The sequence below is a fragment of the Brevibacterium casei CIP 102111 genome, from assembly GCF_900169275.1.
Lineage (GTDB): Bacteria > Actinomycetota > Actinomycetes > Actinomycetales > Brevibacteriaceae > Brevibacterium > Brevibacterium casei.
This window is the reverse complement of sequence record NZ_FXZC01000004.1, coordinates 397,827-455,497: the sequence shown is the minus strand read 5'-3', so window position 1 is coordinate 455,497 and position 57,671 is coordinate 397,827. Positions and strand designations below refer to the sequence as shown.

45 protein-coding genes (2 of these 45 cut by a window edge) are annotated in these 57,671 nt (G+C 62.1%); 20 read left to right on the top strand and 25 right to left on the bottom strand.

Annotation, left to right across the window (positions count from 1 at the left end; translation table 11 throughout):
• A protein-coding gene (locus tag BC102111_RS11840; RefSeq protein ID WP_101624429.1) for an alpha,alpha-trehalose-phosphate synthase (UDP-forming) crosses the window boundary here: on the top strand, nucleotides 1-820 show its 3' portion. Its footprint begins 587 nt before the window's first position; the window shows 820 of its 1,407 coding nt (coding positions 588-1,407); the start codon falls outside the window, past its left edge; the stop codon is at nucleotides 818-820.
• 58 nt (nucleotides 821-878) lie between these two features.
• Here the strand turns inward: BC102111_RS11840 and BC102111_RS11835 are convergent, their stop codons facing one another.
• Nucleotides 879-1,583, bottom strand: coding sequence for a response regulator (locus BC102111_RS11835; RefSeq protein ID WP_101624428.1), 705 nt, complete (start codon nucleotides 1,581-1,583; stop codon nucleotides 879-881).
• Nucleotides 1,573-3,309: an ATP-binding protein gene (locus tag BC102111_RS11830; protein ID WP_101624427.1), complete on the bottom strand. Its 1,737-nt coding sequence runs from the start codon at nucleotides 3,307-3,309 to the stop codon at nucleotides 1,573-1,575. The genes BC102111_RS11835 and BC102111_RS11830 overlap by 11 nt, the downstream gene beginning before the upstream one ends.
• A gap of 141 nt (nucleotides 3,310-3,450) precedes the next feature.
• Between BC102111_RS11830 and BC102111_RS11825 the strand changes: the two genes are divergently transcribed.
• A complete protein-coding gene (locus tag BC102111_RS11825; RefSeq protein ID WP_101624426.1) occupies nucleotides 3,451-4,827 on the top strand; it encodes a cation:dicarboxylate symporter family transporter in 1,377 nt (458 codons plus the stop codon).
• 219 nt (nucleotides 4,828-5,046) lie between these two features.
• A complete protein-coding gene (locus BC102111_RS11820; RefSeq protein ID WP_101624425.1) occupies nucleotides 5,047-5,985 on the top strand; it encodes an LCP family protein in 939 nt (312 codons plus the stop codon).
• A 27-nt stretch (nucleotides 5,986-6,012) separates the two neighbouring features.
• Here the strand turns inward: BC102111_RS11820 and BC102111_RS11815 are convergent, their stop codons facing one another.
• The 13 genes from BC102111_RS11815 to BC102111_RS11765 all read right to left on the bottom strand — a co-directional run bounded on the left by BC102111_RS11815 (nucleotide 6,013) and on the right by BC102111_RS11765 (nucleotide 27,110).
• Complete coding sequence (locus BC102111_RS11815; protein WP_101624424.1) at nucleotides 6,013-7,449, bottom strand: hypothetical protein; 1,437 nt, start codon at nucleotides 7,447-7,449, stop codon at nucleotides 6,013-6,015.
• Between the two features lie 536 nt (nucleotides 7,450-7,985).
• Nucleotides 7,986-8,996: an XcbB/CpsF family capsular polysaccharide biosynthesis protein gene (locus tag BC102111_RS17565; protein WP_146001424.1), complete on the bottom strand. Its 1,011-nt coding sequence runs from the start codon at nucleotides 8,994-8,996 to the stop codon at nucleotides 7,986-7,988.
• A 62-nt stretch (nucleotides 8,997-9,058) separates the two neighbouring features.
• Nucleotides 9,059-10,642, bottom strand: a complete 1,584-nt coding sequence (locus BC102111_RS11810; protein ID WP_101624423.1) for a glycosyltransferase — start codon at nucleotides 10,640-10,642, stop codon at nucleotides 9,059-9,061.
• Nucleotides 10,639-13,929, bottom strand: a complete 3,291-nt coding sequence (locus tag BC102111_RS11805) for a glycosyltransferase (protein ID WP_101624422.1) — start codon at nucleotides 13,927-13,929, stop codon at nucleotides 10,639-10,641. Before BC102111_RS11805 ends, BC102111_RS11810 begins: the two co-directional genes overlap by 4 nt.
• Nucleotides 13,872-14,381: a tetratricopeptide repeat protein gene (locus BC102111_RS17560; protein ID WP_219618473.1), complete on the bottom strand. Its 510-nt coding sequence runs from the start codon at nucleotides 14,379-14,381 to the stop codon at nucleotides 13,872-13,874. The genes BC102111_RS11805 and BC102111_RS17560 overlap by 58 nt, the downstream gene beginning before the upstream one ends.
• A gap of 65 nt (nucleotides 14,382-14,446) precedes the next feature.
• On the bottom strand, nucleotides 14,447-17,983 hold the full coding sequence (locus BC102111_RS11800; protein ID WP_101624421.1) for a bifunctional glycosyltransferase/CDP-glycerol:glycerophosphate glycerophosphotransferase: 3,537 nt from the start codon (nucleotides 17,981-17,983) through the stop codon (nucleotides 14,447-14,449).
• On the bottom strand, nucleotides 17,980-18,861 hold the full coding sequence (locus BC102111_RS11795) for a DUF6270 domain-containing protein (protein ID WP_146001422.1): 882 nt from the start codon (nucleotides 18,859-18,861) through the stop codon (nucleotides 17,980-17,982). The genes BC102111_RS11800 and BC102111_RS11795 overlap by 4 nt, the downstream gene beginning before the upstream one ends.
• Nucleotides 18,858-20,219 (bottom strand): ABC transporter ATP-binding protein, encoded by a 1,362-nt coding sequence (locus BC102111_RS11790; protein ID WP_101624419.1) that lies wholly within the window; start codon nucleotides 20,217-20,219, stop codon nucleotides 18,858-18,860. Before BC102111_RS11790 ends, BC102111_RS11795 begins: the two co-directional genes overlap by 4 nt.
• Nucleotides 20,206-21,087, bottom strand: a complete 882-nt coding sequence (locus tag BC102111_RS11785; RefSeq protein ID WP_101624418.1) for an ABC transporter permease — start codon at nucleotides 21,085-21,087, stop codon at nucleotides 20,206-20,208. The genes BC102111_RS11790 and BC102111_RS11785 overlap by 14 nt, the downstream gene beginning before the upstream one ends.
• Nucleotides 21,084-22,826 carry a glycosyltransferase family 4 protein gene (locus tag BC102111_RS11780; RefSeq protein WP_101624417.1) on the bottom strand — a complete coding sequence of 581 codons (1,743 nt, stop codon included), beginning with the start codon at nucleotides 22,824-22,826 and terminating at the stop codon, nucleotides 21,084-21,086. Before BC102111_RS11780 ends, BC102111_RS11785 begins: the two co-directional genes overlap by 4 nt.
• Entirely contained in the window at nucleotides 22,823-24,091 is a 1,269-nt protein-coding gene (locus BC102111_RS11775) for a glycosyltransferase family 4 protein (protein WP_101624416.1), read from the bottom strand. Before BC102111_RS11775 ends, BC102111_RS11780 begins: the two co-directional genes overlap by 4 nt.
• Nucleotides 24,088-25,125, bottom strand: coding sequence for an MraY family glycosyltransferase (locus BC102111_RS11770; protein ID WP_101624415.1), 1,038 nt, complete (start codon nucleotides 25,123-25,125; stop codon nucleotides 24,088-24,090). Before BC102111_RS11770 ends, BC102111_RS11775 begins: the two co-directional genes overlap by 4 nt.
• Nucleotides 25,122-27,110 (bottom strand): polysaccharide biosynthesis protein, encoded by a 1,989-nt coding sequence (locus tag BC102111_RS11765; RefSeq protein ID WP_180960632.1) that lies wholly within the window; start codon nucleotides 27,108-27,110, stop codon nucleotides 25,122-25,124. The genes BC102111_RS11770 and BC102111_RS11765 overlap by 4 nt, the downstream gene beginning before the upstream one ends.
• A gap of 445 nt (nucleotides 27,111-27,555) precedes the next feature.
• On the opposite strand from BC102111_RS11765, the gene BC102111_RS11760 reads away from it, so the two are divergent.
• Nucleotides 27,556-29,319 carry a glycosyltransferase family protein gene (locus BC102111_RS11760; RefSeq protein WP_232252552.1) on the top strand — a complete coding sequence of 588 codons (1,764 nt, stop codon included), beginning with the start codon at nucleotides 27,556-27,558 and terminating at the stop codon, nucleotides 29,317-29,319.
• 45 nt (nucleotides 29,320-29,364) lie between these two features.
• Here BC102111_RS11760 and BC102111_RS11755 read toward each other — a convergent pair whose 3' ends face one another.
• The 3 genes from BC102111_RS11755 to wecB all read right to left on the bottom strand — a co-directional run bounded on the left by BC102111_RS11755 (nucleotide 29,365) and on the right by wecB (nucleotide 34,218).
• Complete coding sequence (locus BC102111_RS11755; protein ID WP_180960631.1) at nucleotides 29,365-30,630, bottom strand: glycosyltransferase; 1,266 nt, start codon at nucleotides 30,628-30,630, stop codon at nucleotides 29,365-29,367.
• Nucleotides 30,627-32,804, bottom strand: a complete 2,178-nt coding sequence (locus tag BC102111_RS11750; RefSeq protein WP_180960630.1) for a glycosyltransferase family protein — start codon at nucleotides 32,802-32,804, stop codon at nucleotides 30,627-30,629. The genes BC102111_RS11755 and BC102111_RS11750 overlap by 4 nt, the downstream gene beginning before the upstream one ends.
• A gap of 307 nt (nucleotides 32,805-33,111) precedes the next feature.
• Entirely contained in the window at nucleotides 33,112-34,218 is a 1,107-nt protein-coding gene (gene wecB / locus BC102111_RS11745) for a non-hydrolyzing UDP-N-acetylglucosamine 2-epimerase (RefSeq protein ID WP_101624487.1), read from the bottom strand.
• A gap of 414 nt (nucleotides 34,219-34,632) precedes the next feature.
• On the opposite strand from wecB, the gene wecC reads away from it, so the two are divergent.
• Nucleotides 34,633-35,892, top strand: a complete 1,260-nt coding sequence (gene wecC / locus BC102111_RS11740) for a UDP-N-acetyl-D-mannosamine dehydrogenase (protein ID WP_101624410.1) — start codon at nucleotides 34,633-34,635, stop codon at nucleotides 35,890-35,892.
• Between the two features lie 108 nt (nucleotides 35,893-36,000).
• On the opposite strand, the gene BC102111_RS11735 is transcribed toward wecC, so the two are convergent.
• From BC102111_RS11735 to BC102111_RS11720, 4 genes are all read right to left on the bottom strand, one after another.
• A complete protein-coding gene (locus BC102111_RS11735; RefSeq protein ID WP_101624409.1) occupies nucleotides 36,001-36,768 on the bottom strand; it encodes an ABC transporter ATP-binding protein in 768 nt (255 codons plus the stop codon).
• On the bottom strand, nucleotides 36,761-37,621 hold the full coding sequence (locus tag BC102111_RS11730) for an ABC transporter permease (protein ID WP_101624408.1): 861 nt from the start codon (nucleotides 37,619-37,621) through the stop codon (nucleotides 36,761-36,763). The genes BC102111_RS11735 and BC102111_RS11730 overlap by 8 nt, the downstream gene beginning before the upstream one ends.
• A 71-nt stretch (nucleotides 37,622-37,692) precedes the next feature.
• On the bottom strand, nucleotides 37,693-38,979 hold the full coding sequence (locus BC102111_RS11725; protein WP_101624407.1) for an FAD-dependent oxidoreductase: 1,287 nt from the start codon (nucleotides 38,977-38,979) through the stop codon (nucleotides 37,693-37,695).
• 160 nt (nucleotides 38,980-39,139) lie between these two features.
• The gene (locus tag BC102111_RS11720; protein ID WP_063250417.1) at nucleotides 39,140-40,660 is read right to left on the bottom strand and encodes an alanine/glycine:cation symporter family protein; all 1,521 of its coding nucleotides are present in this window, start codon (nucleotides 40,658-40,660) and stop codon (nucleotides 39,140-39,142) included.
• A gap of 165 nt (nucleotides 40,661-40,825) precedes the next feature.
• Here BC102111_RS11720 and BC102111_RS11715 point away from each other — a divergent pair, with 165 nt between their 5' ends.
• From BC102111_RS11715 to BC102111_RS11685, 7 genes are all read left to right on the top strand, one after another.
• On the top strand, nucleotides 40,826-41,755 hold the full coding sequence (locus BC102111_RS11715; RefSeq protein WP_063250416.1) for a dihydrodipicolinate synthase family protein: 930 nt from the start codon (nucleotides 40,826-40,828) through the stop codon (nucleotides 41,753-41,755).
• Nucleotides 41,756-41,858: 103 nt separating this feature from the next.
• Nucleotides 41,859-42,866: a proline racemase family protein gene (locus tag BC102111_RS11710; protein ID WP_063250415.1), complete on the top strand. Its 1,008-nt coding sequence runs from the start codon at nucleotides 41,859-41,861 to the stop codon at nucleotides 42,864-42,866.
• A gap of 35 nt (nucleotides 42,867-42,901) precedes the next feature.
• A complete protein-coding gene (locus BC102111_RS11705) occupies nucleotides 42,902-43,666 on the top strand; it encodes a GntR family transcriptional regulator (RefSeq protein WP_101624406.1) in 765 nt (254 codons plus the stop codon).
• Between the two features lie 13 nt (nucleotides 43,667-43,679).
• Nucleotides 43,680-44,945, top strand: coding sequence for an NAD(P)/FAD-dependent oxidoreductase (locus tag BC102111_RS11700; RefSeq protein ID WP_232252551.1), 1,266 nt, complete (start codon nucleotides 43,680-43,682; stop codon nucleotides 44,943-44,945).
• Nucleotides 44,942-45,283 carry a (2Fe-2S)-binding protein gene (locus tag BC102111_RS11695; RefSeq protein WP_101624404.1) on the top strand — a complete coding sequence of 114 codons (342 nt, stop codon included), beginning with the start codon at nucleotides 44,942-44,944 and terminating at the stop codon, nucleotides 45,281-45,283. The genes BC102111_RS11700 and BC102111_RS11695 overlap by 4 nt, the downstream gene beginning before the upstream one ends.
• Nucleotides 45,280-46,743 carry an FAD-dependent oxidoreductase gene (locus tag BC102111_RS11690; RefSeq protein ID WP_101624403.1) on the top strand — a complete coding sequence of 488 codons (1,464 nt, stop codon included), beginning with the start codon at nucleotides 45,280-45,282 and terminating at the stop codon, nucleotides 46,741-46,743. The genes BC102111_RS11695 and BC102111_RS11690 overlap by 4 nt, the downstream gene beginning before the upstream one ends.
• A gap of 418 nt (nucleotides 46,744-47,161) precedes the next feature.
• Nucleotides 47,162-48,037, top strand: coding sequence for a DUF4062 domain-containing protein (locus BC102111_RS11685; protein WP_101624402.1), 876 nt, complete (start codon nucleotides 47,162-47,164; stop codon nucleotides 48,035-48,037).
• A gap of 477 nt (nucleotides 48,038-48,514) precedes the next feature.
• On the opposite strand, the gene BC102111_RS11680 is transcribed toward BC102111_RS11685, so the two are convergent.
• Complete coding sequence (locus BC102111_RS11680) at nucleotides 48,515-49,801, bottom strand: DDE-type integrase/transposase/recombinase (RefSeq protein ID WP_009380778.1); 1,287 nt, start codon at nucleotides 49,799-49,801, stop codon at nucleotides 48,515-48,517.
• 172 nt (nucleotides 49,802-49,973) lie between these two features.
• Nucleotides 49,974-50,753 (bottom strand): pyridoxamine 5'-phosphate oxidase family protein, encoded by a 780-nt coding sequence (locus tag BC102111_RS18160; protein WP_101624486.1) that lies wholly within the window; start codon nucleotides 50,751-50,753, stop codon nucleotides 49,974-49,976.
• A gap of 298 nt (nucleotides 50,754-51,051) precedes the next feature.
• Between BC102111_RS18160 and BC102111_RS11670 the strand changes: the two genes are divergently transcribed.
• The 3 genes from BC102111_RS11670 to ykgO all read left to right on the top strand — a co-directional run bounded on the left by BC102111_RS11670 (nucleotide 51,052) and on the right by ykgO (nucleotide 53,380).
• Complete coding sequence (locus BC102111_RS11670) at nucleotides 51,052-51,378, top strand: rhodanese-like domain-containing protein (protein ID WP_009377292.1); 327 nt, start codon at nucleotides 51,052-51,054, stop codon at nucleotides 51,376-51,378.
• A 145-nt stretch (nucleotides 51,379-51,523) separates the two neighbouring features.
• The gene (gene pgm / locus BC102111_RS11665; protein ID WP_101624401.1) at nucleotides 51,524-53,179 is read left to right on the top strand and encodes a phosphoglucomutase (alpha-D-glucose-1,6-bisphosphate-dependent); all 1,656 of its coding nucleotides are present in this window, start codon (nucleotides 51,524-51,526) and stop codon (nucleotides 53,177-53,179) included.
• 78 nt (nucleotides 53,180-53,257) lie between these two features.
• Nucleotides 53,258-53,380: a type B 50S ribosomal protein L36 gene (gene ykgO, locus BC102111_RS11660; RefSeq protein ID WP_009377295.1), complete on the top strand. Its 123-nt coding sequence runs from the start codon at nucleotides 53,258-53,260 to the stop codon at nucleotides 53,378-53,380.
• A gap of 107 nt (nucleotides 53,381-53,487) precedes the next feature.
• Here the strand turns inward: ykgO and BC102111_RS11655 are convergent, their stop codons facing one another.
• On the bottom strand, nucleotides 53,488-53,910 hold the full coding sequence (locus tag BC102111_RS11655; protein WP_223289975.1) for a winged helix-turn-helix transcriptional regulator: 423 nt from the start codon (nucleotides 53,908-53,910) through the stop codon (nucleotides 53,488-53,490).
• 232 nt (nucleotides 53,911-54,142) lie between these two features.
• Between BC102111_RS11655 and BC102111_RS11650 the strand changes: the two genes are divergently transcribed.
• From BC102111_RS11650 to BC102111_RS11630, 5 genes are all read left to right on the top strand, one after another.
• Nucleotides 54,143-54,508, top strand: a complete 366-nt coding sequence (locus BC102111_RS11650; protein ID WP_009377301.1) for a DoxX family protein — start codon at nucleotides 54,143-54,145, stop codon at nucleotides 54,506-54,508.
• Nucleotides 54,509-54,513: 5 nt separating this feature from the next.
• Nucleotides 54,514-55,995 carry an MDR family MFS transporter gene (locus BC102111_RS11645; RefSeq protein WP_257957713.1) on the top strand — a complete coding sequence of 494 codons (1,482 nt, stop codon included), beginning with the start codon at nucleotides 54,514-54,516 and terminating at the stop codon, nucleotides 55,993-55,995.
• Nucleotides 55,996-56,253: 258 nt separating this feature from the next.
• Nucleotides 56,254-57,078, top strand: a complete 825-nt coding sequence (locus BC102111_RS11640) for a RelA/SpoT-related domain-containing protein (RefSeq protein WP_081590981.1) — start codon at nucleotides 56,254-56,256, stop codon at nucleotides 57,076-57,078.
• Entirely contained in the window at nucleotides 57,071-57,277 is a 207-nt protein-coding gene (locus BC102111_RS11635) for a hypothetical protein (RefSeq protein WP_009377306.1), read from the top strand. The genes BC102111_RS11640 and BC102111_RS11635 overlap by 8 nt, the downstream gene beginning before the upstream one ends.
• A gap of 113 nt (nucleotides 57,278-57,390) precedes the next feature.
• A protein-coding gene (locus BC102111_RS11630) for an HIT domain-containing protein (protein WP_009377308.1) crosses the window boundary here: on the top strand, nucleotides 57,391-57,671 show its 5' portion. The gene runs 61 nt beyond the window's last position; the window shows 281 of its 342 coding nt (coding positions 1-281); it begins with the start codon at nucleotides 57,391-57,393; its stop codon lies off the right edge, out of view.

Below are 57,671 nucleotides of genomic sequence, written 5' to 3'. Positions count from 1 at the left end.
CGTCGAGAACTTCATCGCCGCGTGCACCCGCATCCTCGGCGTCGACCCGCGCGAGGACGGCACCATCGTCGGCGCCTATCCGGTCTCCGTCGACTCCGAGCGCATCGGCACGCTCGCGAAGAGCGCCGTGCGCGACGGGGCACCGTCCAGAATCCGATCCGAGCTCGGCGATCCGGAGACCGTGCTCCTCGGCATCGACCGACTCGACCACACGAAGGGGATCCTCGAGCGACTGCTCGCCGTCGAGGAGCTCTTCGACGACGGCACCCTCGACCCGGCGACGACACGGTTCGTCCAGATTGCCGTGCCCTCGCGTGAGGCGATCCCGGCCTACCGTCAGCTGCGCGCCGACGTCGAACGGACGGTGGGGCGGATCAACGGGAATTTCGGCGGTCTCGGCGGGGCGAGCATCCACTACCTCCACCGCGAGTACCCGTTCGACGACGTCGTCAAGTGGTACCTCACCGCCGATGTCCTGCTCGCGACCTCGCTGCGCGACGGGATGAACCTCGTCGCCAAGGAGTATGTCGCCGCCCGGCGCGGCCGCGGCGGGGTGCTCGTCCTCTCGGAGTTCGCCGGTGCCGCCGATGAGCTCACCGAGGCCCTCATCGTCAACCCGCATGACCGCGATGCGCTCAAGGACGCGATCGCCGAGGCGGTGGCGACGGAGGCGGCGAACGCGCACTCGCGCATCGAGGCGATGGCGACGACGGTGGCAGATCACAGTCTCTGCCGGTGGGCCACCCGGTTCCTCGACGACCTCGAGGCCGCGGTCCACGAGACCCCCGGAGCCCTGCCGAGGCTGAGCGCCCTGCAGTGAGGGAGCAGGCAGTGACGCGCCGACGGTGACCTGCCGCCGCGGTCCTCTCCGCGCGCCCCTACGCCCAGCGGTACTCGTACTCCGGGCGGCCCGGGGTGCCGTGCCGGGGCTGCTTGACCGCCTGCCGGGTGGTCACGAGGTGTTCGAGGTAGCGACGGACCGTGACCCGGGAGAGGTCGAGCGCCCGCCCCACCTCGGTCGCCGACACCGGCGCCGGTGCCTCCCGCACCGCCGCCGAGACCGTCTCGAGCGTCTCCTCGATGAGCCCCTTGGGCAGGCGCCCCGGGGCGACCGACCTAAGGGCGCTGAGCGCGCTGTCGACCGACTCCTGCGTCGCGAGCTCGCCTCCCCCGCTCAGACCCTGCCGGAACGCCCGCTGGTTCTCGAGCTTCTCCCGGAACGCGGCGAACGCGAACGGTTTGATGAGGTACTGCGTGATCCCCACCGCGATCGCCGAGCGGATCACCGGCAGATGCCGCACCGCGGTGATCGCGATGATGTCGACCCCGGTGTTCCGACTCGTCATCCGCTTGGCCACCTCCAACCCGTGGGCGTCGACGAGGTTCATGTCGAGGAGGACGAGGTCGACCGGCCTGCCCTCTGCGGTCAGCGCGTCGAAGCGCTCGAGTGCCGCGGTCCCGCCGAGGCTGATCCCGACCACCGTGAAGCCGGGGACCCGCCGGACGAAGTCCGCGTGGGCCTCTGCCGTCATCGGGTCGTCCTCGACGATGAGGACCCGCAGGTCGTTGTTGTCAGCGGCCATCGGTGCGCTCCCGCCCCTTCCCTGTCACTGTCTCTGTCTCCGTCGTCGTCTCATCCCCCTCGCCGAGGCGGCCGTTCCCTGCCGCCGGATCGTCGGCCCGTGTCACGGGCAGCGTCACCGTGACGATCGCCCCTCCGTCGGATTCGACCGTGAGCTGTCCGCCGAGGCGAGCGACCGCCTGCCGGACGAGCGCGAGGCCGAACCCGCGCCCGCCGGGGTGCGCGGCCTCGGCTTTGCCTGTGGCGCCGAGGCGGAGCATCGCCTCGATCTCCGTCTCGTCGATTCCGGTACCGGAGTCGGCGATGGTGATGATGAGCTCGCCGTCGGCGGCGACGAAGTCCGCCCACACGTGCCGTTCCTCCGAGTCCGCGGCGGCGTCGAGGGCGTTGTCGATGAGGTTGCCGGCGATCGTGACGAGATCGCGGGCGTCGAGGCTGCCCGGCGGCAGCTCCCCGGTCGCGGAGACGGTGAGTTCGATACCGCGTTCGTGGGCCTGGGCGGCCTTGCCGACCATGAGCGCGGTGATGAAGGGTTCGTCGAGGGAGCCGACGAAGGTGTCGGTGAGCCGCTGGGACTCCTGTTCGTCGCGGACGGCGAAGTCGACTGCCTCGGCGGTGCGGCCGAGTTCGATGAGCGTCGAGACGGTGTGCATGCGGTTGGCGTGCTCATGGGTCTGCGCGCGCAGCGCCTCGGAGAGGGTCCGCATCGTCTCGAGCTCGTCGGTGAGTTCGGTGAGGTCCGTGCGGTCGCGCAGGGTGACGACGGTGCCGCTCGCCGCGGAAGCCTCCCCCTGCCGGGAAGCGCGATCGTGAGGCTGTGTGGCCCGCTTCTGGTTGAGGACGAGGACGCGATCGGCGGTGAGGTGGGTTTCGTCGACGGCGACCCGACCGGAGTCGAGGAGGTCACGGATCGAGGTCGGCAGGGCCACCTCGACGAGGGGAACCGGCTCATCGTCGGTGGGACGGGGCAGGTCGAGGAGGGCGGCGGCCTCATCGTTGTAGAGGACGAGCTGTCCCCGGTCGTCGACGAGGATGAGCCCCTCACGGAGCGAATGGAGCGCGGAGTCGTAGAACGCGAAGAGCCGTTTGAGCTCCTCGGGCCCGTAGCCGAGGGTGACACGGCGGAGGTAGCGGCTGAGGATCCACGCGCCGAGCCCGCCGAGGGCGATGGCGACGGCGGCGATGATGAGGATCTGCGGCAGCGCCGCGGCGTGGGTGAGCGAGATCGTCTCGAGGGTGACGCCGACGGCGACCATCGCGGTGACCGCACCGGTGTCGTCGACGATGGGGACGATCGCCCGCACCGAGGGACCGAGGGTGCCGACGTACTCCTCGGTCTCGGCCCGCCCGGTCAGGGCGGTGTCGATGCTGCCGATGTAGGGCCGGCCGATCTCGTCGAGATCCGGGTGGGTGTAGCGGGTGCGGTCGCGGTCCATGATCGTCACGAAGTCGACGTCGGCGGTGTCGACGACGGTCTGCGCATACGGCTGGAGCCGGGCGGACGGGTCGGGGCCGGTCACCGCCTCGGCGACGAAGGGGTCGTTGGCCAGGGTCTCGGCGATGCTGAGGACCCGGTCCGCGGTCGCATCCCGCGCGGAGTCACGGGCGGTGAGGTAGCTGGTGACGCTGAGGACCGCGCACACGGCGACGATGAGGACGAGCTGGAGGACGAAGAGCCGCCGCGCCAAGGGCACCGACCGACGCCCGGACGTGCGTGATGTCGCCATCGTCTCTCCTCTCCGCCGTGACAAGCTTCCCACGCCGGCACCTGCCATGAACACTATGAACGCAACCGTGACAGCGGTCACGGACCTTGCCACTCTGGGTGGGCGAAGGAACCACCGACCACTCAATGAGGAGACAAGGCAATGCCGCCTGAGAACACGACCCCCGCGACGCCGACGACGGCGAAGAAGCGGGACCGCACCCACTGGCTCTACATCATGGTCATCGTCGCCGTGGTCTCGGGGGCCGCGATCGGCCTCATCGCCCCCGAGGTCGGCATGGCCCTCAAACCCCTGGGCACCGCGTTCATCGCGCTCATCAAGATGATCATCGCACCGATCATCTTCTGCACGATCGTCCTCGGCGTCGGGTCGGTCGCGAAGGCCGCGACCGTCGGCAAGGTCGGGGGCCTGGCGATGATCTACTTCCTCTGCATGGCGACGCTGGCGCTCATCATCGGCCTCGTCGTCGGCAACCTCATCCACCCCGGCACCGGACTCCAGCTCAAGCCCTACGAGGATGCCGCGGGCGGTGAGGACAATGCGACCGTCGAGTTCCTCCTCGGCCTCATCCCCGGCGACATCCCGGTCCTGCCCACCCTCGTCCTCGCGCTCCTCGTCGGCTTCGCCCTGCAGTCGATGGGCAAGGCCGGGGAGCCGGTCATCACCGGCATCCGCCACATCCAGGCCGTCGTCTTCAAGCTCATGATGATGATCATGTGGGCGGCCCCCGTCGGCGCGTTCGGTGCGATCGCCGCCGTCGTCGGCGCCACCGGGTGGGCGGCGATCGGGTCGATGGCCGTGCTCATGGGCGCCTTCTACCTCACGTGCGCACTCTTCATCGTCATCGTCCTCGGCGGTCTGCTCAAGATCGTCACCGGGCTCAACATCTTCCTCCTCATGAAGTACCTCGCCCGGGAGTACCTGCTCATCTTCTCGACCTCGTCATCGGAGTCGGCACTGCCGCGGCTGCTCGCGAAGATGGAGCACGCCGGGGTCTCGAAGCCGGTCGTCGGCATCACCGTGCCCACCGGGTACTCGTTCAACCTCGACGGGACCGCGATCTACCTGACGATGGCCGCGCTCTTCGTCTCGAGTGCGATGGGCATGCCGATGGACCTTGGGCAGCAGATCTCGCTCCTCGTCTTCATGATCATCGCCTCGAAGGGCGCGGCCGGCGTCACCGGCGCCGGACTCGCCACGCTGGCCGCAGGCCTCCAGGCGCACCGGCCCGAGCTGCTCGACGGCATGGGCGTCATCGTCGGCATCGACAAGTTCATGTCCGAGGCCCGCGCGCTGACGAACTTCACCGGCAACGCCGTGGCCACCCTGCTCATCGGCCGGTGGACGAAGGAGATCGACCTCGACCAGGCGCGGGCAGCGCTTGACGGCTCGAGCCCGTTCGACGAACTCAGCCTCGACCCGGAGAACCACGGCGGGACCGTCGAGTCGCCGGAGTCCGAGTCACCGGCGTCCGGGTCACCGGCGTCCGGGTCACCGGCCACGCTGTCGCGGACGTGACGGTGTCGCGGACGTGAGCGTAAGGTGACGGCGAACTGAACAGTTCCCGACCCGACGGGGCGGAGGCGAGATCGCGCCTCCGCCCCGTCGTGTTCCCTCCACTCGACCTGTCGTTGGGGATAGAGTTTGAGGTGCGTCAGTGAGCCTCTCACCTCCCTCTCCGCCAGGGTCGGGCTCGCCGGCCGGACGAATCGAGAGGCGCTGAGAAGGGGAACGGCGATGGTCAAGCCCAAGACGGTGGCATCGGCTCTGGGGTCGCTCGGCGACGTCAACCGAGCCCGGGCGGCGTTCGACGACTCCTCCCGCAAGCTCGCCGACGAGCAGGCGTTCCCGCCCGCCGACATCCGCCCCTCCCCCTCCGATGCCCGCACCCTCGCTCTGCGCGTCACCACCCCGACCGTGCCCGGTGAGCCGACTGGGCCCGTGCCCGGGGCGGCGGACTCGAGCGGCAACGACCTCTTCGCCCTCGTCCATGTGCCCGCGACCGGTGACACGGCAGGGTTCCTCGTCCTCAACCCGTCCGTCGAGATCGAATCCGGACGCAGCCTCGCCTCCCTCGTCGACGAGGGCGGGTGGCCGGTCTTCGTCGCCATCGCCGAGGAGGTCCTCGGGGTCCGCGTCGACCATGTCGTCGAGCTCTCCGCCGAGGCGCTCGGCAACGTCATCGACGTCATCGGACCCGTCGCCGTCTACGGCCGCACCCCGTTCGAAGCCGGCGGCACGTCGTTCGTCGAGGGGACGAACTCTCTCGACGGTGCGTCAGCGGTGACGTTCGCTTCGGCGGCCGCCGTCGACGATGCCGGGCAGACGCGCACCCGCAATCAGCGGGCCTTGCTGCGCGCCCTTGTCCAGGCGCTGCGACAGGGTGGGCTGGCGAAGGATCCGGCGAAGCTCACCGCGGTGCTCAGTGCGGTCTCGTCCGGGGTGCGCACCGATCGGGGGCTGACGACGATCGAGTTGGACAAGCTCGCCAATGTCATCCGGCAGATCCCGCAGGACGACGTCGTCGCCGTCACGGTGCCGGCGACTTCGGAGCGCCTCGAGGACGGCACGGTGCGGGTGTCCTTCGACGCCGAGGCGCTGCCGGCTCTGCGGCAGGCGCTCGGCGGGCATGACCTCAAGGAGTTCCTCCGCTACGTCGCGTCGCTTGGGTACTGAGGCGAAGCCGCGAGAGCGCGAGCCGCGTCAGTCCCTACTCATGATCAACACGGTCGCTGAACTCGCGGCGAGGTCGATGCGCAGGTCGTTGTCGTCCGTGGGGCTCGCCGTCGGGGTCGGCCCGCTGTAGGGAACAGTGTCCGGCAGCGGGTTCGCGGGGATGACCTGGGTGGCGTTCTTCGCTTCGTTCGAGGGCCCGTAGATCTGGGAGGCCCGGTCGACGGAGAAGCCGTCGGGGATCTCGAGCGTGACCGGGTTGCCGGCGATGTCAGCGGCGTCGTTGGCGTTGATGACCGTCGTGACGAGGCTTTGGCCGTCGTTCTTGGTCACGGTGTAGGCGCTCATGTTCCCGCCGCCGTCGATGTCCGTCTTCGTGAAGGTGCCGCCGATGCTCGGGACGAGGAGCCGCATCGCCGCGAAGTGCGGGCGACCCTGGAGCGTGGCTGAGGCAGTGCCGTGGTCGGCGGGGTCGCAGACGAGCGACATCGGGGCGCCGCCGTTGCAGGCGCCGAGCATCGAGTGCATGGCTAGGCGGTCGACGCCGAGGGATGCTGCGTAGAGCGTGAAGTCGGCAGCCCACAGGGACATCGCGTTGGTCAGGGAGGTGTCGTTCGTGCCGCCGCAGCTCGTCGGGCCGGTCTCTTCGAGCCAGAGCGGGAGGCCGGCGGCGTCGGCCTTGGCCAGGCCGATCTCGAGGTTCTCCTTCGCCGCTGCCTTCGCGGACGGGGCGACGAGGTTCTCCGCCTGCGGGCCACGACCGGGCACCTGCGTGGAGTCGCATTCGTAGAGCTGGTACCAGTGCTGGGCGATGGCGGTCGTGTTGTCGACGTCGGCTCCGACGAAGGCGTCCATCCAGGCGCCGTCGTAGGCGTCGGGGCCGATGATGGGGGCATCGGGGCGCTTCGCATGGATGGCGTCGGCGTAGGCTTCGAGCTGCTTGACGTACTCGCTGCGGTTCCAGCCGTCCCCGCGGACGGCCCCGTTGGGCACGTCTTTGACGGTGTAGCCGTTGGGTTCGTTGCCGATCGCCAGCCCGACGAGGGAATCGCCGAGGATGTCGACGGCGTTGACCGCCATGTCGGCGCCGCGTTCGGGATCGTAGGTGCCGAGCGGAATCCCGATCGTCACGGTCGAGCCGGTGGCATCGACGAGTCGCTTGAGGTTCCTCAGGTCGTCAGGGGTGACGGCGACCTGCTCGGGTTTCGGCGGTGTCTCCCCTGTCGACGTCCAGAACGTCCGTCGGTCGAGTCCGTTGCCGCCGAATCGCAGCGCCGGACTGCCGAGGGATGTGAGCAGATCGTCGAGATTGGAGGCAGCCGGGTCGAGTCGCGGATCGGCGAGGTCGGTCGCTTCGAACGAGATGCCGATATTGGACGCGCCGAAGTCCTCGCCTGCGCTGTCTTCGCTGATGGCGATCGTTCCGGCGTCGCCGGTCGGTCCGGACCCAAGTTTCTGAGTGAACACCGTCGGTGTAGGACTGGGTGTCGAGGTAGCCGTATCCGTCGCAGAGTCCCGCATCGGAGTGCCGATCGTGCATCCGGCGATCACCAGCGCTGACGCCATAGCGCCACCGACCTGCAGCGTTCGCTTCACGTTTCCCCACCCCGGCAGACTCTTCGGCATCGACACCAGACAGCCTGCATGAGCGGCCAGCCACCGACGCAAAAGATGACCGAGCGTTGCCAGTGCTCGCCCGACCCACCACGGTAAGGGACGATTCTCACGGCACGCCCGATTAATGCGGAAATCAACCAACTAACGGACAACGAGAAGAGCACCACCCATGCTGGAAAAATACCTTTGAGCCAGTCCCTGACCCCGAAAACCTTCTCGGCTTTTCCAGGGAAAACTCATGAGGGCGGGTTATGAAACGCAGAACAATATGGACGATAGCAACAATTAGCCCAACATCCAAGACGAAGAGAAGTACATCTAATCTCCATGAAATCACTCCGATCGGGATTCGATGATGAACAGGGAGACATTACCACAGAAAACCTTCAATCGATTCGCAGTCTGCTACCCGGGAACTGCAAGCCAGCCGACCAGACATTCAATAGCCCCGTCACAAACCGCAGTGTACGGCCGCTAACGTCGGGGTGATCGTTTATCAACGGATCATGACTTTCAGCAAAAAGCAACGCGCTATGCGGCACCTTTGATGCAAGGGTCTCAATTGTGGAATACAAAGGCGAACGCGGGGACGTCACTATACCAATGCGCGCCGTGTTACCATGCGACGAAACAGAGTCAACGACACGAGAAAATAGTTCCTCTTTCCTCTCGATGAACACGGTCCCGCTGGTCCAGTGAGAATCGAGATACTTCGATTCATAGTAATAATCGTCCACAACTGGATCAACGGCGACGCACTTCCACCCATCACCATTAACAAGTGCGTGCAATAACGCACCCGAGCCGCCTTTAGAGCCGCCGTAAAGTATGACGCGCTCCGGATCAATAGCATATAGAGAGGCAATCTCACCAATTAACGATTGGACTCGGTCTATACGATCTGGAGCAAATACCGTAGGAGAATAGAAGCCTCCGACCACGCCATCAATATCTGCGATACGAAGAACCACAACACCCTGGCCGACATGCTTGCCTATCGAAGAGAAATTTTGCTCAAAAAACCTGCTCAGGCCGGGACCGTCAAATGGAAGAGACATCGACGAGAACACAACGATCAATGAGCTAGCGCGCTCAATAGCATTGTCATCGTTGATTGAATAGACAGTACCCCGACGATCGACATTATAAGATCCATCCGTGATCTTATGCCACAATTTAGAAATGTGGTCGTGACGAACAAGGGAAGAGGTGCTGCCATCGGATTTATATAGAAACCAACCGTTCCTTGCAAACCATTCTACGATTGGCCTAAACTCCCGAATTCGAGACCCAATTCGGATAAGATTGGAATCATCCAAAGCAAAATTCCGATGTTCCACTTCGACCAACAAAACGTCGTCATGAAGATCTTTCAAAGAACTCAGCAGCTCGTCCACCTGAGATGAAAGACTGCAGCGAACCGCACCAGGGCCTACAAGTTGCAACAACGCGTTACCTCTCACTTTCGGGACGCGGAGAGCTGAAAGAATAAGTTCTCCCAGTCCCGGACCAGCCTATCTTTAGAGAACATCGCCATTTTGACGCGACTAGCTTTCGACATTGAAGCAAGAGACGTGGGGTCATCCAAAAGCACACAAGCGGAATCAATCATATCAACAACATCACCTCGCTCAACTATAATGCCGTTCTCAAGGTCGTCCACAAGCATCCTAGCCCCGTACTTAAAATCAAAACACACGGGGACGCATCCAGCGCGCATCGCTTCCATAAGCGTAAGTGACTGGCCCTCGAAGGAAGACGGAAATAGCGCGATCTCCGCACGCTCAAAGACAGTTGAGGTATCGTTTGTGAAGCCTTTCAGCGATACGGAGTCGCTCAAACTCTGCTCCGATATTAACCGCCGGATATTTCCTTCGTCATTCCCGCGGCCCCACAACTCCAATCGGGCACCGGGATGACGTTCGAGCAACCGGGAAAACTTCTCGATGACAAGGCGCTGACCCTTAACCTGGTCCAGCCGACCAACAACAACAACCAGGCCTGTCTCCCGAGCTGCCACCGGAGTTCGTGACACCTTCAACGGCTGTGGAGCGGCGTGCGGGATGGTGTGAACGTTTTGCAGTTCCGGAAAGCGTTTCCGGATGTCAAATCTTTGCTGCGGAGTCAGCACGACGATTGCGTCCATATCTTCGGCATTATGAAATGTAGGACCCAGTTCAGGCTTAATAGGTGCCCCAGCGCCATGGGGTGGACCCAAGTGGGAACTGTGCAAAGTGTAAATGGTCGGTACCCCCGACTTTCGAGCGAACTCCTGCAGATCCGAGAATTTGAATGCGTACTCACAAATCACGAAGTCTTCGGTACCAATTTCAAAGCATGAGCTCAACCAGAAACCGAGGAGCGACTCGTCCCTATTAAGGTTTCTGTATCGCGACCGCCCTTCTCGGACTGTGACAGTAGCGACTTTTTCATCGGATCCGTATCGAATACGGCAATAGACTACACCGGACTCATTATAGAACTCGTCCCAGACTGGAGATTCATTGCGGTATCCAGTCCCTCGGATCAGCCTTCCTCCTGGACTAAAATAAAGGCGTTTGACGCGCTTTTTATCAATCAATTCATCCAAAAATAGTGGAGTGCTACGCTCATCTACGTAACCGAAGTATCTATAGAGGTGCTTGTCGTAGTAGCGTACAACTTGGCCATTGCTATCGTCGTACCGTGCATCTAAGCGTCCGATGTAGTCGCTCAGCAGCGGACTCGAGAATTGCGATTCCATGTACCCGTCCGGAAGTCCAGCCTGCGCGGCCAGATCGAAGTACAAGTTGCGTACAGCAACTTTAGGATGAAGTCGTCCGGAATCGACCAACGCCTCAACGTGCCATTTAAGGTCGACCTGCCACACATCCACCAGTATTGTCACAGTCCATCCGGCTTCGCTCAATGAAGAAGCTCGTTCAATGAAAGAGTTTGCCAATCCTGCAGCACCGTGCGTGAGAGGGCCGCTCAACAACATGAACACTATCCCGCCGGACTTCATCTCGGTGACATCTTCTAAGTGCCATTGCTTGTCGGTCACTGCGCACCTTCTGCATTCGATGTATCGTAGGCAAGTTCCACCGGTTCGCCGCCTACGCCAAGAATGGCATTCAAGGCGTGCTTCCGCGCTTTCTCCACGTAGCCCCAAGCGTCGAATTTGTCACTCGGCTCGTACCCGTTAATCAGGTCAAGGAACCCTCGGACTAGACCTTCCATACTGTTTTCCACTAGGAGGCCGGCACCGTCAGCTAGAATCGACCGCGGTCCGGGGATATCAACCGACATAATACGAAGGTCAAGTACAAGACCTTCCAAAATCACAATGCCCTGACCTTCATGGTGTGAAGCAAGTACCAGGTTGTCACAGTGCCTCATATGGGCGAAAGGCGACGCCAGCAATCCGGTAAAGAAGACTCGATCCTCGAATCCAGCCAGCTGAATCTTTCGCTCCAGCTCCATTCGCAGCGGACCATCCCCGATGACGACCAACCCCACATCCGGATTCATTTGAGCGACCTGCAAAAACCCGTCGATCAGACGGTCCGATCCCTTTTCGATGGAGATTCGTCCAACTGCCACAAACGTGGACCGATGGGCAGCGCAAAATTGTGCAAAATCGTGCTCAACTTCAGCCTTCGCTTCGTCCAGAATGCGGTGAATGTCAATTAGATTCTCAGCCACTAAGAACTGTCCCGGTCGAGTCCAAGCCGTCAAATTCTTCCGGTTCTGCTCGAGCGCATCCGCCGAGACGCACGCTAACGCGTCGAAGTACTGGTACGTATCGAACACCTTCCATAGGTACGGGAAGCGGGATGAAGCTTCGCCGTACATGTCGGCATGGAGGTACCCCACCTTACGATCAGCAGTGGCGGCCGCGAATAAGTTCGACCAGTACAATGAAAACCCTTCAAAGCCGATCGCGGCCCTGAATTGGGAATATCCAAACAGCCGATGGAACTCGGCTTTGTAAGCTTCATGGATCGCGTCCAGTTGTCGCCTGGTCATCGAATGGCCTTGGTGCTGTCGTGCGATAAGCCAGCGTTGTTCCGCGTTGTCCGTGGAACCCGCGATTCGTGGAATGACAGCTACCATCTCCGTGGCTTCCGAGAAGGACCCAGACCTTTCGGCAAAGGGCGTGATGGCGCTCGGCTCGACCGCGACGATAGGATTCAAATGCGTTTCCGCAAGAACCTTGTTTAGCTCGCCAGCAGCCGAGGTAATTCCATTGGGAATGAAATGACCCTCGAACAGCAGGACGTTGTTGGGCGATGGCTCGCAGCGGGTCTCAGGTCGCGGTTCTAGCAGGAAGTCGATGACGCGTTCGGTTGCTCCTCCGTCTTCATGGCGAAAGTAGACATCGTCGACATTGCCGCTTCCGCTCGCGTGTAATTGCTTAAGCCAGGTCGATACCTCCCCTACATCGGTTAAGACGGGCATACCGATTTCGTGGATGTCAAGAGAGAAGCCACGTTGCGCCGCGTACAACTCCTCGTCGTGAGCGTAGAGAGCCACAGGCAGACCGGCAGCGGCCGCGTCGAATGCGATCGAAGAATAGTCGCTGATTACGGCATCTACGCATCCAAGCAATACGTTCGTATCAATGTCGTCGGGAACCGTATGGACGACTGGTTCTTCGCTCTCAGCGCGACCTCCGAGTGCTACAGGATGTCCACGGTACAAGGCGCAGAATCCTTCGGCTTCTATGAGGGCAAGAACTGAGAGTTCAGTGTCGAAGTCCGAGACGACATTTCCAAGCTCCCCGCGCCAAGTGGGTGCGAACAGGACCGCTTTCTGACCCTGTTCAACTCCAAGCCGATTCCTTACCGCTTCGCGCGTTGAGTGTTGCATGTTCAGCGTTGTATCCATACGGGGCGAACCGGTCAGCTCAACATGCCCTTGGAAAAGGTTGGATATATTGTATTGATTAAGTAACTGATCTCGCGTATGGGAATTTGGCAACGCAAAGTGTGTCACCTGGAGGAAGTTTCGCGCTGCGTTTCGATAATCGAAATTTCCGTTCCTAATTTCCCGGCCCATCGACTTTATAGGCGTGCCATGCCACGTATTGAGGTACTGTTGACCATCCTGTCTAGAAAAATAGCTTGGAAATGTATTATTGTTGATCAAGTAGCTAGAAGTAGCCAGTTTGCGCAGATAGAGATCGCTTTCACGAGGGACGACGATCACATCTGGTCTATCTTGCAACGCCGGCGGCAGGTACGATCGGTTCGGAAGCACTACATAGTGGTTAAAATGTTCAAACCGAGGGTCGTCAACCATTTCGAGCACCATAGGTAAAACGTTGCACGTCAGTTTTCCACCATGATTACTTTCGTAAAGGATGGAAGACTCGTCAATGCTCCACCAACGTTGGAAAGCTCCGAAACGCATCGCATTGCGAACTCCGCGGTTCTTTTCATACGACACATGGTCGACTATTGATGGCTCGCGATAGATTCTCGACTTCAGAATCGCATCGACTGCCGGACCTGTCATGCCTGCGCCTTCGAACGCTCGGCCGAGCAACAGGAAGTTGTCCATTCTGTGCGTCGGATCTCGGTCAACCAATGCTATCCCGGCCTCTACCGCTAGATCCCAGAACCCTGCATCGATTGCTTCTCTGACTACGAATTCCATAGTCGAGGTCCTCTGCGATTTCTTGGCCACGGCAAGTGAACTGGCAAGGCGCGTCTCTAGCGCGGACTGAGCTACATCAAGATCTTCAAAGGTGCGAGGTGACGGTGACAGCCAAGTCAAGCCCGCCAACGCCAAGGCGGCCGCTTCGGTTTCGCCAGCCTGGCTCATACAATGAAGCGCCCTATAGACGCGATAGTCTCGTGCCGATCCAGTTTGAGCCGCCTTTAGGTAGTCAATGGAAGCTTCGAGCCAGCTTTCTTCTCGTTCCAACGCGAGACCCAGGTAGTATCTTATCTTCAGCGCATCCGGGTGTCCTGGTATAGCTGCCCTGAACCATTCGACGGCTTCGCTCCACTCAAACAGTCGGGTAAAAGCAAAGCCGATCATATAGGCGAGGTGCGAATTTGGGGATTCTGAATAGCTCCGGATATACAAATCGCGGGCCCACTGCCAAGCCCCCAACTCCTTCATTAGGCTACCCGGATAACGGTCGTCCCCCTTAGCCCCCGAATTCGCCAACTGATCTACAGCTGTTTGCCATGCCGCGTCTGGACGACCAAGCTCCATAAGCGAGGCCACGACTTGTGCGATGGTCCTCCGTTTGGCGTGCCCCTTCATCAATGCGAAAGCTTCTACGCACACTTCGTACTTGCGCATGTTGTAGGCCGCGCGATCAAATCGCCTTGCCATCCTGGATCAAATTTCAGGTCGCCCGAGCCGTTGGCTAGAATTTCGTACCTTTTCCAGATTGGCTGGTTTGCAGAAAGTTTGAATGCCAGCTTACTTCCCCGCGAGTCTTCGGGATTAGCAAGAGCGAAGTTCACAGCCCACGAAAGGGCCTCAGCGTCTTCGTTTAGGCGATTGAGAGTGACGGCAAGGCGGTAAGGAACCTGATCGTTGAAGCCTGGCCGTTTCACGAGGTTGAGATAGGCTTCCTTGGCTTCTTCGAGCCGTCCCGTTTTCTCCAACAGGAAGGCTCGCCGATAAGCAATTTCGGCGTCATCAGGAAAACGAATTCTACCTGTTTCAAGAGTCTGCAATGCCCGATCTGCACCCTCGCGTCGATCTTGTGCATCTGCGATCAGCATTAAAATTGAGGAACGGCCAGCACGCCGGGTTAGAATACCCTCGACTTGCTCCACGATGCGACCGACTGTGCTCTCTTTGTGTATTTTTCGCCAGCGCGTCAAGATTGCCTTTTTGGTATTTATTCGCATCGCGGACCGTTCTGCTCTGTACTCGTTGTATTATGCAATTTAATAAGCGTATTAGCCAACATCATGTTACTTTCATGCATTGAATCGTGTCCCGATACAGGATTCAACGGATCTGAATCTTCAATACAAATCTGACGCAATGCTTCAGCCAGGGCGTTATGATCAACAACAACGTTGAGCGTCTCCGACCATCGTGGATATAGTCCACGCTCTCGCTCGTAACGATCAATGTCGGGCGTGAAATGCAACGTTGGCTTCCCAGAAAGAGAAAAGTCGTGAGAAATGGAAGAATAGTCTGTTACGAGAATGTTTGAAACAGCCATGAGATCTTCAACGTGCACTGCCGCTGAACCGTCGATGATATTCGACGACGCCGCTTGGCTCATCCTCGTCATATGGTGAGATCTTACCAGAATTCGTACATTACATTTTCTGGCCAGCTCATCAAGATCCAGATGATCCTCCCATTTTGCTTCTTCCCCGATCGCTTGCTTTTTTCTCCACGTTGGCGCGAATAACACTATTCTCTCATCATCGCCGATGCCCAATAGTCGCCTAATTGCCTGAACTTCATTATTGGATTTGAAGAGTCCAATATTGCGCGGATACTCCCTGATTTCGATGCGACCATTATATCCAAGTCCTGATCGGAGATTCGCTACGGCTCCCTCCGCCTGCGCTAGGAGTAGATCCCATTGCGCAACTTCAGACTTCATCAGACGGCGGTAGGTGAGAGGCACTTTCCGCCGTGGGATGTCCCATAGGAGCTTCTTGATTGGTGTGCCGTGCCACGTCTGGAGGTAAAATTGCCCCGCCTGCTTCTGCACGTAGTAAGGGAAATTGTTGTTGTTGACCCAGACTCTCGCTGTCCCGAGCGCTTTGTGCCAAGCCACGGTCCCTTCGACGACTGGTATTCCGCCTTCGGGCACGTCTACGCGTCTGTCCCGGACCGACCAGTAAAGTGGGATCTCAGGCTCTATCTCACGTATTGCGTCAAAGATCGCGCGCGGATTGTCGTTCGCTGACTTGCCGTTATATGACTCGAATACGATGCCATTCTGCAGCGGTCCCCAATCGACATCGCGCAGCGCAAACCGACCGAAACGAGTGCGTTCGCTTGCCGACCAGGGTGGCGACGCAGTCAGTGCGACTACGCCTGACGACCGACCTTCGACACGGATGGTGTTCCACTCAGTGAAGGTGTCAATGGGCCGGATCGCAAGCTTTCCTGCCACTCTGGCCCATTGCTCGGCAGTTTCCGGTGTCGAACCGAATCTCACGTGGTATCCGCCGGAGAGTGCGGCAACCAATCCACCCTCTGCTCCGTGAGTCGTCAAATCGTAGACGGCCGTGAACTCTCCGTCGGCATGCAGCTGAAACTCAGTGGGTGTGATCGTCTGGTCCGATGACTTTAGGACGAGACTCAATTTTTGTGGAGGGTCGATTCGCCCGGTGAGGAGCAACCGGTCTCGATCTATGCCGGCGCCGGTTACTGTGACTCGCAGAAAACGTTGTGCCAGTTGAACCTTTCCATCGATGTTGGGCTCGGGGCGCAGCCGACCAGTGGCGGGAAGGAGGTAGTCCACGGCCGAGAAGTAGACGTTTTCAGACTTGCCGTCGACGAGCTGCGCTCTAACGGACCAGATCAGCTCCCCTCCGTCTTTATAGCCTTCGGGGACTGCAGGTAGTTCCGCTCGAAAGATGTTCGTGCCGTCGACGGGAATCCTGACGATTGCGGATCCTGCCGAGAGTTCCACAGCAGCTATATCGTCCCGGTCGCGAACTTCGATCGACACGCGTTCACCATTGATCGTGACCTGTTCGGCAATAACCGGGAGCACGGGCAGTTCCACGGGGACGATTGAAAGCTCGCCATGGTCGTCGGCTACGACGGTGATTCGACCACTCGCTGTGACCGGGCTCGGCGCAATCATTCCTACTACCGCCGTAGAGGTGGCCGGTGTCGACATCTCGACTCCACGAACGGCGAAAGAGCCTATGATCTGGATTCCTCGGGGAGACACATCTTGGATGTGGCTGAGATCCAATTGCACCTTGAATCCGCTTCGTGCGTAGGTACGCCACGGGTCTCCGATTTCGAGGTCGATCCTATTGTCGTCGACTGATTCAACTCCCACGTCGAACTCCGTTGCACCGTCCATCACGCCGCGGACCTTGAAGCTGATGTCGTCGGTTCGGATTCCGGGCACGTATGCACACCCATTTAGCTCAATGGTCCGAGTGTCCACCCACCGAACATTGCGGACGATGAATGCAGGCTTGAAATCCACGTCGAAGGCTCGAAGGAGTCGGCTCGGAACTCGCGTCCTCAATCGCGTTAGGTAGGTGGGCGCTACGAGCCAATGACCGTCCATGTACTCCATTGGGACCGCCGTTGTTTCCTCGGCGCGCGTCCCCAGCACTTCTTCAATGTCGTCCAATCGGCCTGATGCGACTACCCACATGAACAAACGGGCTTGTGCCGGGATAAGGTCCCAGGCGTTGCGCGGCATTTCCTGACGTATCTCGGACGCGGCCTCTGTGAGGGTCTTCCGGAACTTCTTCGTCGCGGTTGCGAGATACTCCGCATGCATGGAAAGGTCGGTGCCCATCCAGATGGCATACGCAGTTCGTCGGACGTTCTCGGGCTCATGGACCAGCACGGCTTTGAGTGCTTCGATCACTTTGAGCCTCGCACGAAGGTCCGCGGCTTTGCCCTTGCGGCGAGAACGCGTCCGTCGCCCTTCCGCAAGCCTCCACGCGTAGACATCTTTGGTGAGCACATCGATTGCAGCGGCAGCGACTAAGGCGCGATAGACCGGTTCCTGGTCCTCATAGTTGGCAAACGTCTGCATCGTACCGACGTGACGTTTCCAGAATTCGCGACCGTACACCTTGTTCCACAGAACTGGTTCTTCCAAGAGCTCGGGCATGTCGTCGAGTCGTACCGCCAAACGCTGCCGAGCGTGAACGCGTGCAGTGAGTTTGGGGCGACTTCGCCCGGTCGCCCCGAATCGTATGTATGATCCGGTGGCGATATCAGACCCGGTGCGTCGCAACGAGTCGACCATGCTTGAGAATGCTCCAGGGAGAACCTCATCATCGGCATCGACGAAAGTGATGAAGTCGCCCGAGGCCGCTTCGATCCCGAGGTTACGTGCAGCCGCTGGTCCCGAGTTGGTGCTCTGCAGCAAGGTGATCCGTGGGTCGGTTTCGGCCAGTTTGTCGATGAGGGCCGCCGTCTCATCTCGCGAACCATCGTCGACGACGATCACCTCAAGGCTGACGTCATTCTGAGCGACTACACTGCGAAGGCAACGCTCGATGTACTCGGCTGCGTTGAAGGCGGGGATGATGACACTGAGGTCTGGGGCGGGTCCAGGTTGGCTTCCGGGCGCGGTAGTGCCGTCGATCGTGCGCTGTGGAATGGAGCCGCTCTTCCGGGACCTCTGCCGGAATTCTTTCAGACCGCTGATTCCCCCGTTCCGGAGGTGCCACAGGGCTTTACGCCACTGCTGGCCGCTCATTGGGGTTCACCGCCGATCTCCTTCACCTTGGCACGAATGTCGTCCACGATCGAGCGGTAGTCAGAGTCCCGGTAGTGAAACGGCTGCGGTCCCCATTTGTGGTCGCGGCCGATTCGAACCTCATCGCTTGACCGCCCTATGACATATTGCATACGCGAGCGCGCCTCATTACGATACCGGACGTATTCGCGGTTAGCGGCAAACGCCCTGTCCGCAAAGCTCTCCGCTTCAGTCGGCTTGACATCGGTGAAGCTGGCCCATGCATCGCGAACTGATCGTCGATACGATAGCGCTCGCTTCGCGTCTCGTGCGCCGCGTTGAAGTCGGCGCCATTGTCGCCCCATCTTAGCTATCCGGTTGGATTGCGGGTGTTGAGCGCCGTCCACGGCACACGCCCATTCGATGTCGAGCATGATCGTCTTTTCTAGGAGCTCCGCCGCCTGCAGACCCTCGACCAGAGTGGAGAAACCTTGAGACCATGCCTCAAAATGCTCGTTCGTACCGAACTCGATCAGCTGGGCACCGTCTTCTTTCGCCGCACTGGCGGCTCCACACGCTTCGATTTCGAGCGAGTTCGTCATGGTGGTCCCGTCAGAGAATCGCCAGAAACCGCGTCGTTCATCGACTAAGTCAATGAGAACGAGGTCGAGTTCGCCGGCGCGTTCCGCGATTCGAGCAGTCCCGTTGCCGCGGAGATCGCTGGTCACCATGCGCTTCTGAAAGGGCGACGTCAACTCTCCGAGGTCGATGTTGTCCTCTCCATGTGACGTACGCAGGCTCGTCACCGAATGTCGCGCTACGTAGGCGAGGACCTTTGCTTCGTCCATGAACTCGCAGGTATCTCGACTGACGCATGAACCGTAGATCGCGATATTCATCGCGATTGGCTTACCGAACTTGAAACCGAGGTTGTCTCGTAAGTCTCAGGCGAATCCATGTCTGGGTGAGGTGCATCTCCTTGCTGTTCACGTCGACGTTGCCGTTCCTGGTATCGCTGATCCGCGATCCGTCTCGCCTGTGATGCGAGACGTCGACCGGCGAGGTCGTTCTCGCTGGCGATCGAGGACGCCCGGTCTTTCGGATCGGCGGCTCGGAGCACGACCTTCTTGTCTCGCGGCTTGAGCCTCAGTGGTGGAGGTTCGTCGAATCGCGTCTGGGCGTTGACAGCCTCAGAAGCTGGTTTCGGCAGCACAGGGAACTTTGCCTGCGCGACGGGTGCGTCAAGCTTTTCGGGCCACACCTGGGTGCCCGCGGATGCAAGGAGTTCAGTCTGTGTCTCCTCTACCTCGTCCGTGTGACGCTGACGTCGTACGTGTCGAGCTGCAACGGCCCTCTTCTTGTCAGTGCGTGCGGCATGACGTGGGATGGGATTCTTGACCATTTCCGGTTCGAGGATATTGATGCCCTCCTGAGTCGCGTTGCTCATCACGTCGTGAAGGAGCTTGTCGGCGATATGCTCTTTTCCCTTGGCCACGTTCCACGCCCACCAGCGGTACTTCTCGGCGACAGCCTCGGCGGGTCCATTCATGAGGATCTCGCCCCTGTGCATCCAAACAGCTCGTGTGCAGAGCTCCTGGATGACTTTGGCCGCGTGGTTGACCAGCAGCACCGTTCCTGCCTCGGCAAGGAGTTCGTCCATCGCCGTCTCGCTACGCTCAGCGAATGTGGCGTCCCCGGTGGACAGAGCCTCATCGATGAGCAGGATCTTTGGTCGCGCAGCCAGGGCGATTGCGAACCTCAGACGTGCGCCCATGCCGGAAGAATAGGTGCCCATCGGACGGTGAATCGCCTGGCCCAAAGCTGAAAGCTCCACGACGTAGTCGAAAGCATTGGCCGCCTCCTCAGGGGTGAGCCCCATTGCAAGACAACCCAGTCGCACATTCTCACTTCCCGACAGGGCTGGCTGCAACGCCGCGCTCACACCCAGCAAGAGGGGCTGATAACGGACGAGGATTCGACCGCGATCGGGCTGTTCAACCCCGGCAACGTTGCGAAGGAAAGTCGATTTGCCGGAGCCGTTAGCGCCGACGATCCCGATCATCTCGCCTTCGCGCGCTACGAGGTTGACGCCGCGCAAGGCGCGCACGGTCGTCGTTCCGTTCCGTCCGGTGACCATTCTGCCGACTCGTGACAGCATCGTCTTCGAACGCTGAGAAGGATCGCTCGTATCGACGGTGTACCGGACCTGGACATTCTCCGCGATGATGTTCGGCTCTTCGAGCTCAGAGTCGACCATAGCTCTCCTCCCCTCGCCAGAAGAACAGGAATCCGAAGATGAGGAGTCCGAACGACCATAGGATGGCGCTGGCCCACATCCACAGGGGCGAGTCGACACCATAGAGCAGAGAGTCCCTGGCGAGAGTAAGGAACGAGTGCATCGGATTGAGTTGCATGACAGCGAGCAGCTCGGGATACTTTGCAAGTTTCTCATCGATTGAGAAGAAGACGCCTGATCCGTAGAGCCAGAAGCGACTGATGATCGACATGAAGTTGCTCAGGTCAGGGATCTTGTGGCCGACCCGTGCAAGCAGGCAGGCCAGGCCGACATTGAAGATCGTCTGCAGTGCGATCACCGGGATGACGAGAACCACTCGCCACGTGATTGTCTCCAGAGGTGGCAGAACGGCGAGTAGGACAACCATCACGGCGAAGCTCGGAATGAAATCGAGGAGATTTCTCACCACCGTCGAGATCGGCAACGCCGCGCGTGGGAACTGAAATCCCTTGATCATCGACGCTCCGGAACGGATGGCGCCAGTGCCGCCGGTCATGCTCTTGCCCGTGTACTGGAAGAAGAAAACCCCAATGACGAGGAAACCAAGGAAGTTCTCGATCTTGTCTGACGTTTCGAGAATGAACCCGAAGATGAACCAGAATGCCAGTACAGACAGCAGAGGGTTGAGGAACATCCATCCGAAACCGAGGATGTTCTTCCGAGTCGAACCCGACATCTTCGCGCGTGATTCGGCGATGATGAAGTACCGGCGGTCCCACAAGCTCGACAGGTAACTGCGCAAGCTTGTCCGTTTGCCGACCGGGACAAGCCCCTCGCTCGAAACCGACGGAATCGACGTCAGGCCCAGCGGATTCTTGGTTTCACTCACTTCGCTTCGGCTCCCACGATTCGGGCGTAGACCTCACCATATCGTTGACCGATGTCCTTCCACCGTCGGGATGCCAGTACGTACTCCCGTCCATTATTTCCGAAGCGCACCCGTGCGTCCGAATCGAGGGCGAGCTCCGCTAGGGTATCGGCCAACTGCCGGGGATTCTCCGGACCCGACCGCAAGCCAGCTGCCTCCGGCACCATTTCCCGCAGCGCCGGCAGGTCTGAGACGACGACGGGCCTGCCCAGCCCCATCGCTTCGATCGGTTTGATAGGTGTAACAAGTCTGCACACCTGGGTGTCTTTACGCGGAACCACAATGGTGTCCAGCGCAAGCTGGTAGTCGATAGCAGCACTCTGCGAAACGCGACCGGTGAATACCGCCGCATCACCGAGGACGTTGGCTCGTTCACGAAGATCGGGCAAAGCCACACCATCGCCGGCCACCAGCAGACGAAGGTCGATGCCCTTCGAACGAGCGATGCGCACGGCTTCGACGAGATCGTCAAGGCCCTCATAACCGACGATCGAAGCCGCCGTGCCCACCCACACTCCGTCGGTGGGAAGTCCCAGACTGGCCCTCACCTCGGCGGGAGACCGGGAGACGTCCGCGCTGACGACGGCCTCGGAAACCGAATTGGGAATAACGGTGATCGAGTCCTCATCGATACCGTTTTCGATGAGGTGCGCGCGCATGGTCTCACCCAAGGTGATGACGGCATCCGCCCGTTTTGCGACTTCGATCTCCTTCGCCCGCATCAGAGCGAATCGCTGGCTTGTTCGTCTTGACGCCTGTTCCTTCGAGGAGGCTCCGGCTGCGGCCCAAGTCTCCTCGAGAACACCCCGAACCTCATAGACCCACGGGAGACCGACGGCACGTGCAGCTGCTCCAGTGATCAACCCGTTGACGTAGTGGGTGGTCGTATGCAGAATTCGGGTGTCTCTGCGCACCGCTTCATCTGCGATCCAGCGGGCCTGTCCGAGGAGTCGCTCAGTCGGCGTTGACGGTGGCAGCAACGGAACGTGGCGGAGATAGTCGACGCCGTCGACTGACTCAACCGCACCGGACCCCAATCGACCGATGGTCACGGGGTACGACGTACGGGTAGCGGCGATCACCGAGTGACCAGAGTCCTGAAGCGTTCTGAGGATCAGGTGACTGCGGTAGGCGTAACCGGAGCGCGTGTGAGGAAGCGAGTTGGTGAGCACGTGCATGGAGGAAGGATGCGTACTGGACGGTGGTAGAGACGATGCTCGCGCAGTCACAAACGCATCGAGATGGGGCCACCAACCTGATGCGAGGGTTGCTCGTTCGGCCTCAAGTCGCGTTCGGCGGCGTCCCGGTGGCAGCGCCTCGATCGATGCGTCGACATTGCCCACAGTCCAGAGGATCCTTGAACGAAGTGCTTGACCGCCCGAGACCCCTTCGGCAATCCGTGAGGCAGAATCGACCAGCCCAAGGTTGAGAGCGATCTCGCCGAGGAGCCGAGTCGGGTGGACGGCTTCGTGCTCAGCGACAATCGCCTTGGCTGCTGTCTCCTGGCCGAGCAGCCACGCACCGGCGGCCCTGCTGGCGGCTTTCGGAATCCGCGAGAGAATCGCGCCCACTGCCTTGGACGCAGACTTCGGGAGGCGTCGGGCCAATTGCATCGCGAAGAAGACTCGGTCTTCGTTGATGTGTGCCAAAGTGGTGGCCGTGGCATTGACTACCTGACGACTGAGGAACCCCAGGTTCATCGACACACCTCCTTGAGAATCCGTTCGTACTCTCTTCCCATGACCTCGACCGAAGCGTTCTCGATTGTCCACTCTCGAGCGCGCTCGCTCGGTCGGACATCGGCCTCGGCGAAAGCGGACATCGACTCAGCGATCGATTCGATGTCTCCGGGCCGGGCTACTCGCCCTGCGCCGTTGATCTTAATGATCTCGGCGGCTTCTCCGGCCACAATTCCGAGTATGGGAACTCGCCTGACCATGAGCGAATACAGTTTCGAGGGAACCGTGCGCGTATGGGCAGGAACGTCGCCGAGGGAGACCAATCCAGCATCGGCCCAGTCCCAGTGTGAGGCAAGTTCGCTTTCCACCGCTTGGGGGAAGAACTCGACACCCGCACGGAGGCTGGCGCTCAACGAGACGAGTTCGGCTTTGTCTGCGCCGTCGCCCACGATGCGCAGTCGCACACCGGGCACTCGCACCGAGGCGCGAATCGCCGACGCAAGGTCCTGCGATCGCCCCACGGTCCCGACGTACAGCAGATTGGCTCCGGGTCCCTTCTCAAGCGCGGAAGGCTGTTCATACGTATCGGTTTCGATCTCCGCTCCGCTTACGCCGCTTCTCACCACCGCTGCGTTGATACCGCGGTGTCGAAGCCTTTCGCAGAAACTTTCTGTCGTCACTATGACGGCCGCCGCCCGGCGCTGAGCCCGTGTGAGATACGTCGGCAGAACGGTGTCTTCGAGTGGCCCGGTGATGGTTAGGGGAAGGTACCGCCCAGCGGCGTTGGTCACGAGCGAGAGTTCGTGGATGAGGTCCGGCCATGCGTCGCGAATCTCAGCGATGTGCGGAACCTTGAGCATTCGAGAGACGAAATCCCCCGCCAGGAGAGTCGGCAGAGCTGGTGTCGTGGAGATGACGACGTCTGGGCGGTGTGGCCCTCGCATCCGACGAAGGACTGCAGTGATCGCACCAGCCGCTGCCACGGACTGATCGAGCATCTGGCGCGTCATGGACGTGCCTCCGTGGAGGTAAGGGACCCGAATGATTCTTTCACCGAACTGACCTATGTCCCAGGTTCCGCCAAGGCGTGCTTTGACCCGCCGTCGAAGCCGACCGACCGTCGACTCGAAGAACTCGTCCCGGCGGGTGTACGGATAATGCGGATGAGGAGCGGCAACGACGACTTGGTGACCTCTGCCGATGAGGTGGCTGACCATCGTGCTCCACCGACGCTGCGGAGCGCCGACTTCGGGCCAGTAGTAGTGCGACAAAAGGAGAATTCTCATGCGGGGACTCCCGTTCGCACCTCTTGGCGTCTGAGCCAGAAGGGCACAACAGCATAGAGTGCAATCAACGCGACCCAGAAGACATGCGATGGGTAGGTGGACGCAGTATTGCCGGCCAGCAGAGTGGGCACCGCCAGTACGCAAGCCAGCACAGTGAGCGCGGCGTGGAAAAGCGAGACCGTGCCATGAGACCACCCGGCCTGTTCGATCCGCTGATAGATGTGTTTGCGGTGGGCCAGGAGTACGTTCTCGCCCTGGAAGAGCCTCCACACCAAAGTGCAGCCAACATCGAAGAACACGAAGACAAGTGGTGCCACGATGACGACGATCGGCACTCCAGATGAAAAAAGCCAGACCGCGATCGCAAACACTGCCGCTCCGATGCCGTAGCTGCCCGTGTCCCCCAGGAATGCCTTGGCCTGGCCAAGATTGAATGGAAGGAATCCCGCCGCGGCACCGGTCAGAGCCAATGCGAGGAGCATGACGTCGCCCTGTCCGTTCCACCCGCCGACGAACGCGTACCATGCTCCAGTGACAACCGCCCAACCAGTGACGTAACCGTTGAGCCCATCGACGAAATTCACGGCGTTGACTGTCACGACTCCGACAACGGCGAAGACGAGGACATGAGACACGCCTTGAGTCGAAACGAGTGCAATGCACCCGCTGAAGATCAGCGCGAGAACAACTTGGCCGGCCAAGCGCCCAATCGGCTGCAGGGAATCGAGATCATCGCTCATGCCGATCACCGAATAGCACCAGGTGAGGACCAAGAAGCCGATCGACATGAGGATCCCACCGACACCGTAGGCACCGTTCTCCACAACGTTCCAGACCATAGCGACGACAGTTGCAACTGTCACGCCGCATCCGACGGCGATCCCCCCGCCTCTCACCGTGACCTCTGTGTGCGAAGAGCGGTGAGACGGCACGTCGACGACACCCGCGCGTTTCAGCAAAGGGAAAACGAGGAGACCACTGACCGCGGTGGCTGCCGCGGCAACGATGAGGACGACCAGTGGAAGTACGATCATCTGCCCGAATCCCCTGAGCCCGGTGTCTCCTCGGATGGGGAGAGGACCGCGATGTCAGATGGGGATTCGGTCTGAGCGCTCGGGGAAGCGCCGTAAGCTGCCGGATATAGCTCGTCAGAGGGGTCGAGGATTCGTGACAGTTCGAGGCTGAGTTCGGACCTTCGCGAGTAGGCGCTGGCGTCACGGGCATGTTCGACGAGCGTGGCGAGATCAGAGATGTTCACAGGCAGGATGCGCACCTGCGTGATCAGGGGATGGACCGGGCGGACGTCCTCTTCTCCTGGGGACAGTAGCGCCTCGGACAGTTTCTCACCCGGGCGCAATCCGGTGTAGATGACGCGAGCATCCGAGCGACCGCTCAGCGCGATCACACGTTTGGCCAGGTCATCGATCTTGATCGGCACACCCATGTCAAGGACCAGTGTCTCACCTGGATTACCGATTGCTGCCGCTTGCAGCACCAGTTCGCACGCTTCGTCTGCAGTCATGAAGTACCGCGTGACCTCTGGGTCGGTCACGGTGACCGGATCGCCGGCTGCCACCTGGGCAACGAACGTCTCGAGCACGGAACCTCGCGACCCGAGCACGTTGCCGAACCTCACCGACATGTACCTGCGTCCTGTGGCGGCCGCCACAGAGGCGACTGCTCGCTCGATGGAGAACTTCGTCCGTCCGAGTACGGACATTGCGTTTGCGGCCTTATCGGTGGAGATGTGAACGAAAGACTCGACATCGTTCGCCACGGCCGCTTTGAGCAGGTCCAAGCTCGCTCCGACGTTGGTGCGGATTGCCTCTTCCGGAAAGCGCTCGAGGAAAGTCAGGTGCTTCAACGCCGCCGCGTGGAAAATGATGTCCGGCTTGGTCTCCGCCACAAGCGCATCGATGAAAGCTGCGTCTCTGAGATCACCGAGTATGAGATCGTCGCTGGTCAGGAGTGCTGAACCTTCGAGGCCGAGCTGTGTGGCGTGGAGCCCGGACTCGTCGCGGTCGGTCATGACGAGTCGGGTGGGCTCGAATCTCGCCACCTGTTTGCACAGCTGAGACCCGATCGACCCTCCCGCTCCGGTTACGAGGACTACTCGACCGGAGATCGCTGAGGAGATGTCATCGAGGTTAGTCGAGATCGGTTTCCGCCCGATGAGGTCTTCGAGACTGACGTCCCTGAAGTTCCTTGACCGGAGATCCGCGACTGCGGCGGCTGGAGTATCGTGTCGAGTCAGATCAGCCTCTGCCAGCGTGGGGAGGATTTTGATCTCGACTGGTCGACCATCGAGGTTGGCAGCGATTCGTTGGAGATCTTCTGGCGGCAAGTCCGCGATGGCAATGATGACGACCGTCGCACCCGTTCTGTCGACCTGGTCGGCGATATCCGACAACGCGCCGAGTACACGGATTCCGTTGTAGCGAAGATGGCGTTTGTTGGGATCATCGTCGAGGAGTCCGACGGCGGAATACTCGCCGCTGCGGTCCTCGGCGATCATGTCCAGTGCCCGCATCCCCAGGGTCCCGGCGCCGATGATCAGTGCAGGCTTCGACGAACGAGAGCCGGAGCGGGCTCGCTGCCTGCGGTTTCGCCGCACCCAGTTCTCCAGGCTCTTGACGACCACCATGAGCGCGCCCGCTGCGATCGGAACACTGGTGGGTATGAGGAGACGAGACGCGAAGAGGAATTCGGCCACCCACATGAGACCGACACCGAGGGCGACTGTGCCCGCAATCGCGGCGAACTGGTCAGATGAACCCTCGTGGTACCGACCCCGATAGATCGCGAGCGGTCCGCAAACGAGAAACACGATCAGGCCTATCCCTGCACAGACGATCATCCCAGCGAGATTGATCTGAGCAAGGTGGAAGTCGAACCTGAACAGCGTCATCGCGCAGACAAGGAAAGCAAAGATCAACCCGTCTGCCAGAGAACGGACGACTGCCAGCATATTCTTGGCGAAACGGGTGCGAGAGGCGTCGGGCCTGATCGTGCTTCCCACATTCCTCATTTCACTCGGGCAACTGATATCTGTGGGACTTTCCACCTGCGTTGGCGTACTCATCCGCATGGTACCGGTCGGCTTCACCCGACCACCTGATTGTACTATTGGAGGTGAATGCATTCATTACCCGGCTGAAACACAATGGTGAGCGATGACTCATCGGCTAACGAGCGACTGCACATTGAATAAGTGCAAGTTGCGACAAATGCGATGCAACAGCTACTTGAAGGCAACGGCCACGACACTGGTTTCGTGACGAACGCGACATCCAAGCGGATTCGGCTCCGCGGCACCGACGAAAGGCGGACGGGCCTTGGCGAACACGCCTCTTCGAACTCTGCGCACAGCATTGTGGCACCTGAGGAAGGGCGGCACCCGACAGTTTACGACGTGGGCACGTCGGCGTTCGATTGCGCAGGGGGCAGTCCAGACGCCGTCGAAGGTGGCCACGGGCAGCCTGTCGGACGATGTCCTCGCTGAGTTGTTTCCGCCCGCACCTGTGGCCAACCGCCCCCCTGTCTTCGGTGATGTGAGAGTCGGCGTCATCCTCGACGAATTCTCCTTACAGAGCTTCGGCTACGAATGGTCGACGACCACTCTCTCCACCGATCGATGGTCAGAGCAACTCGACGAGTTGGACTTCGTCTTCATCGAGGCCGCATGGAACGGCAATTCCGGCGACTGGAAGTACAAGCTCACAGGGCCGTCGGGGCCGAGCCACGAGATCGTCGAACTTCTCTCAGAGTGTCGACGTCGCGGGCTGCCGAGCGTGTTCTGGAACAAGGAGGACCCTCCGCATTTCGAGGATTTCCTTCCGCTTGCTGAGCTCTGCGATGTCGTTTTCACCAGCGATGTTCGACTCGTCCCCCGATACAAGGCCGCGCTGGGACACGATCGTGTGGCATCTCTTCCATTCGCTGCCCAACCGGCCATTCACAATCCGTCCCGTTCTGCAAAGAACTTCGCGGCTCGAGACATTGCGTTCGCCGGAATGTACTTCGCGCACAAATACCCCGAGCGCCGCCAGCAGATGGATCTGCTGTTGGGAGCCGCCGAGGCCGTGTCGGGTCGCATGGCTCATGGCCTCGAGATCTTCTCTCGTTTCCTCGGCGATGACGAGCGGTACCAGTTTCCGGGAACGTTGGCGGATCGAGTAGTCGGATCACTCCCGTACCGCAACCTGCTCACCGCCTACAAGCACTACAAGGTGTTCCTCAACGTCAATTCAGTGACGGACTCGCCAAGCATGTGCGCGCGCCGGATCTTCGAGATATCAGCGGCAGGAACACCTGTCGTGTCAACTCCCAGCGCCGCAACTAAGGCATTCTTTCCCGTAACGGAAGTGGCCCAACCGGAGACCGTCGAAGACGCCGAGTGGACGCTTCGGGCGCTGGTGCGCAGCCCCGAGCTGCGCAATCACACTGTCCACCTCGCTCAGCGACGCATATGGTCAGAACATACCTACTCTCATCGGGCCATGACAGTGATGGATGCACTCAATATCCCCCATAGCTCGCCGTTCTCGACCTCTGTCTCGGCTGTCGTTTCGACGAATCGTCCGGACCACCTCAGGCAGATCCTCGAGACGCACTCCCGACAGGTCCATTCCGACAAGGAACTCGTTCTAGTCACTCACGGTTTCGAACCACCCATGGATTTGCGTGCTCAGGCAGGAGACTTGGGTATCGAGAATCTGCAGATCGTCACGGCCGCTGCCGACCTGACGCTTGGCGTGTGCCTCAATCAGGGAATTGCGGCAGCTTCCGGAGATGTCGTCGCGAAGATGGATGACGACGATGTCTACGGCGATCACTACCTTTCCGACCAGCTGGCCGCACTGCGGTACTCTGCCGCCGACCTCGTCGGCAAGCAGGCCCATTATCTCCATATGCGGGGACGAGACCTCGTGATTCTGCGATTCCCGGAGCGTGAGCACCGATACACGGACCTCGTCATGGGCCCGACACTGATGGCGAGGAGATCAACGCTGCTGGACAATCCGTTCGCGGAACGAACGCTGGGCGAGGACACCGAGCTGCAGAAGCGGCTCGTCGGACTTGGAGCTCGGATCTATTCCGCTGACCGTTTCAATTTCGTGCAGGTGCGTGGCGCACATGGGCACACCTGGACCGTTGAAGACAGCCTCCTCCTTGCCAACGGCGACGTTCATACGTTCGGATACACCGAAGGCCACTACTGCTTCTGATTTTTGCAGATTGAACGGGGGCGAAGATGCAGTCCTGTCCCCTGTCTAGACGCAGACGGCGTTCGAGTGATGGGCATTCGCGATGTTGAGAGCGCACATCTGGACGTCGCCGTCGAAGCTTCTCGATACCCACGCTCTGACCCGCGTCAACCGATGCGACTCTGCAAGTCCGAACATGTGCGCTCGGAAGGTCATGTCGACAGTTGTGACGACGAACCCGATAGCCAAAGTATTGGCGTCCACCTCCACCCAGCGTCCAACTGCCTTTGGACGAGTACCTGGGGCGAACTCGAATCCGAGAATCACTCGGCCCTCTGTCTGCGGGCTATCCGCGCGCACTGAGATCTCCACCGCCAGATCACCCTGCAGCGCGACGTCGAACTCTACTGGATCAGTGCTGAGACCCGTCGCCCTGCCGACCGCTCGATCGTTCAGGCGGACCTGATCATAATCGGCAATGTGACCTGATCCGAGTACGGCTGAGAACTCCGATTCGAGGCGGTCGACTCTTTCGATCGGCTTGGCTGCCTGTTCGGCGTCGACTGCGGCGATGGCGTCGTCGTAGGTCAAACGAACTCTGCCGTCCTGGAGAGGGTGAACCACTGTGATGAACGAGGCGGATCGGGAATCCAGAATCGTAGGCGCCCACTTGTCGATCTGCGCGTGGTTCTGCCTCGGAGGTTCGATCAATCTCTCACCCGAGTCGTCGAAGGCACAGATGTAGAGCTGCCCGATTGAGTTCTTCGGACGATAGTCAGCCCGCACATCCCACAGCTGCTCTTTGTGATAGATCATCGAGTATCCCAAACCGAGACTGACAACCCGGCCTGGAGGTTCACCTTCGACATAGGGAAGGATCCGCTCAAAGTACTTGGTTGAGACCACGTCATCGTCATCGAGTCGGAACCATCCGAGACGCGCATCCTGACGTCTCGCAGACGGGACCATATCGCGAAAGCTCTCGACCACTGTCGACGCATGCACGGCCTCGTCGTCACTGCACTGGACCCGAAGGAAGGGATAGGTCGAGGTGAGATCTTTCAGGGCTTCCTGGCAGTAGTCGGGAAGTGAGGTCGAATACTGCACTACATGCCGATAATTGGTTGAGACCGTCTGGGCTGCCAACTGAGGCAGGGAGATCTCGGAGAAGATCTTGAGACGAGCATTCAGCCGCGCTGGGTCATAGAGGCGCCGCGCGTAGGACTCAGGCGTTTCGGCGGAGTTGGACAGATTCCAGAACGAAGCATTCGGCAGAAGAAGTGAGAATCGAGTAATTCCGACTACGTATGTTTTGCTGTTCGTTTCGCTCAAATCTCCACCTGCTTTGGATCGTTTCCGACGAACTTCATCTCTCCTGTGCCCATCAGATTTGCATCGGCGACCGTCCAGGTGTGACGCGATTTATCGCCCTTGCGGTTGACAATATAGTTGAACCGGTCGGAACTGTAGATCTTACCGCCGGCTTTCTTCACCTGGTCGATGAAGTTGGAATCTTCGCCTAGTCGCTGCTCCTTGAACTTCAGTTCGGCAAACGTCTTTCGAGGCCCTGCAAAAGTCGCACCGCGAACGAAGTCTGTATATCGATGAGACTTCCCTGGAAATGTTAGGAACGTCGCGTTTGCCTCTTCAAAATAGATGTACGTCTCTGCTTTCCCGACCAGTGCAGCTCCGCTGAACTTGATGGCGTTCAATTGGTCTCGCACATAGTTCTCGCCGTAGAAGTCATCGTCGTCCATGCGGAATACGTAGTCGCCGGTGGCGGCTTCGAACCCCCTGTTGAGGTTTGCCCCGAGAGTACTGGACGCGTCAGCTTCGATCAGAGCCAGATGAGCGATTCGTTCGCTGCCTTCGCACGACAGGAAGTCCTCAGGCTCAGCAGTGAAACCGTGAGTGACGACGATAAGTTCGAGATTTCCAATGTTCTGACGCGCGACGTTCTCGGCGATTGTGCCAACATGGTCTGGACGGTTCGTGCAGACTACAACCGAACACGAATCGGATTGCGGCCCGATTTCCAGACCGACCGCCTCCATGACCTCTCGCGCTCGGTGCGTATACGTGTCGTTCTCCCAGATCCGCCGCTGTGCCAGGTGGATTCTGCGCTCACGGAGCTCGTCAGAGCGCAACAGTGTCCGCATATAGTCGAATGCCGTCTTCTCATCGTCGATCAGAGTCAACGTGTCGTCGCCGAAGAACCGCTTGATCGCATCGGTTGGGGTGGTGACGACCGCGGCGCCGCATGCCGTCGCTTCAAAGACGCGGCGCGCGCACATCGAGGATGAATTGATCACCGAATTCACGTTGATGACGACTTTGTAAGCGTGATAGGCGGAGAGCATCTGCGAGTACGGGATTCCTGGACGAACCGCGGACGCATACTGCTCAGGGAACCGATATTTGGGATCGACGCCATCGTTCCGAGAGAAGATGTCCAGCCCAAACTTCTGAGCAGCGGGAAGCAAAATCTCCAACTGCTTCCTGCGCTCGGGATACTTATCTCGGAAGTACATTCCGCCGAACACCACGTCCCTGTCGCGGTCGAGAGTACCGATCCTTGCCGGATTGTGTATCGCAGGTTGTGCCGCAAACGGCAGTGTGCCGACTCGGTTGTGTCCCAGCCGTCGCTTATATTCAGAGACTTTGTCACCGTCGGTCGTGAAAACGAAATCGAAGAGCTTCGCAGTGTCCAGGAAGTCTTCGAAGTGAGGCGGGTCCTCCTTGTTCCAGAATACGGTCGGAACACCCAGACCCTTACAGTACCGGGCAAGCTCGACCACTGTCGGCCGTGGTGCAGATGGCCCGACAAGGTGATATTTCCACGCGCCGCCAGTCGCCTCCCAAGCACTTTCGATGAAGACCATCGAAGGTGCCTCCCGATCGATCACCTCCTGCCAAGTCGCCGGGGTGGCTGTGACCACGGTCCACTCGTGCGCAAATGCCTGTTCTGTGAACTCGTCAGCGATGACAAGCACTTTGGTTCCCGCGAAAGTGGGAGAAGGCTTCGGCACTGGCGCATTGGGAAATCTGGGGCCTTCGACGGAGCTGCTGAGAACCGTTCCAGCGACCGTACGCGACGAACTGCTAATCCCCAACGGTGGTTTCGTCAGCTCAGTGGTCAGTCCTCGGACCGAAGCTTCCACTCTGCGAACCACCGGCGCGCTGCGTCCGACCGACCCAGCGGTGTCGTTGAGGACTCTTTCCATCCTCTTCGTCCGCTTTTCGAGTTGAATCTGTGACTCTGCGACTCTGCGCATCACCAGGAGCGTATCGCGTTCGGACTGCGCCGCGTTTCGTGCGATGACCGCCCGTCGCTCAGCCACAATGAGAAAGACGACCGCCAATGTTGCGCAGACGGTCGTCGCGAACGCATAGGTAGCGTTGTTCGACAGCATGGAAACAACGATCCCCATGAAGATCAACGCCAACAGCAACGAAACGGCCACGAACAGAGTCCGCCTGAGACGGATCACCTTGGAAACTGACATTCTTCCCCGGTCTACTCGGATGCCTGAACCCATCCGGCAGACGCATCGCGAACATCGAGCTGACTCGTAGCGACCAGCGTCAACTAAGGCCATGAATTCGGCAGACATTAACTCCCGCAAGTGTTGTCCATTTAAATGAACACCGGAAGAACGCTCGAGGTCGAATCAGTAATCAACGATGCACAATCGTTGAACTCCTACGCAGCCTGGCCTCACTGAATTTGGGTCACCTGCGACATCCCGAGATCATGCATGACACCAACAGCAAATGCCTATTTGCGCAGCCTTTGAGACGAATCACGATCCGTCAGTCTCGGAGAAGCAGCTCCGCCAGAATGTCGACGCTTCGACCTGAGGACAATCCGTCACCATAAGGATTCACAGCGTTCGCCATCGAAGAGTACGCTTTTTCATCGTCCAAGAGAGTCGACACTTCGGTGACGATTCGATTCGTCGCCGTCCCGATGAGCCTGACCGTTCCCGCGTCAACTGCTTCGGGCCTCTCGGTGTTCTCCCTAAGAACCAAAACCGGTTTGCCGAGACTCGGCGCCTCTTCCTGGATTCCACCCGAATCGGTCAGAACGATGTCTGAACGAGCAATAAGGTGCGAAAACGCACCATACTCAACCGGTTCTATCGAGAGCACATTCTCTAGGTCCTCGATCTGGGGAGCGATGGATGCCCGGACCTTCGGGTTCTTGTGTGCCGGCCAGACGATGAGGAGGTCCGGATAGTCAAGCGCAAGGCGCCTCATCGCTCGACCGATATTGACCATGTTCTCCCCGAGGTTCTCTCTGCGGTGAGTGGTCACGAGAAGCACGCGCCTGTCCTCGGCCGCGCCGTCCTCAAGCTCGGGAATGGTGTTCTCTGTGGGGCGAGCGACCGCCCAATGCAGAGCGTCGATGACGGTGTTGCCGATGACGTGGATGTTCTCATCGGGCACCCCGTCGGCGAGGAGGTTGGCTCGGGACACCTCGGTGGGGGCCAAGTGGATCCGGGCGATCTGCGAAACGATCTTGCGATTCGCCTCCTCCGGGAACGGAGAATTGATGTCTCCGCTGCGCAGTCCTGCCTCGAGGTGAACCACGGGAATCTCGCGGTTGAAGGCAGCAATTGCCGCTCCCATAACAGTTGTGGTGTCACCCTGCACAATAACGGCGTCGGGTTTGTGCGCTTCGAGGACTTCGTCGATCTTCGAGATGACCGTCCCGGCAATTCCATTGAGAGTCTGCCCATGTGCCATGAGATTGAGGTCGACGTTCGGAGTGATGTCGAAGACCTCGTTGACCTGGTCGAGCATCTCTCGATGCTGGGCGGTGACGACAACCACCGGCGTCAGGCGAGGATCCTCTTCGAGGGCCTTGATCACCGGGGCCACCTTGATCGCTTCCGGTCGCGTCCCGTAGATGACCATGACAACCGGCTTGACTGCCGCGTCAATGTCGCTCACTCAATCTCCTCTGTTGAAACGCTTCATAGCGCTCTGTCACGAATTCCGGAATTCAGCTACTATGGTGACGAATTCGCCGGTCTTCCAGAGTCGCTTAATCGGAGTCCATCTGGAAAAACTGTGGCCGCTAATCTCCCGTGACAATATAGCATTGCCGCGACACCGCGAGTTGAGCGGACTATCTGAAGTTCATTCTCAGGATCACCGTAATTCACTTCTACGTTGTTGATACAGTTGACTCTGATTTCGGACGATTGCACGCGAGCACCCGCGCATGCGGTGGTTCTCTTCAGTACACCCGGACCCGGGCGGTGGACTGCCGAAGCTGTTCCTTGGCCACCCGACTGCGTCCGACCCGATAGCTTGGAGTCTCATTTCATGAACGCGCCCACCGATAGCATCCGCCCATCAGTCGCAGTCATCGGACTGGGGTATATCGGCCTCCCAACTGCCGCCATTCTCGCGAGCACCGGAGCGGATGTCGTCGGAGTCGACATCAACCAGAAGAACGTCGACGTCATCAACGCGGGCAAAGTGCCGTTCGTTGAGCCGGACATGGCGACCACCGTTGCCGGTGTCGTCTCGCAGGGCTTCCTCAAGGCGACGACCGAGACGCCGCATGCCGATAACTACATCGTTGCTGTGCCTACGCCGTTCACCGACGGGCACAAACCGGACCTCTCGTACATCGAAACGGCAGGCAAACAGATCGCGCCGCTTCTCGAGGGCAACGAGCTCGTCATCCTCGAGTCGACGTCGCCTCCCGGAGCCACGGAGTTCCTTGCGGACACAATCATGGCTGCGCGACCCGACCTCACACTCAAGCCCGGCACGTCGCAGTCGATCTACTTCGCCCACTGCCCGGAGCGCGTGCTTCCCGGTCGCATCATGATCGAACTCCGTACGAACGACCGCATCATCGGTACTCTCAACGGCGATGCCGGCGAACGCGCTCGCGATCTCTACCAGCTCTTCTGCGAGGGCGAGTTCCTCATGACCGATGCCTGCACCGCCGAGCTGTCGAAGCTCACTGAGAACGCCTATCGTGACGTCAACATCGCCTTTGCGAACGAGCTGTCGATGATCGCCGACAAGCTCGACATCAATGTCTGGGAGCTCATCGAACTCGCAAATCACCATCCGCGAGTGAACATTCTCCAGCCCGGCCCTGGCGTCGGCGGACACTGCATTGCAGTCGACCCGTGGTTCATCGTTGCCACGACTCCGGACTTCTCGTCGCTGATCAGAACTGCCCGTGAGGTCAATGACTCGAAGCCGCAGTTCGTTCTCGATAAGCTCCTCCCCCAGGCTAGGCGGATCAAGGATGTGCGCATTGCCGCACTCGGGCTCGCTTTCAAGCCGAACATCGACGACCTTCGCGAGAGTCCTGCCCGGCATATTGTTGATCAGCTGTCCGAAGAGCTGCCCGAGGCGACGATCTTGGCAGTCGAACCGAATATCGACCGACTGCCCGCGGACCTTGAGGGTCGTGACAATGTGACACTCACAGAACTCAGCGAAGCTGTCAAAGCGGCAGACATCGTCCTGTTGCTTGTCGACCACACCGAGTTCGCACGCATTGACCGTTCGCTGCTCGCCCAGAAGATCGTCCACGACACCCGAGGCGTCTGGAACTGATCGCCTCTCGAACTCACTGAATGCGACTGTGGGCGCCCGGATGATCCGGGCGCCCACAGTCTTTGAATGAACCGATCGTCGGCCTGAGCTCGGTCGACGACCACTCCCCTACTTGTACGACTCGTACTCCTTGACGACGTCATCGGTGGGGCCGTCGGCCCGCAGAACGCCCTTCTCGATCCACAGCGTGCGATTGCACGTGTCGCGAATCGAGCGCATCGAGTGCGAGACGAGGAAGACCGTACCGGCGTTCTCGCGGATCTCTCGGATCCGGCCCTCACTGCGCTGCTGGAACTTCTTATCGCCCACAGCGAGCGCCTCATCGACGATAAGGATCTCGTGCTGCACCGCGGTGGCGATGGCGAACTTGAGGCGCTGCGACATGCCTGAGGAGTAGGTGCGCATCGGCATGTCGATGAAGTCGCCGAGACCCGTGAAGTCGACGATGTCGTCGAACTTCGCCTCGATCTGCGATCGGGTCATCCCGAGGGCCAGACCGCCGAGGATGATGTTGCGCCCGCCTGAGAGGTCCGGGATGAGCGCGGCACCGACCCCGAGGAGGTTCGGCCGCGCACTCGCGTACACGGCACCCTGCGACGCCGGGGTCAGGCCGGTGATCGTGCGCATGAGCGTCGACTTGCCCGAGCCGTTGCTGCCGATGACGCCGATCGACTCGTTGGCGTACGCCACGAAGCTCACGCCCTTGAGCGCATGGACCTCGCGCAGTCCGCGGGTCTTCTGCAGCATGCCGCCGGCACCGCCGAGCTTGAGCTTCTTGCCCGTGGCCAGGGTCTTGTAGACGACGTGGACGTCGTCGCAGACGACGACGGGCGAATGCGGTTCGTTCGTCTCGCCGGGAGTAGTGTTCTCACTCATCGCGACCGTACCTTTCCTCGGCCTGCCAGAAGAAGACGAAGCCGAAGGCGAAGATCACCGCGGCCCAGATGGCGAAGTACCCGAAGTATTCGTAGGGGATCTCGTAGCCGTTCATCAGGATGCCGCGCGAGATCGAGAGCACCTCGTTGAGCGGATGCCAGTCCGCCAACGGCTGCAGCTCCGGCCTGCCAAGGCGATCGATCATCTCGTTGAGGGAGAAGAACACACCCGAGGTGTAGAAGATCATCCGGGAGATGAACGGCGTGACCTGGCTGAGGTCGCGGAAGTGCACGGTCACCCGGGCGAAGATGAACGCCACGCCCTGGCAGAAGATCCAGAAGAGGAGGATGAGCGGGATGAAGAGCAGCCACTCCCAGGACGGTCTGGCCCCGTAGATGACCGCGACGATGATCATCAGCGCCAGCGTCGGCATGAAGTTGAGGAGGTTCTGCATGACCGTCGCGATCGGCAGGACGATGCGCGGGAACGGCAGCGACTGGACGAGAGAGGCGTTCGAGATGATCGACTTCGCACCGCCGTTCATCGACGAGTTGAAGAACTCGAGCATGAAGACGCCGATGACGACGAAGGGCACGAAGTCCGGAGGCCGCACTCCCGCACCGTGCAGGAGGACACCGAAGATCGTGCCGTAGATGATCGCCGAGAACGTCGGGCGCAGCACGACCCAGAGCATGCCTAGCCGATTGCGTTCGTTCTCCGACTGGATCCGGTACCGGGACAGCGTCAGCGTGAAGTCACTGCGCTTCCACAGCTGCTTGATGTATTGGGGGAGAGACGGCCGCCCACCCACTCTGTCGAGTCCATGCTCGGCAGCAAGCTTGGCCATGTCCATGTAGGTAAAGATTCTCTCGTCGGCAATGGGGTTTGAACACAGGAAGTCTACGCGATGACCGCCTGCCGGTCTCACAAGCGGCTGTGAGCCTTGAAGTCGAATTCGGGATCGTCGAGCTGTGCTCGCGTCGGACGATTGGAGCCGGCGAGCACCCGTCGCGCGGCGGCCTGCATGGGCGGCCAGTTGAGCGTTTCGACGCCGACGAGCTCGGCCTCCGGCTCCGGTCCCGCGAAGTGGAAGACCTGGAACTTCGCCCCGCTGGGATCGCTGCGGACGATCGTATCCGTGGCATCAGGGCTGGTCAGACCCGCCGTGAAGACCTTCTCCGGGCCCTGGAAGCTCCAGTGCCACGGAACGTCGGTCCATGGTTCCACCGTCGCCGAGGCGGTCGCCCCGTCCCGTACGCCACCGTCGGCATCCTCGGCGAGGATCTGGTCGGCGAGGTACTTCCCGTGGCTCTCGGCAACCGGCTCGCAGGCCCACGGGTGGTTGACCGGGAACCGGCCGCCGACGATGTGGGCACAATCACCTGCCGCCCATACTCCCGGGTAGGCAGTGCGCAGGTGCGTGTCGACGTCCCACGCGAACGTCGGCGCCTCCCCCGCCACGGTGCCCTCGGGGTCGGCGGGATGCTCGTCGGTCGTCGGCAGGGACCCGTTGATGGGGATCCGCACCGGGCGGGCGCCGACGCTCGTGACGAAGAGATCATGGACGCCCTGCGGGATCGCCGCGGCGTCGGTGTGCTCGGTGACGAAGCGGACGCCGGCCTCCTTGTGCTTGGCGAAGAGCGCCTGCCGCACCGGTGCCGAGAGCTGCCGGCGCAGCGGCTCGGTCCCGCGCAGGTAGACCGTCGCCTTGTGTCCGGCAGCGACGGCGGCGCTGGCGACCTCGATTCCGAGGTATCCGGACCCGAGCACGCCGACGTCGAGAGGGTCTCCCGCCTCGGCGACGAAGCCGCGGATCCACTCCGCCTCGCCGAGGTTGTAGACCGGCAGCGCATCCGGGTACCCGGGGATCTCCGGCCGGTCGGCCTCCATGCCCGTCGCGAGGATGCAGTGCGTGAAGTCGAGGGTCTCCCCCGAGGCCAGGTGCACGGTCCCGGCGATCTCGGCTCCCGCCTCGGCGAGGGTGAGGGAGACGGCGCGATGCCGGACGTAGGTGATGCCCTCATCGGACTCGAGGTGGTAGGGCAGGTGATAGCGGGCGTCGTCGAAGAGGTGCTTCGACAGCGGGGGCCGCTCGTACGTGTCACCCGCCTCCGGGTCGACGAGGGTGACGGGCTGGCCTGCCTGGCTGAACTCTCTGGCGGCGGTGGTCCCGGCCAAGCCGGCACCGATGATGACGATCTGCTTCCCCATAGCTCCATGCTAGACCGGGACCGCCCCATGTCAGACCGGGTGAGGCGCGCGCCGGAGTGAGCGTCGTCACTGGCTGGCGGGTGGCTGGTCCGCTCGAGCACAAGCGCACTTTTCGACTGTTCCTCGCGTCGAAAAGTGCGCTCCGGCTTGAGCGAGAGGGTCACTGATGCCGCTGGGGCGCATCCACGCCGGTCTTCTGCAGCCGCTCATTGTTCGCGCGGGCCACGGCGACGGCCGCCGGCGGGTTCTCCCCCGTCCACGCGTCGGCGCCGCGGATGCCGAGTTTGATCGGATCGAAGACCGGGTCGAGTCCCGCCTTCTTCTGCGCCGTGTAGTCGCGCAGCACCTTCGAGACGAGCGGGGCGAGGAAGACGAGGCAGATCATGTTGATCCAGCCGAGCGATCCGTAGCCGATGTCGCCGATGCCCCAGATGAGGTCCGCGGGAAGGATCGCGGAGAGGAACGCGATGACGACCATGAGGACCTGGAGGATGCGGGTGACGATCCGCAGCGCGGCACCTTTGAAGAGGTATGCGGCCGCCGAGGTGGAGATGTAGTTGAACGCGATGAGCGTCGTGAACGCAAAGAGGAAGAGGGCGAGGGCGACGAAGACCGAGCCGAAGCCGGGGAAGACCGAGTCGAGGGCGACCTGGGTGTTCTCCGTGCCGGGCTCAATCCCGGGCATGTTCTCCACCAGGATCCGCCCCGCCTCGGTGACGACGTTGTAGCTGTCGGTCATGAGGATCATGATCCCCGTCGCCGAGCACACGAGGACCGTGTCGACGTAGATCGAGAACGCCTGGACGATGCCCTGCTTGGCCGGGTGGGAGACCGATGCCGCCGCCGAGGCGTAGGTGCCCTCACCGACGCCGGCGACGTTGGAGAACACGGCCCGGCGCACACCCCACGCCACGGCCGCGCCGACGATGCCGCCGAAGACCTCGTGGACGCCGAACGCCGAGCTGAAGACGAGCGCGATGACCGCGGGCACCTTGTCGAGATTGACGACGATGACGACGACCGCCAGCAGGATGTAACCGGCGGCCATGAACGGCACCGCCTTGTCGGCGACCGCGGTGATCCGCTTCGTCCCGCCGATGACGATGATGCCGAAGACGACGGCGACGATGAGGCCGGTCACCCATTCGGGGGTGCCGAAGGCGACGTTGGCGCTGTTGGCGATGTTGAAGCTCTGCACGCCGGGGGCGAGGATCGCGTAGAGGATGACGGTGGCAGCGGCGGCGATGACGGCGAGCCACTTCTGTCCGAGGCCGCGCTCGATGTAGTAGGGGATGCCGCCGCGGTACTCGCCGTCGATGCGGCGCTTGAAGACCTGGGCGAGCGTCGACTCGGCGAACGCCGTCGCCCCGCCGAGGATGCCCATGACGATCATCCAGAACAGGGCACCGGGCCCGGCCACGGCGATCGCCGTGGCGACACCGGCGATGTTGCCGACGCCGACGCGGCTCGACAGGGTGAGGGCGAGCGCCTGGAAGCTCGAGATCCCTCCCTCGTCGCCGGCGGAGCTCTCCTTGAGGATCTTCACGAGATCGGGCAGTCGTCTGATCTGCACCGCCCCCGTCCAGATCGTGTAGAGCAGGCCGAGGCCGAGGGCCATATAGGCCATGGGATTCCAGATGCCGGTGTTGATCGTGCCGATGACGTCGAGCAGGTCGTCCATTGGTCGACTCCTTTGTGACATGGACTCAGTGACAGGGACTGCGGAAACGGGACTGTGGAACTGTGAACCAGGGAACGTGACACACGCCACTCCGTGTGTGTACCATTGCACAGTAACATGTCACACCGCATTAATGAAGATGCGATCGAACCAGAGGGAGAACCCATGTCGACCAAGCCCTGGCACGGTGTCATCGTCGCCACCGCCCTGCCGTTCACCGACGACTTCGCCGTCGACTACGACGCCTTCGCCGAGCACGTCGCGTGGCTCGCCGCCCACGGCTGCGACGGTGTCGCCCCCAACGGGTCGCTCGGCGAGTACCAGACGCTCTCGGACGACGAACGCGCCCGGGTCATCGCCACCGCCGTCGAGGCGAGCCCGACAGGCTTCCACGTCATGGCCGGCACCGGCGCCTACGGTGCCCTCCAGTCCCAGCGGTGGGCGGAGCAGGCAGCGGAGGCCGGCGCCACCTCGGTGATGCAGCTGCCGCCGAACACCTACCGAGCCGATGCCGAGATCGTCAAGGACCACTACGCAAGGGTCGCCACCGTCGGCCTGCCCGTCGTCGCCTACAACAACCCCATCGACACGAAGGTCGACCTCGTCCCCTCCCTCATCGCCGAGATCCACGCCGCCGGCCACGTCGTCGGCGTCAAGGAGTTCTCCGGCGACCCCCGCCGCATCTACGAGATCAAGGAGCTCGCCCCCACCCTCGACATCCTCATCGGCACCGACGACACCGTCCTCGAGGTCGGCCTCGCCGGTGCCGTCGGCTGGGTCTCGGGCTACCCGAACGCGATCCCCCGCGCGTGCATCGAGCTCTTCGAGCTGTGCACCTCCGGCGACGTCGCCGACCTCGTCCGCGCCCAGGAGATCTACCGCGACCTCCACTCGCTCCTGCGCTGGGACTCGAAGACCGAGTTCGTTCAGGCGATCAAACTCTCGATGGACGTCCTCGGCCTGCGCGGCGGACTCTGCCGTCCCCCGCGCCTGCCGCTGTCCCAGCCGTTGGTCGAGCGCATCGTCGCCGACACCGAGGCCGCGGCCGCCAAGGGATACGCGACCGAGACCCGGGCGACCGCCTCGGCGCTCTAGATATCATGCGAAGACCGGATCCCGGGGACCTCCCGGGACCCGGTCACCCGAACCCCACCCCCTCACCGCCGAGGGGACCCCGGCCATCAACGAGGAGGCCGCCTTGCGCACGTCCCGCGTCTTTCACGCCGTCGACTCGCACACCGAGGGCATGCCCACCCGCGTCATCACCGGCGGGGTCGGCGTGCTCCCGGGAGCGACGATGGCCGAGCGCCGCACATGGTTCATCACCCACCGCGACGAGCTGCGCACCCTGCTCATGACCGAACCCCGCGGGCACGCGTCGATGTCGGGGGCGATCCTCCAACCCCCGACCCGCCCCGACGCGGACTGGGGTGTCCTCTACATCGAGGTCTCCGGATGCCTGCCGATGTGCGGACACGGCACGATCGGCGTCGCCACCGTCCTCGTTGAGACGGGGATGGTCGAGGTGAGCGAACCGGTGACGACGATCCGCCTCGACACCCCGGCAGGGCTCGTCCTCGCCGAGGTGGCCGTCACCGACGGTCACGCCGATGCCGTGACGATCACGAACGTCCCCTCCTTCTCCGACCGCCTCGGCGCCGAGGTGGAGGTGCCGGGCCTCGGGACGGTCACCTACGACCTCGCGTTCGGGGGCAATTTCTATGCGATCGTCGACACCGAGAGCCTCGGCATCGAGTTCCGGGAGGACCGGAGCAACAAGGACGAGTTGCTCGCGGCGGGGCTGGCGATCATGGACGCGGTCAACGCGACCGATCCGCCCGTCCATCCGGAGCGCGACGACATCAGCGGCCTCCACCACGTCTACCTCATGGCCCCGGGCTCGGATGCCCGGCGGTCCCGGCATGCCATGGCGATCTCCCCGGGCTGGTTCGACCGGTCCCCGTGCGGGACGGGCACGAGTGCGCGGATGGCGCAGCTCCACGCGCGCGGGCAGCTGCCGCTCGAGACCGACTTCGTCAACGAGTCCTACATCGGGTCCCGGTTCGTCGGCCGCCTCGTCGGGGAGACCACGGTGGGCGGCCGTCCGGCGGTCGTGCCGACCGTGACCGGCCGGGCCTGGGTGACCGGCACCGCGCAGTACTTCCTCGATCCGTCCGATCCGTTCCCGGCGGGATTCCTCCTATGAGTATCCTCGTAGTCAGCCGACGAAAGGACTCTCCCGTGCCGGATCTCCCCCGCCTCGATCGCCCGAAGAACCTGCGCGAGACCGTGCTGGGCCGCCTGCGCACGGCGATCATCACCGGCGACCTCGCCGAGGGGGAGCTCGTCTCGGCACCGGTGCTCGGCGAGCAGCTCGGGGTCTCGGCGACCCCGGTGCGCGAGGCGATGATGGACCTCTCCCGCGAGGGCCTCGTCGAGACCGTGAAGAACAAGGGCTTCCGGGTGACGACGATGACGGACAAGGACCTCGACGACCTCGCCGCGATCCGCCTCCTCATCGAACCGCCAGTCATGCACGCGGTCGCCGAGAACATCACCGAGGAGGCCTTCGCCGAGCTCACGGCACTCGCCGATGCGTGCGCCCGGGGTGCCGCCGAGGAGGACCTCGCCGAGTACCTCGCCCACGACCGCAGCTTCCACGCGCGCGTCCTCTCCTATGCCGACAACCCGCAGCTCACCGAACTCGCGACCTCCCTGCGCCTGCGTACCCGCCTCTACGGCATCGCCGCGCTCGCCCGCCAGGGCAGACTCGTCGCCTCCGCGCAGGAGCACCATGAGCTCATCCGTCTCCTCCGCGACCGTGACGGGGCCGGCGCCGAGGCGCTCATGCGCGCCCACATCGGCCATGCCCGCTCGATCTGGGCGACCGGCGGCGAGGCGGGCGACGCCGGCGATGCCGGCGGTGCAGGTGCCGGTGGTAGGAGCGCCGGCGGTGCGAGTGCGGGCAGTACGGGAGGTTCGGGCGGCCTGGGAGATGCACCGTGATGGGCCTCGGCGCATGAGGCGGCCGGACGGGACCAGCGACGTTCTCGTCATCGGCGCCGGCATCGTCGGCAGCGCGATCGCCTACTATGCGACCCGGGCGGGACTGAGCGTCACCGTCGTCGAGCGCGGTCTGCCCGCCTCGGGAACCTCGTCCCGCTGTGAGGGCAACCTCCTCGTCTCCGACAAGGAACTCGGACCCGAGCTCGCGCTCACCCAGTATTCGCTGAGCCTGTGGAAGGGCGAACTCGCCGAGTTCGCCGACCGCTGGGAGTTCGAGGCCAAGGGCGGGATCATCGTCGCCTCCCGCGAATCGAGCCTGGCCTCTCTCGACCGAGTGACCGCTGCCCAGCGGGCCTTCGGCGTCGAAGCGATCCCGCTCGACCCGAATCAGCTGCGCGAGCTCGAACCCCATATCACCGCCGAGGCGCTCGGGGCCGCGTTCTATCCCGATGACTCCCAGGTCCAGCCCATGCTCGCCGCCGGCCATCTCCTCGCCCTCGCCGAGGACCGCGGGGCGTGGCTCGTCACCGACTCCCCCGTCGTCGAGCTGCTGCGCGCCGGCGATCGGGTCACTGGGGTGCGGACGCCGACCGGGTCGTACTCCGCCGGGCACATCGTCAATGCCGCAGGAACGTGGGCGAGCGAGATCGCCGCGATGGCCGGGATCGAGCTCGCCGTCATGCCGCGGCGCGGCTTCGTCCTCGTCACCGAACCCCTGCCGCCGATGATCGCCCACAAGGTCTACGCCGCCGAGTACATTGACAATGTCGGCAGCTCCGCCGACGACCTCCAGGCGAGTCCCGTCGTCGAGGGCACCCCGGCCGGGTCGATCCTCATCGGTTCGAGCCGGGAGCGCGTCGGCTTCGACGAACGGGTCAGCAGTGAGGCGCTCGGGGCGATCGCCCGGAACGCCGCCACCCTCTTCCCGTTCCTCTCAGACACCCGCATCCTCCGCCACTACCACGGATTCCGCCCGTACTGCGCCGATCACCTGCCGGTCATCGGACCCGATCCAGGGGCGCCGGGGCTCTGGCATGCGTGTGGTCATGAGGGTGCGGGCATCGGACTGTCGGTGGGCACGGGCAAGCTCCTTGCCCAGGCGATGGCAGGCGAGGCCACAGACCGCGACCTCACGCCGTTCGCCCCCGAACGGTTCGCGCAGTCGGGACTCCTCGACGGGCCCGCAGAAGTCACCGGGGATTCGGGGATCGTCGGGCCGGCGGGGATCGAGGAGACAGGGCGAAAGGCTGTCCCCACACGGAGAGAGGAGTCGGCATGAGCGACGAGGTCACCGGGTCCTTCGACGGATCCCCGCTGAGCGCACCTGCGGGAGCGAGCGTCGCCGCTGCCCTCCTCGCTTCGGGACGCACGAGCTGGCGGACGACCCGGGAAGGTCGTCCTCGCGGGCTGTTCTGCGGGATCGGCGTGTGCTTCGACTGCCTCGTCGACATCGACGGTCAGACCGGGCAGCGGGCGTGCATGATCCCCCTTGCCGAGGGCATGGACATCCGCAGCGCGGGCGGACACGCTCATCGGGAGCGTCCGACACCCCGCGGTGACGGTCCATCTCGCCGCGGTGACGATGCGCCGACCGCCGACGATCGAGGCGAACGATGAGCCCCGCTCTCACGCCCGACATCGCGATCATCGGCGCAGGGCCGGCCGGCCTCGCGGCAGCGAATGCCGCGGCCGCGGGAGGGGCTTCGAGCATCGTCGTCATTGACTCGGCGGTCCAACCGGGAGGACAGTTCTGGCGGCACCGCACCGAAGCCTCGGCGAGCGATGACGAGCACCTCCACCACGGGTGGGACGACTACCTCGCCCTGCGGGCGGCCTTCGATGCGAGCATCGCCACCGGCGTCATCGACTACCGGCCCTCAACCTCGGTGTGGGCGGTGACGAGGAACGACGAGGGCTTCACCCTCCGCCTCGCCCCGAGCCACGGCCCCGGACAGTCTCCCGACCCGGTCGTCCGGGCCTCGCGCCTCATCATCGCCACCGGCGGTTACGACCGGCAGATCCCCATCCCCGGCTGGGACCTGCCCGGGGTCTTGGCCGCCGGCGGAATCCAGGGGTTCGCGAAGCAGAACGGCCTGCTGCCCGGCAGGCGCTTCGTCATCGCCGGCACCGGCCCGTTCCTCCTCCCCGTCGCCGACACCGTCGTCCGGCTCGGCGGCGAGGTCGCCGCCGTCCTCGAATCCTCCCGCCTCACCGGGTGGCTTCCCCACGTGAGGTCGGCCGCCGGGGTGCCGGAGAAGGCGCTCGAAGGTGCCGGCTACGCGTGGACGTTCCTCCGCGAGCGCATCCCCTATCGGACGCAGACGGTGATCACGGAGATCCTCGGCGAGGACCGGGTCGAGGCCGTGCGCACGGCACGGATCGACCACCTCGGCGAGGTGGTGCCCGGCACTGAACGGATCCTCGACGACATCGACGCCGTCGGTCTGGGGTGGGGGTTCACCCCGCAGCTCGAGCTGCCGGTGTCCCTCGGGGCGGGCACACGGGTCGATGTCGACGGGTCGCTCGTCGCCATCGTCGACGAGGGTCAGCGGTCCTCGGTGCCCGGACTCCTCCTCGCCGGAGAGGTCACCGGGGTCGGAGGTGCCGTGCTCGCGGTCGCCGAGGGCAGGGTCGCCGGTGCCGTCGCCGCCGCTGAGGTCACCGGGCGGACGGCGCCGGGGCTGCGCGCCGAGCGGGCGACGATCGCCCGTCACCGGGCGTTCGCCGCAGCGATGCACCGGGCTCATCCGGTGCCTGCTGGGTGGGAGGACCGCCTCGGCGAGGAGACGATCGTCTGCCGGTGCGAGGAGGTCTCAGCGGGTGCGATCGTCCGTGCTCGCGACGGGCTGGCCGCCACCGATACCCGGTCGCAGAAGAACATGACGCGTGCCGGCATGGGCTGGTGCCAGGGCCGCGAGTGCGGATTCGCCGTGACGTGCCTGGCGGGTCGCGGCGGCGAGGCTCCAGCCGGTGCCGGCGATCCGGCGCGTGCCGAGGATGCAGCTGCCTCACTGGCGCAGACGATGAAACGGCCGGTCGCCCAGCCGGTGCCGCTGTCGGCGTTCTTCGAGCTCTGAACCGACATCCCGATGACAAGTAGGTAGCCTCCGCAGTGGACCTCTGATTTGTAGAACAGCCCCGGCCGACGTTCCCGAACTCGCAAGAATCCATATGTTACCTCGTGCAACAAGGGCGCGGAGTATCCAGGGGGCGATAGTTTGGCGCGCGAGAAAGCTTTCGGTTCAGTATTGACCGCCTGCCCGTTCAGCATTCTCTGGAACGCCCCATCGTGGCCGCGGATGCACGCGTGGGTCCCGCCCGGAAGTTCTGTCGCTTGGTTCGGAACGCGAAGATCGTCAGGATACTCCTTGGATGATGCTGAAGTGAGCGTCCAGTTGGGAATCCAGCAGTCTTGGCGGCAAAATTCTGTGGTTCACAGCATCACGGGTAAAGGAGGTATTCCCTTTTGACCCGAGTACCCCTGATACTTGCGGTATGACTTTCGCAGCAACCGTGATTCGTGTGTTTATTGCATCCCCCTCTGACACTGCAGAGAGCCGCGATGCCGTTGAGAGGACTCTGACAAGGTGGAACGCTCGCCGCGCTGAGACTAGCGGGCAGATCCTGCTACCAGTCCGCTACGAGTCACACGCAGTCCCCACCTACGAAACTGAGACTGCAGACGGACAAGCTGTCATCAATAAACAACTCGTCGAGAAGGCGGACATCGTGATCGGCCTGTTCGAGAGCACTCTAGGGTCAGCAACTCCCCGGTCCATCTCCGGCACTGTGGAGGAGATCGAAGAGGCTCGAAAGGCGGGGATTAAAGTCCATGTTTACTTCTCCGCAGCACCAGTTCCTCAGGACCGCCTTGAAGAAGCGGCAGTGGTCAACGAATTTAAGAAGACCTTCCGTGGACTATACGGAACCTACGATGACCATGGTGAGCTATCTGAGCACATCACTAGGGCAATTGATTCGGACGTAGCCGAGTTCGACAGCAACACACCTCCTCCTACACAAAAAGGTCGAGCGAACCCCATCGTTCAGCACATTAATGAACCTTTCACGAAATACGACAGCAAACATAGACCTAAGACCCAAAATAAGCACTCGATTAGGATTGAGAACAAGGGGACCGAGGATGCCGAGGATTTAAAAATAGAGTTCATACCATTCGAGCCGGGGGATTCAATTGACGGCGTCTTCTGGCATGTCCTTCCGACCGAATCTAAAACCCTCTACGCCGGAGATTCGATGGATGTTCGATACGACTTGGCCATGGGAAGCCCGAGAAAACTGAAGTACAAATTGAGCTGGACCGAGGGCGATGAATCTTACACACGTGAAAATTTCGTGGATCTCGTTTGAGAACGAGACTTAGTCAGCCTTCTCCTACCCCTCAGTCGCGGTTCAGCGACTATTAGATGGGCACCTGCTGGTAGGGCAAAGTTCACCCCACGAAAAGGGAATTCTAACAGTTCCGGCGCAGGTAGATACGGGCTCGCGCGAGAAGTTCGATTGTGGATTCACGGAGTTTTGCCCGTCGATTGCATTCATCGCGAGGACAGTTGGAACGAGCCCGAGATACTGTAGGCCACTCGACTCATAATTGACAGTTCTTCATCCTGGCCACCGGGAGTGGCTCTATCTTCCATAAGCAGTCAGGGTTGACACGCAAACTGGCGATGAAGCGGCCGGTCGCCCAGCCGGTGCCGCTGTCGACGTTCTTCGACCTGTGAAGCCGAAGACCCTCCTCGGTCAAGCCGGAGCGCACTTATCGAAGCGTGTGATGACTACCGACTTATCGGACACTGTCCGCACCCACTTATCGGACAGTCTCGGTAGTCACTTATCTGACACTCGCCTTGATTTTCGGCGGTCTTCGACACCCGCGGGCAGGCGGAGGTTGTCGCCATTGACGAACCTGCCATCCCTGGTGATGTTCAGTGATTTCGTTTCTGGCAGCGGAAGGTCGAGAATCGCGACGAGTTCACCGTGTGGGATGAGGTAGAACTCGAGGTGACTGCCCTTGTCGATGATCATCAGCTCGTGGCCTTCCCACACCATTCCGAAGAGGATCGGATGCTTGCGGAAGAGGATGAACCCGTGTTTGTGCAGTCGCCTGACGGTGTGTTCGAAACTCAGATGCCCTCGATCATCGGTGGTGGCATACCGGTCGACAAGAGCATGGGGGTCAATGGGTTCTGTGGGCGGATCGATCGTCGTCGCGGCTTGCCATGCAGCCGCTGGGGTCAGTCCGTCCCTGAGCCCTTGGTGTTGACGGTGATGGTTGTAGTGGTCCTGGAAATCGTTGAGGATGGCTTGGATATCGGCGCGGGTGCGGGGTCTAGTGGCCTTGAGACGTTTGATCACGGGTTTGTGGGCGCGTTCGACCTTGCCTTGGTTACGCGGACGATAGTAAGGCCCCGGGGTCATGATGATGCCCTGCGCAGCCATCGCGGCATCGATGGTGCCGACCATGCCCGAGCGCTGCAGGGTGAACGCACGGGAGTTATCACTCAGGATCTCCCGGGGTTTGCCGTACTCCGCGATCGCTGCGTTGAGGATGGCCAGAGTCGCTTCAGCAGTTTCACCCCCGGGAGCGAGGTCCAGGGCCGTCATCATCCTGGTGCAGTCATCGATGGTTTGGATGATCGTGACCACGGTATGCGCGTCGAGCCGGTATTCGAACCCGTCGAGTTGCCAGAGTTCGTTCGCGAACGCCTTCTGGAAGCGTTTGTACGACGAGTGGGGGCGTTTCTTGGGGTTGAGCCGGGTGAGTCCTTCCTGGCGCAGGAACATCCCGATGCGGGAGGTGCTGGGGATGAGGTGGTCGGGATGGTCATTGCGGATGAGGGTCCACTTGATCGAGCGGGGACCGTCGTCGTAGCCGGCTTCAGCGAGTTCGTGACGGTACTGGCGTATCAGTTCCCAGGTGAGGTCGGGGTAGATGGTGTGTGGTCGTCGGGGTGCTGTGGATCCGGCCTGTAACGGTGCCTGTTCGTTCCTGATGCGGTAGTAGGAGTCCCGCGAGATGTTGTTGTCGTGGCAGAAAGCGGTGACGGTATCGGTTTCGGAGGGTTTGTGAGCGAGGATTTTCCGGCGGAGGTGAGTCGTGATTCGATCGGCCATGTTCCCAGGGTGTGTCCGGGAAGTGTGTACCGAGTTCGGTGTCCGATAAGTGTGTACCGAGACTGTCCGATAAGTGGCGAGGAACTCTGTCCGAGAAGAAGGTGTTCAGCACAGCACTTATCGAAGCGAGGAACCGTCGAAAAGTGCGCTCCGGCTTGACCGAGGGCCGAACTCAGAGCTCCGTCGTCTGGCTTCCGCCTTCGGGACGCTGGCCGGTGACCTTGGCCTTGATCATCTGCGCAAGGCCCGCGACCTTCCCGCCCTTGAGCCCCCAGTGCTGAGCGGAGTCGGTGACGACGTGGAGGAGGCCGAGGTTCGGGTCCTCCTTGCCGCCCTCGAACCATGTGGGCGCATCGTCGTTCCAGAGGTAGTCGATCTTCGCCTGGCTGTCGACGAATTCGACCATGCCGGCCACCGAGAGCCAGTTCCCAGCCTCGGAGACGGCGATGTTGACGTGCGGGTTCTGCCGCAGGGCTCCGGCCTGATCGCCGTCGAGGCCGATGAAGAACCAGACGTCGGCATCGTCGGTGACCTGCTGCGGCACCATCGGGTGGGCGAGGAGCTTGCCGTCGGCGAGCGCTGTCGTGAGCATGACGTATTTGGCGTCACGGAGGATGCGCACGACGTCGCGCTGGTCGAGATCGTCGGTCGCGGACTCGTCCCGTCGGTGACGACGGTCAGTGGCGTCGCGCTGCGGACCGGTGGCGGCGTATCCGACGGTCGCGGACTCGTCGATCGCGGTGTGCGAGCCGTCCGGGTTGCGGTAGAGGGTGAAGCCCTCGGCGGTCGCGGTCTCCTGGGCGCGGACTTCGACGTTCTCCTCGGTGTAGCCGACCTTCGCACCCTCTTCGATGTCGGACGTGCCGCCGATCTTCTCAGTGGCGTGGTCGAGGCCGGCGGCGGCGTCGCGTGCCGTCTCTTCTCCGTTGGACTCATTCCTGTTGCGGCTCATGATGCTCCCCTTCGCAGACGGATTCCGTCCCTGAGTGCCTGCACTCGAGCGGTTGCCCGGCAGGCCACGGACGGTCATGCCGTCATTCTCACACGAGCGCGCCGAAAACAACAGTGGCCTTGTCTCAACTGGCGGCTCTCAGCCGGCGGCGGGCGCATCGCACTCGGCTGCGCGCGTTCGGCCACCTCGGCGAAACACTGCGACTGCGGAACCGCGGACCCACCGGGGACGGTCCGACCGCCTCGGCGAGGGGATGGGGCTGATGCGGCCGCCTGGGCACGGTCCTACACTGGGAGGCATGAGCGAACCATCTGTCACCGTGACCGAGATCCCCGACGGCGCCGCGATCATCGACGTGCGCGAGGACGACGAGTGGGAAGCCGGACACATCGAGGGCGCGATCCACGTTCCCCTCGGCGAACTGCCCGAACGCCTCGACGATCTGCCGCTCGACGATGACATGTACATCATCTGCCGCACCGGCGGACGGTCGCTGCGGGCGACGGCGTGGCTCAACCTCAACGGCTTCGACGCCTACAACGTCGAAGGCGGTATGGGCTCGTGGAACATCGACAACGGCAAGCCCATCGTCTCGGAGACCGGCCAGGAACCCTGGGTGAAGTGAAGCGGTCGCGGCACGACGCCGCGACCCTGGACGTGGGCTGACCACCGCCTGTGACCTGCCCTCATGCATGGGCGTCTGCGTCCACGATGCAAGAACTCGGGGGCCCTGACTGTGTCGACGCGGACGCATTTGGCAAGGTAGGCATATGACTACTCGTGCCGGCCAGCTCGCCCAGGACAGGGACCTCATCGACGTCCCCGCACTCCTCGACTCCTATTACGACCTCGTTCCGGACCCTTCGGTGCCGGGACAGGCCGTGAGCTTCGGGACCTCGGGGCACCGCGGCTCGAGCTTCAATCGGGCGTTCAACGAAGCCCACATCGCCGCGATCACCGCGGCCATCGTCGACTACCGCAAGGACCACGGCGTGCGCGGGCCGATCTTCCTCGGCCGCGACACCCATGCGCTGAGCGAACCGGCGTTCCTCACCGCCCTCGAGGTCCTCGCCGCCGCCGACGTCCCCGCCCTCATCGACGAACGCGATGGCTACACGCCGACCCCGGCGCTCTCGCACGCGATCCTCGGCTTCAATGCGGGCAAGTCGATCGGCGACGCCCAGGCCGACGGCATAATCATCACCCCCAGCCACAATCCCCCGGCCGACGGCGGCATCAAGTACAACCCGCCCCACGGTGGGCCCGCCGGCACCGAGGCGACGAAATGGATCGCCGACCGCGCCAACGCCTACCTCGAAGCCGGGTGGGAGAAGATCCCGCGCACGAGCTTCCAGCGTGCCTTCCATCTCGAGAACACCGAGAACTTCGACTTCATCTCCAACTACGTCGGCGACCTCTCCTCGGTCATCGACATGGACCTCATCCGCGACTCCGGGCTGAGGATCGGTGCGGACCCGCTCGGCGGGGCGAGCGTCGACTACTGGGCGGCCATCGCCGAGGACTTCGACCTCAACCTCACCGTCGTCCACCCCGAACTCGACCCCACCTGGTCGTTCATGACGCTGGACTGGGACGAGAACATCCGCATGGACTGCTCATCGCCGTTCGCGATGGCCGGGCTCATCGCCTCCCGGAACGACTACGACATCGCCACCGGCAACGACGCCGACGCCGACCGCCACGGCATCGTCACCCCCGACGCCGGGCTGATGAACCCCAACCACTACCTCGCGGCCGCCATCGACTACCTCCTGGAGAACCGTCCCGACTGGCCCGCCGAGGCGGCCATCGGCAAGACGCTCGTCACCTCCTCGATCGTCGACCGGGTCGTCGCCGCCCACGGGCGCCGCCTCTTCGAGGTCCCCGTCGGCTTCAAGTGGTTCGTCCCCGGCCTCCTCGACTCGACCCTGGCCTTCGGTGGTGAGGAATCCGCCGGTGCATCCTTCCTTCGCCGAGGCGGCAAGGTATGGTCGACGGACAAGGACGGCATCATCCTCGCCCTGCTGGCCTCCGAGATGACGGCGAAGACCGGGCAGACTCCGTCGCAGCGCTATGCGAAGCTCGCCGAGAAGTTCGGCACGAGTGCCTACGCCCGCCAGGACGCGCCGGCCAACCGCGAGCAGAAGGCCCGCCTCGGCGCCCTCGAACCCTCGCAGGTCACCGCATCGACGATCGGCGGGGAGGATGTCACCTCGGTGCTCACCTCGGCACCCGGCAACGACGCCCCGATCGGCGGGCTCAAGGTGACGACCGACAACGCCTGGTTCGCCGTGCGACCGTCGGGCACCGAGGACGTCTACAAGATCTACGCCGAGTCCCTGCGCGACGAGGACCACCTGCGCGCCGTCCAGCACGATGCCCGCAGCCTCGTCGACGGGGTGCTCGGCAAGCAGCCGCAGGGGTGAGGCTCGGACGCTAGGGCCTGCGGAATACTCTCGCCTGGTTCTCCGTTGACTCATTCAATCGTCAACTAGGAGGCAGTCATGCAGGCCAGGAATTCCCTTCGCTCGATCAAGAAGCAGCCGGGTTCGCAGGTCGTCCGTCGTCGCGGACGCACCTACGTCATCAACAAGCTCAACCCGCGCTTCAAGTCGCGCCAGGGCTGATCAGCTGAGACATGCAGAAGGGCGCCGGTTCCCATCTCGGGAACCGGCGCCCTTCTCGTGTGCGGTCGTCGGCGAGACGGCCCAGGACGTCCCCGCGGGGACGTCTCTCACTCTGCTGCCGCGTCGTAGGCGTCGCGGTTGGCAGCGATCTCGGCCGTGTGGGTGGCCGCCCATTCGGCAAGTGCGAGGACGGCGGGCACGAGGGACAGGCCCAACGGCGTCACCTGGTACTCGACGCGGGGAGGGATCTCCGCGAACATCTCCCGCTCGACGAGACCGTCGCGCTCGAGCTGACGCAGCGTCTGCGTGAGCATGCGCGACGAGATCCCCGGAGTCATCGACTTGAGCTCGGAGAACCTCCGCGGACCCTCCTGCAGCATGCCGATGAGCATCATCGACCACTTGTCGCCGACGCGGGCGAGGATCGATCGGAACACCTCCGGGTCGACGTTCGGACCCTCACAGATCGCCTCCATGCGCGGTTCGTCGACGCCTCCACGGGCATCGTTCCTCACTGATGGGTCAGTCATCGCCTTACTCTCCTCCCCGCGCACTGCCGACTCGCCTCGGTGCGGCGGCCCTGTCGTGCCCCTCCTCACCGAGGCGACCCACCCCAGAGATCGTCCCTGGCCAGGTCAAATGGTTACCTCCGTGTGACTCGGTGACGTTGCTGTGCGTGCCACACCCTGCGGAATAATTACCGACGGTATCTAGGTTACCACTGGTAACTATTGACAGTACGAACCGTCCGAAAGGGGCACAATGCTCGTTCTCTCCATCATCACGTGGGCCCTCTCCGGCCTCCTCGCCGCACTCTTCCTCATGGCCGGCCTCGCCAAGGTGCGCAGCCCGCACAATTCGACGAAGCCGATGCCCACCCTCCTCGACTACACACCCGGTCAGGTCCGGTGGATCGGCATCGTCGAAGTCCTCGGGGCGATCGGCATCATCCTGCCCGCACTCCTCGGCATCCTCCCCTGGCTCACCGTCGTCTCCGCACTCGGGCTCGCCCTCATCCAGTTCCTCGCGATCTTCGCCCACAGGAAGCACAACGAGGCATTCACCATGAACATCATCGTTATGGTCGTCGCACTCGCTGTCGCTGTTCTGCGCATCGCAGGGGTCTGATGACGATGAGGGAATCCACTGCAGTCGACCGGGCCGCGGCCGCTGACCCGACTCCCGAGTCAGCGACCCCGCGCAAAGGCACCGGGGTGATCTGGCTCCTCCTCGGCGCCGCCTTCGTCACCCTCCTCAACGAAACGGTCATGGGTGTCGCCATCCCGCACCTCGTCACCGACCTCGGCGTCACGCTCACCCTCGCCCAATGGACGACCACGGCTTTCATGCTCACGATGGCCGTCGTCATCCCGACGACGGGCTACCTGCTCAAGCGCCTGAGCACGCGACAGGTGTTCCTCTTGGCGATGAGCCTCTTCACCGCCGGAACGCTGCTCGGCGCACTCGCACCGGAGTTCTCCGTCCTCCTCGTCGCTCGCGTCATCCAAGCCTCGGGCAGGGCGATGATGATGCCGCTGCTCATGACGACGATCATGACCCTCGTTCCCGCGCACGAACGCGGTCGGTTCATGGGACGGATCACGATCGTCATGGCCGTCGCCCCGGCCCTCGGACCGACGCTGTCCGGGTTCATCCTCAACGTGCTCAACTGGCACTTCCTGTTCTGGACGATCCTGCCCGTGGCGATCCTCATGATGATCATCGGGGCGCTGCGTCTGCGCAACATCGGCGAACAGAGCCACTCACCGCTGGACTGGGTCTCCCTGCCGCTGTCCGCCTTCGGCTTCGGTGGACTCGTCTACGGGTTCAGCACCCTCGGCAGCGCCACGCCCGATTCCGCCCCTCAAGCGCTGACCGCCCTGGCCGTCGGTGTGCTCAGCCTGGGACTGTTCATCTGGCGGCAGATCGTCCTCCAGCGGGACGACCGGGCCCTGCTCGATCTGCGAGTGTTCCGGTCACGGACGTTCGCCCTGGCCATCGGCCTCGTCGTCGTGATGATGGCGGCGATGTTCGGTTCGATCATCCTCCTGCCGATCTACCTGCAGAACGTCCTCGCCCTCGATTCGGTGACGACCGGGATGCTCCTGCTCCCCGGTGGCCTCGTCATGGGCCTGGCCGCGCCGATCGTCGGTCGCCTCTTCGACCGCTTCGGTCCGCGACCGCTCGTCATCCCCGGGGCGCTCATGGCCAGTGCCGTGCTCTGGTCGCTCACCCAGCTGGACGAGAACTCACCGGCGTGGTTCGTCCTCCTCGGACACATGGGGCTCTCGATCGGCGTCGCCTTCATGATGACGCCGCTGCTCACCTCGGCGCTCGGATCGCTCACCCCGCAGCTCTACTCGCACGGGTCGGCGACGGTCGGCGCGATCCAGCAGGTCGCCGGGGCGATCGGCACGGCACTGTTCATCACCGTGCTCAGCATCGGCACCGTCCAGGCCGCCGGTTCGGGCGCGGCCTCGGTCGCCGCGCAAGCCGACGGGGTCTCGGTGGCATTCCTCGCCGGCGCGGTGCTCTCGCTCATCGCCGTGGTCGGCAGCTGGTTCGTCCGCAACCCGGCCCCGCTCGCCGCCCCAGCGTCGCCGGCCGCGAAATGAACCGGCCAGAGAGCTGAGCAGCGCAGAGCGCCCCGTCCCGGAGGAATCCGGGGCGGGGCGCTCTGCTGTGATCACCCGCCTCGGCGGGGTTCGCACGGTTCCGGACGACCGCCTCGGTGAGACTGAGCGGATGCCGCGGTACACAGCAAAAACCCGCCCCAGAATCACCTGGGACGGGGTTCGCTGTGTCTGGGAGGAATTTCGATTGCGGCCACGCGAAGACCCTAGGCCAGATGATCATCCGGTTATAGTTGCGAAATGGCCAATCCACCTCGGCTGCAGACGCCACCTTGGTCTCAAAACGACCTCAGGGCGCTCGGGAAGGCACTCCGGGATGGAACAACGCCCCCAGGCAGGGCACCAGATTATGAGGAGGTACTTGCGTGGTACCTCGACTTCTCTGGCGATGTCCTGGAGCACCTCGAGGGCCTCGATTGGTCGCCACTGGGATTGGCAGCGGCGCCCGGAACATCGCGCCCAAAGACAGTTGGCACTTTGATCGAAAAACTCCGGCGAGATCGCTCGACTCCATTGCAGAACATCGGCGACCTGGCAGGGGTTCGCATCGACGCCGATATGTCTCTTTCGGTGCAAACTGCGTTCGCTGATTCGGTCGCGGCCACAATTCGCGACGAGGTTGGTGATGCGAACGTCTTCATTAAAGATCTGCGTGGAGGCGAACACAGTGGGTATCGTGCAGTCCACGTCTTGACCAAGTATCCGGCGGGCCGATGCGAAATTCAGCTTCGAACGCAGCTTCAGAGCGCATGGGCCAACGCGTATGAACTTCTCGCGATGATTGTGGGACGAGAGATTCGCTACGGAGGTATGCCGTCAAATGCTCCCGGGCGAAGCCTCGTAGTGTCGATGCTGCAAGAATCACGGACCATCGCAGAGTTCGAGGGTCGCCTGAACCTTCTCAGTCACTTGTCTCACGTTTCCGAATCAGTCGACGAAGCCACACGCAAGATCCTGGCGTCCAAGTACAATGAAGACAAGAAGGGTGAGGAGCCGATCCTGCGGTCGTTGCACGACATGGAGCAAAGGCTACTCGCGTTAGTGAGAGGGGACCGTGATGACTAAATTCGTCCTCGCCTATAACAAGCGCACCGCTGAGCTCGTGGTTCTGGAGAAGTTCGGTGAGTCCAAGGACGCCGTCCGACGGCGTATGGAGCTGGCCGAAACTCACTTCGGCTCCGACTGGGAATTGGCGGTTCTCACGAGCCGAGATGAAGAGACTCTGCGCTCGACACATCAGAGGTACTTCGCCTCATCAGTTTGACGCATTTGACGTGCCATGAGGCTGGCCCTCACCAGGTCTGTCTACGACTCACATCCTCGAGCGAGTTCAGTCGCGTCATCAGACTGTGGTTCGACAGGTGCCAGAATTGAGGCATGACATGCATCCTGTGTGCGATCGCCAACGGGACCGAAGAGGCCGAGATCATCTTCGAAGATGACGACTGTCTGGCCATCACTCCACTGCGCCCGATGACCCCGGCACACGTTCTCCTGTTCCCGCGCGAGCACGCAGCCGATCTGCCTTCGTATCTCGACAGTTCGCCAGAGGGGGCCGGACGTCTGATGCGCCGGGCCGCTCAGACTGCGCGCACCTTGGGCTTCGAGTCTCGTGGATACCGGCTCGCCTGGAACTTTGGGCCGGACACGAACCAGAA

What these genes read in the sequence shown, in the direction of transcription:
- BC102111_RS11670 (WP_009377292.1), top strand. Translation starts at nt 51,052, where the DNA reads ATGAGCGAACCATCTGTCACCGTGACCGAGATCCCCGACGGCGCCGCG.
- BC102111_RS11820 (WP_101624425.1), top strand. Translation starts at nt 5,047, where the DNA reads ATGGTCAAGCCCAAGACGGTGGCATCGGCTCTGGGGTCGCTCGGCGAC.
- BC102111_RS11775 (WP_101624416.1), bottom strand. Translation starts at nt 24,091, where the DNA reads ATGAGAATTCTCCTTTTGTCGCACTACTACTGGCCCGAAGTCGGCGCT.
- BC102111_RS11650 (WP_009377301.1), top strand. Translation starts at nt 54,143, where the DNA reads ATGCTCGTTCTCTCCATCATCACGTGGGCCCTCTCCGGCCTCCTCGCC.
- BC102111_RS11700 (WP_232252551.1), top strand. Translation starts at nt 43,680, where the DNA reads ATGAGGCGGCCGGACGGGACCAGCGACGTTCTCGTCATCGGCGCCGGC.
- BC102111_RS11640 (WP_081590981.1), top strand. Translation starts at nt 56,254, where the DNA reads ATGGCCAATCCACCTCGGCTGCAGACGCCACCTTGGTCTCAAAACGAC.
- BC102111_RS11715 (WP_063250416.1), top strand. Translation starts at nt 40,826, where the DNA reads ATGTCGACCAAGCCCTGGCACGGTGTCATCGTCGCCACCGCCCTGCCG.
- BC102111_RS11680 (WP_009380778.1), bottom strand. Translation starts at nt 49,801, where the DNA reads ATGGCCGATCGAATCACGACTCACCTCCGCCGGAAAATCCTCGCTCAC.
- BC102111_RS11800 (WP_101624421.1), bottom strand. Translation starts at nt 17,983, where the DNA reads ATGAGCGGCCAGCAGTGGCGTAAAGCCCTGTGGCACCTCCGGAACGGG.
- BC102111_RS11725 (WP_101624407.1), bottom strand. Translation starts at nt 38,979, where the DNA reads ATGGGGAAGCAGATCGTCATCATCGGTGCCGGCTTGGCCGGGACCACC.
- BC102111_RS11655 (WP_223289975.1), bottom strand. Translation starts at nt 53,910, where the DNA reads ATGACTGACCCATCAGTGAGGAACGATGCCCGTGGAGGCGTCGACGAA.
- BC102111_RS18160 (WP_101624486.1), bottom strand. Translation starts at nt 50,753, where the DNA reads ATGAGCCGCAACAGGAATGAGTCCAACGGAGAAGAGACGGCACGCGAC.
- BC102111_RS11770 (WP_101624415.1), bottom strand. Translation starts at nt 25,125, where the DNA reads ATGATCGTACTTCCACTGGTCGTCCTCATCGTTGCCGCGGCAGCCACC.
- BC102111_RS11645 (WP_257957713.1), top strand. Translation starts at nt 54,514, where the DNA reads ATGAGGGAATCCACTGCAGTCGACCGGGCCGCGGCCGCTGACCCGACT.
- BC102111_RS11685 (WP_101624402.1), top strand. Translation starts at nt 47,162, where the DNA reads ATGACTTTCGCAGCAACCGTGATTCGTGTGTTTATTGCATCCCCCTCT.
- BC102111_RS11635 (WP_009377306.1), top strand. Translation starts at nt 57,071, where the DNA reads ATGACTAAATTCGTCCTCGCCTATAACAAGCGCACCGCTGAGCTCGTG.
- BC102111_RS11720 (WP_063250417.1), bottom strand. Translation starts at nt 40,660, where the DNA reads ATGGACGACCTGCTCGACGTCATCGGCACGATCAACACCGGCATCTGG.
- ykgO (WP_009377295.1), top strand. Translation starts at nt 53,258, where the DNA reads ATGCAGGCCAGGAATTCCCTTCGCTCGATCAAGAAGCAGCCGGGTTCG.
- BC102111_RS11830 (WP_101624427.1), bottom strand. Translation starts at nt 3,309, where the DNA reads ATGGCGACATCACGCACGTCCGGGCGTCGGTCGGTGCCCTTGGCGCGG.
- BC102111_RS11690 (WP_101624403.1), top strand. Translation starts at nt 45,280, where the DNA reads ATGAGCCCCGCTCTCACGCCCGACATCGCGATCATCGGCGCAGGGCCG.
- wecC (WP_101624410.1), top strand. Translation starts at nt 34,633, where the DNA reads ATGAACGCGCCCACCGATAGCATCCGCCCATCAGTCGCAGTCATCGGA.
- BC102111_RS11730 (WP_101624408.1), bottom strand. Translation starts at nt 37,621, where the DNA reads ATGGACATGGCCAAGCTTGCTGCCGAGCATGGACTCGACAGAGTGGGT.
- BC102111_RS11825 (WP_101624426.1), top strand. Translation starts at nt 3,451, where the DNA reads ATGCCGCCTGAGAACACGACCCCCGCGACGCCGACGACGGCGAAGAAG.
- BC102111_RS11790 (WP_101624419.1), bottom strand. Translation starts at nt 20,219, where the DNA reads ATGGTCGACTCTGAGCTCGAAGAGCCGAACATCATCGCGGAGAATGTC.
- BC102111_RS11835 (WP_101624428.1), bottom strand. Translation starts at nt 1,583, where the DNA reads ATGGCCGCTGACAACAACGACCTGCGGGTCCTCATCGTCGAGGACGAC.
- BC102111_RS11805 (WP_101624422.1), bottom strand. Translation starts at nt 13,929, where the DNA reads ATGGCAAGGCGATTTGATCGCGCGGCCTACAACATGCGCAAGTACGAA.
- BC102111_RS11735 (WP_101624409.1), bottom strand. Translation starts at nt 36,768, where the DNA reads ATGAGTGAGAACACTACTCCCGGCGAGACGAACGAACCGCATTCGCCC.
- BC102111_RS11695 (WP_101624404.1), top strand. Translation starts at nt 44,942, where the DNA reads ATGAGCGACGAGGTCACCGGGTCCTTCGACGGATCCCCGCTGAGCGCA.
- wecB (WP_101624487.1), bottom strand. Translation starts at nt 34,218, where the DNA reads ATGGTCATCTACGGGACGCGACCGGAAGCGATCAAGGTGGCCCCGGTG.
- BC102111_RS11750 (WP_180960630.1), bottom strand. Translation starts at nt 32,804, where the DNA reads ATGTCAGTTTCCAAGGTGATCCGTCTCAGGCGGACTCTGTTCGTGGCC.
- BC102111_RS11795 (WP_146001422.1), bottom strand. Translation starts at nt 18,861, where the DNA reads ATGAATATCGCGATCTACGGTTCATGCGTCAGTCGAGATACCTGCGAG.
- BC102111_RS11780 (WP_101624417.1), bottom strand. Translation starts at nt 22,826, where the DNA reads ATGAACCTGGGGTTCCTCAGTCGTCAGGTAGTCAATGCCACGGCCACC.
- pgm (WP_101624401.1), top strand. Translation starts at nt 51,524, where the DNA reads ATGACTACTCGTGCCGGCCAGCTCGCCCAGGACAGGGACCTCATCGAC.